Genomic DNA, 57,671 nt, shown 5'->3' on the forward strand with positions numbered 1-57,671 from the left:
TTTGTATTAACAAACTTACATTACTGCTTTTAGAAGCTCTTGTACGAATGGAAGGATTCCACCTAAGAATTTTAAAACTGCCATTGCGATTGCCATTTTATTTCCTCCTCTACTCTATATATCAATTCATCTTTGCTATACAGATTTTTTGTATTAATAAATTTACATTACTGCTTTTAGAAGTTCTGCTACTAATGGAAGGATTCCACCTAAGAATTTTAAAACTGCCATTGCGATTGCCATATGATTTCCTCCTCTACTATATATCAATTTATTTCGCTATAAAGATTGTTTTGTATTAACAAACTTACATTACTGCTTTTAGAAGCTCTTGTACGAATGGAATGATTCCACCTAAGAATTTTAAAACTGCCATTGCGATTGCCATTTGACTTCCTCCTCTTTTTTGTTGTTAAGATGTGATTCATCTTTATACTCTTATTATAGTAAGCGCTTACATTTTTATCAATACATTTTAATATGCAATATTACATATTAAAATGTATTTAAATTCTCTTCCTTGTTTTATTTGGTCATAGAGAGGTATCATCAGTATTTTTTTTTAAAACACGCTAAGGGCCAGTACTAGTATTGTTGTAACTAGAGGAACAATGGTGAACTTGTATGGATGAAAAGCAAATTTACGTTTTGGATAAATATAAATCAGCTGCTACACTCAAGATGCTTAACAATTAAGTCTCTTCGCCCGAAAAAAGCCGATTTTCCCCAAGTTAAGGAAGAATCAGCTTTCATTCGCAATCACACTTAAAACCATAAAGGTAAAAAATAAAAACAATACTATTTCAAAACTTCCAATACCGTTTGCTTCAAGATTTGTACGCCATCTAATATACAAGATCGTTCAAACGTCATGTGAGGATGGTGTAACCCTGGTTTTAAATTTGCTCCTAATCCTAACATAACTGCTTTTAAATGAGGCTTTTTCACCGTATAATAATGAAAATCATCACTTCCCGCTGTGCGAAGCGGTGCGGTGCAGCCCTCTACTCCATATGTTTGCAGAATCCCTTTACGAAGGAACTGTTCCGCTTCTTCTGATACCACCGCTCCAGGTACATAATCGACCCAGTCATAAGAAATCTTTACACCCATTGATTCTGCTGATTGAATAACGTGTTCGATCTTCTTCTTTAACTCTTCCAGCAATCCATTGTTTTCTGCCCGTACATCTAAAGCAAAATGAGCGTTCCCCGGAATGATATTTAAACTTTCACCGCCAGCTTGGCACCTCGTCATTTTAACGGAATAAGAATATTGCGGCGAAAACCATATATTTTTTAATCCCATATTAATCATCGTAACGACATCAATTGCGTTCGTACCTTGATGTGGCCGTGCACCATGAGCGTCCGTTCCAACTATGTGAGCTTCTAAAAAATCAGCAGCCCCGTGCCGGATAGATGGTGCCGCTTGCTTCAATGACAATTCCTCTATTGGTCGTAAGTGAATACCAAATAGGAAATCGACGTCATCCACAACACCTTTCTCCACCATTTTCAGAGCTCCGCTTCCCTTTTCTTCTGCAGGCTGGAAAATAAATCGAACTGTTCCTGTTTTCCAATCCGCCTGTTTTAACTGTAAAATGAGCCCCATCACAATCGTCATATGCGCATCATGACCGCATGAATGATTTGCTTTAAACTCTCCATCTACTTCTTGCCATAATGCGTCCATATCACCGCGAACCGCGACAACTGGTTTCCCGCTCCCCATTTCTGCGATTACACCAGGACAATCATCAAACGTTTTACAAGAAACGCCTTCTTCATCTAAAAACTTCGTAATATAGGCAGTCGTATTATATTCTTTCCAGCTCACTTCAGGATTCTCATGTAAATGTTGAAAAATCTCGCTTAACCGATCCTGCAAATCTATTTTTTTCACCGTTGTGCTCTCCCTTCTCACATCGCAGCCATTTATTCATAACAATCATGTTTCCCAAAAACATATTCAATATTCTTGTAAATGTCAAGAAACAAACACTGATAATTCACAATTATCCACACGTTTCTTTTGAAATATAATATGAGAAAACACCGGAAGAAAAAATCACATCAGCTATCTCAAATTCATAAAAACACTGTAAACAGAAAGGGGCCTTTTCAATGAAAATTACAGCTATTCAAAGTTGCCCCATTATCTTTGCATCACGCCGAGCAACTCTTATCCGTACAAGATGATGTCATTGAAGCACTAGAAAACAAAGAAAACTTGCAGCCTCTTACATTAGATGAATTTTAAAATATATTAAACGGAAATGGTTTCATGATCGGTACATTTGTAGACGAACAACTCATTGCCTTTCGGGCACTCTTAGTTCCACCGCTTGATGAAGAGCATTTAGGATTGGATATTGGCTTAACAGCTGAAGAATTAGAACGGGTCATCTATCAAGAAGTCTCAAATGTTCATCCAACTTACCAAGGAAACGGGCTTCAAAAAATATTAGCGAAAGTGATTATGGAGCAATTAAAACAGTCTGATCACAACTATGAGTATGTTTGCTGCACCGTTGCGCCGTTTAATATTCCTAGTTTAAATGACAAATTTGCACAAGGGATGGAAGTTGCTGCGCTGAAAGAAAAATATAGCGATCGATTGCAATATGTGTTTGTGAAAGAGTTGCAGAATGAAAGACAGAAAGAATGGGTGAATATAGAAAAGCTTCTCATGAGTGATATCGCTAGGCAGCAAAGGTTGCTGATGGAAGGGTATCGTGGGTATGAGATGGAGTTTTGTGATGGGGAGTATTGGGTTTGGGTTTGGAAATAGGGCAATAGCTACTACTTCCTGATACTTGACTGATTTTACAATTTTGTTCATTTGGCTTGAATTAGGGAAGAACTAAGCATTTGATAAACGAATAGAACAAATGCTTAATTCAGCGTGTCAGAGATTAAATTGTACAACAGTTGAGCTGTTGAGCAGCGCATAAAAAAGACCTCAACCAAGAATCGATTGAGGTCGAAATATTAGTAAACTAAGTCATTTTTTAATCCTTATTAAATTGTATTTGAATAATAGCGTTATTCCTAAGTTCATTAGAAAATGCACAACAAATGGTACTAAAATATTGTTTGTTTCAAAATATATCCAACCAAAAGTCAAACTTGGAACACTTATATTTATTAGCATTATAGGCTTTTTGAAGTATTGAATATGAAAACCTAAGAATAATAAGGTAGTTGTTATAATTGCAATCCATTGGTTCTCTATAAATATGAAAAGCAAATTTTGAATAATTCCTCTAAACAAAAGTTCTTCAAATAACGCTCCTAAAAACATAAAGGCAAAAATACTTAACAGTGAATAGTTTTGATAACTCTTGTTTGTATCGTCAATGTATTTCGAGGGAATGTAAAGCGTTAAAATTACACCAAATAAAAGTAGAGCAAACGAAGCAATAAATATATTCATTATCATTCTGATTGGTTTATCGAATGATAGGACATTTTGAATTGTGAGTACATCATGAACCATAAGAATAAAAATGACAGCCATGCAAATGAATGTAAAGGAAGAGAATACTAAAACAGCATCTTTGGGGTTGAAATCCTTTTTTGTTTTCTCGGTTTTGTCTTTCATATTTTTCATATCTTACCTTCTTTCTTGTAACCTTAGAATAATCAAAATACCTTATATTACCATAGTATCAGAAGGTATAATATCTACAAATAATTATTTAAAAGCAACAATATTTTAGAAAATAGCTAAAAGAAAAAGAGAGCACTTTCGCTCCCTCCTTTCTATAACTTCGAGCAGTTCCTTAAATAATACTGATAAAATAATTCATCGGACCAACCCATTCGATGCTTTAGCTCAGTTAAATATGCTAATAGAATAAAGGGACCATCTGAATTTAGCTCAAAAGAAACTCCTCTTTCTTGTAGATCATTTGCTAACGGAGTGATCATTTCCATATTTCCACTACGATAAATTTCCTCACCAGCAGTAGAAACTTCCTTCGCAAATTTTAATAGACCTCTTTCATGCAATTTCGCTTTTTGTGACTCATAAATACCATACGCACAGCTGAATAGTACATCGATGTCCTTCACCGTAAGTGTTTCTTTCCCAATAAATAAATTTTGTGTTTCTGTTTCGAACATCCGAATAATTGGAATGTCCTCCTTTTTTTCCTTCAAAGCATGCAAAATACTCATGTAATACCATGATTGGTCACGTTTTCCACGATTAAAACGTGACCATACTTGATCGTCTTCTTTTTCTACGTCCTCTTGAATAGACCGTAAGTTATGTAATTTATCTACGATGATTAAAGTAATCTCTTCATTCGAACGGTGCGTGAGAGATAGAATAGTATGTTTTTTTCGCTCTTCCCATGACAATGATTTATCTGGTTCTGAAGCCGCCTGAACCAACCTCAACACTTCTTCGCCAAAATGCTCACACAACTCAGCCTCGGTTGTATTCGTATCTTCTAAAGTGTCGTGCAATAACCCTGCAGCAATCACTTCATCACGCTGCCTTGTTTTCTGTAAAATGAGTGCTACTCCAAATGGATGTATAATGTACGGAATGTTCGTGCCTTTACGCATTTGGCCTTCGTGCTTAATAGCAGCAAACTGCGTCGCTTTCTCAATTAATCTGCTCATTCACTTATCTCCTTTCCATTTATTTATATTCATAACATAAACACCGCTCAGAATAAAATCTTCCGAGCGGTGTTTCCTTCTCCAGCCATATGTTAATTTGCATTTTTTAATCACTAAAGCCCTTCGACTTGACGGGAACCTTCTTCTACAGTTAACACTTCTTTAACTCGGACACGCCCATCCCATGAGAAGTTTGTCCACATTCTTAACAATGTTTCTACTGGACCTCTACTAAATCTTCTCAAGTAATAGTGGCTGGCAACCGCCTGAACGGCATAAATTGCAATCGCTAAAATAATACTCAAAATCATGCCCATCTTACCAAATTGCCCAAGACCATATCCATAAAAAATGGATGTACAAATAACCGTTTGCATTAAATAGTTCGTCAGCGACAGTTTTCCGATATTTTCAAAGACTCCTGTAAACACCCGTTTAGGTGATTTTGTATAAAAATAGGCAAAAAGAAAAATATACCCAAGTGACAACAAATTCTTTCCGAGCATATCACTTACACCTACCCAATCATTTTCAGGCGCTAAGTAAGGCATCAGCTTTAAAACAAGACCGATTGGGATGAATAAAAAAATCCCTTTCACATACAACGAGCGTTCCTTTATCGGATTCGCAAACCAATTTACCTTTGCCGCATACATCCCGAATAAAAATAATGGCGCAGACATAAATGGTAAAAACAAGAAAATAAATAAATAAAACACATCTGGCAAATCTAACGGATCTTCATTCAGTCGATGATCTTTAATTTCTACATAACTTCCACTTCCATAAACCTTCTTCGTTTTTTCAATATAATGGGACATCTTTTCTTTTTCCTTGGCCGTCTTTTCCATATGTCCATATCCCATGAGTGAAGTGAGGACTAATAAAATAATTCCCCAAACTATCAATGTTTTTTTCTTACGGTTTAAAAATAGCAATAGAAACAAACCCATCAATCCGTAAAAGGAAAGAATGTCTCCTTCCCATAAAAAATGGCCGTGTAACAATCCAAGAGCAAAAAGAAATAAAAAGCGTCTCACAAAATAACGTTTTACTTTTACCCCTTTTCGTTCAAGACTTTCCTTCATTTTGATCATTGAATAACCAAATAAAAATGTAAAAATAGGCATGAAACTACCTTCTATTAGAACTTTTACAGCTTTATAAGCTCCTAGATCTGCCGCAGATAACGAATAGAAATTAATTTCATCCTTACCAAATATTCCGTACTGAAAAATCAACATATTAGCCAATAATATGCCCAATAAGCTAAATCCCCTTATACCGTCAACTGTATAAACCCGATATTTATCCATTTTTTATCCCCTTACATGTTTTTGCTACTTTTAATTTACAATTTTAACCTTTCTATTAACGAAACAAGAGATTACCATTTCATAAACCTTTTTTACTTCCGTTCAAGTTCTCGTAATGTTCGTATGCTAATATAGTTATCGAGGTGGATAAGAATGGAAAACAAAAGTATTTTGCTTGTAGACGATGAAAAAGCTATTGTAAAAATGATTGAAATGGTGTTAAGAAAAGAAGGATTCAACCATATCTATACTGCACATACAGCTACAGATGCTTTAGCAATTCTAGAAAAAAATTCAATTGATATGATTGTACTAGATGTTATGCTTCCTGATTATAGTGGATTTGAATTATGCCCAAAAATCCGTGCAATTTCCAATGCTTATATTTTATTCTTAACAGCTAAAGTATCGGATCTTGACGTCTTGACTGGATTTGCAATCGGCGGAGATGATTACGTCACAAAGCCATTTAACCCACTTGAGATTGCTGCGAGAATTAAAGCGCATTTTCGTAGAACTTCATCCGTAGAAATTTCACGAATCCTTAACAAGAAGAAGCAATATAACTTCGGAAGGTTTTTAGTAGATGAAGACAAAGGAGAATTATTTGTGGACGGTCAACCAGTTTCTTGTCCGACCCAAGTATATTTACTTTTATTGTATTTGTGTAAACATCCAAACAAAGTATTCTCAAAATCTGAACTTCTAGAAGCCGTTTGGGGATTTACCCATTACGTAGATGATAATACCGTATCTGTCCATGTAAGACGAATTCGAGAGCGCATTGAAGAAGATCCAAGTCAACCGCAATTTTTATTAACGGTCCGTGGCCTCGGATACAAACTGCTTCAGGAGAAATAATATGAAACCATTACGCAGAAGGTTATTTTTTCACTTTTCTCTTCAATTTATTACGTTATCAATTGGGATGATTTTATTAGTTTTTGCTCTGTTTTTTTTATTTGTTCAACAAATTAGTGGCCAAGAATTAAGACGAAACTTTCAAGACGGAATACTAGATTGTATTACGACCGATACGATAATCGAAAATGGCAAGGCGAAAATTGATAAGAAATGGGAAAAATTGCTTCGTGAAAGACAAATGTGGGCACAAATTGTCAATAATCAAGGACATGTGATTACATCAAGTAATGCGCCTTCCTCCCTGCCTAAATACTATTCTGTAGGCGACATTTTAGAAATAAAAAAAACGAAACATTTTAGTGAATTTACCGTTTTAACTAAAGTTGATAATACATATAAAAAAGACCACATTTTTATGGTTGGATATAAAGATAAGCAACAGGATATTTTGAAAGAGTTTGTTAAAACTTACAGCTTACAAGGTCAGATTTCTGAAACAAATAAAGCTGAACTTGAAGAACAGCTCAAAAAAATAAACGGCACACTTCATATTATTAACAAACAAGGGGATATTATCGAGAATATCGGAAAGCCAATGGATCTAAAAAAATACGATACTTTAGATATTGTTTCAAGAGAAACAGCACCTGGCATTCATTCAACAAAGATGTCTGTTTATAGTGATCCTTCTTCCGATAAGATTTGGATTTTACATACACCAAAAAAGAAAGATAAAAATCAAACACTGTCTATCATGGAAGAATATCTTATTGGTTTTGGTATCGTAGGTGCCATCGTGTTGTTAATAACGATTACCCTTTCTTCTTGGAATGGTTTTCGTTATGGCAGACCACTATTTCTTTTTACAAGTTGGTTGGAAAGAATGGAGAAAGGCAATTATGGTGAGGTATTAACCGAAAAAGAAAGAAAAAAAATCTATCGCAAAAACGGTAAAGTAAGAATGCGTTACCGTTTGTATAAAGAAGTTATCAATGCTTTCTACAAAATGGCGGAAAAACTAGATACATCGGTAAAAGAACGAGCGAAGCTGGAAAAAACACGGGAAGAATGGATGACCGGTATTTCTCATGACCTTCGTACCCCTCTGTCTTCCATCCAAGGATATGGACATTTATTAGAAAGTGGGCATTATGATTGGTCAGCCGAAGAACTAGAAGAAATAGGAAAAACGATTCGTGAAAAAGGAGATTACATGCTTCACCTAATTGAAGATTTTTCACTTACCTTCCAGCTTAAAAATAATGACCTCCTTCTTTCTAAAGAAACATATCAATTGAATGGTCTTCTTGAAATAATTTTCGATAAATTTTCCGATGATCGAACATTGCAAGACTATTGCTTTCACTTTAAACCTATTCATAAACAAGTAGAAATTGAGGCAGATAGAAAATGGTTTGAGCGAATGATGGATAACTTGATCTTTAATGCCATTAAACATAATCCTAGCGGAACAACTATCACCATTGGAGCCTATGAATCGCCAAAGGGGCTACAAATCTGTATTGAAGATAACGGTGTTGGCATGGATGAAGAAACACTGGGACAGTTATTTGAACGCTATTACCGTGGAACAAACACCGATGAACAAGTAGAAGGAGTCGGCCTTGGCATGAGTATCGCCAAGCAAATCGCTATCCTCCATGGAGCTACATTAGAAGTACAATCTGAAATTGGAAAGGGAACAAAAGTGAATATATACTTATCAAAAGCTTCCTCGTTATAATGAGGAAGCTTTTCTTTATATATAACAGCTTATAACACGGGCGTATTATAAAGTTCTTTTATTATCAAATAAAGTGTTCACCAAAATTAACCTCTAACAAATCCACCTGCTCCAGCTTTTTCCTTATTGTCCTTTTGCTCGACCTTATAACGATCTCCACCTACAAATAAGGAAACAAGCAAGCCAATAATACCAGCTATTATGGCCAATATAAAACCACGGTGCAATGCGGTTTCTAATGCCCCTCTCAGGAATTCCACTAACTGAGGAGGAATCTGTGTATGATGTTGCATCAAGATTTCTGGTTTTGCTAATTTTTCAATCTGATCAGCCGGCATTCTAGAAGATGCCGCAAAATCCACCATCTTTTCTTTTAAATCATTGTTCACAATAGTTGCTGTAATCGCAGCCCCCATCACACCACCAATACTTCTCCAAAATCCCACAACTGATGACGCAATCCCCATGTATTTCATATCAACAGATTGAGCGACAGCATTTTGTGCGACACTCATAAGTGGGCCAAGAACAATCAGCCCCATTGTGATCATGACGAGTGTCACTGTCAATTTTGCGGTTTCATGTGTGATGGTACTGAGCATGTAAGCTTCAAAGATTCCAACCGCCATAGAAATGACCATAATGGTACGAAAAGGAACTTTCGTACAAAGGAAACCACCTAAAATCGCACCAATCATAATCGGAAACATCATTGGTGTTAACACACTATTTGAATTCTCGTTCCCAATAACAGCTACTGAAAGAATGGGCAAATACGTAATCGCAGAGAACATAATCGCTCCCTGACAAAATACAATAATACTTGTGCCAAGCACCATTTTATTTTTAAAAATGGAAAGAGGTAAAATCGGTTCACTGGCCTTTCTTTCCACTAATATAAACAACACAATCGATATAGCAGCTGCACTAAACATTCCAATAATTTGAACGGAGTCCCAGGCATAATCCTTCCCGCCCCATTCTAAACCAAGAAGAAGTAAAACAGTTGAAGCAATTAATAAAATCGTTCCAAGATAATCCACCTTTGGTTTATGTTCTGATTTAGATTCCTGTAAAGAAAACAACAAAGTAATAATTGATAAAATGCCAAAAGGTACATTTACATAAAAGCACCATCTCCACCCTAACCAAGAGGCTTCAGAAATCCAAGTGCCGATTTGCGGTCCAAGAACTGAGGATATACCAAATATCCCAGCAAACACACCAGACATTTTCGCAGCTTGCTTAGGATCTGTAGAAATTGAATAAATAATTGTGAATGAAATCGGAAAAATAGCTCCTGAACCTATCCCTTGAATAACACGATACAAAATTAACTGGTCTATATTTTGAGCAGTTCCTCCCAATGCCGAGCCAACTAAAAATAAACTAATCCCAAGTAAATAAAATAATTTCCTCCCAAATAAATCGCTCATTTTCCCAAATACGAGCATCGTACTTGTTGCCGCAAGCATATAAGCCGTAAAAACCCAGCTCATTTTATCAAACCCACCAATATCCTTAATGACTTGACTAATACTCGCAGAAATAATGGTGTTATCCAGAGATGACATAAACAGTCCTAATGCCATGGCTACGATCACAAAGGGCATTCTTTTGTTATTTTCCATTATGCTCTCCCTTCATTCCCCATTTTTTCAATCCTATCCACTCAAATAGAATAACACTTTCACATTGAATAACAACAAAATTTGGAAGTGTTTTTTTGACAAAAAACTACTTCGTTTGTAACAACACCCATGCTTGGATCTAAAATTACACAACACTAGTGTTAATTTATGAATGATTCAAGACTAATACATCCCTTGTTTCATTTTTTTTCGTAATAATACTCCCTAAGAGCCAGAGTACAACAACCCAAGTAAGTAAATATATGAGCTGTCCTTTAAATTCCAATATGTTATTCCCTTTTTCTATTCCTTGAGCCAACGTCATGTATGATTTTTGCGGTAAAATGTTACAAATCGTATTTAAAACTTTATTTTCCCCTGTAAAAGAAATATAACAGCCCGATAATACACAAGTTATGACATAAATTCCGCTGGCCACTACAGAGTAGTTACGTTCAATCATTGTTGCAATGAATAAAGCTAATGCCGTTGAGAGGGCACAAAGAATTCCAATTAATATCACCAACATCCCATAACTAAATCCGATATCTACCTTAAAAGCAACCTTTGTGATAACCACCTTTTGGGCTAAAATCCTATTAAAATTATTTTTAGATAAGTCTGCTATTATTGAGGAATTAACAACTATCTTTTTTGAATCTCTTATTAAAATGTATACATTAAAATAAAAACAGATGGTACGAAAAATCTTTTATAGATTTTTCGTACCATCTGTTTTATTCCTTCATTATTATTTCTACTTTTTTCAACAGGCTCTTTCTTATCAGTTTGAAATAAAGAGAAATATGACGTAACACACTATATAAGATGCAAAGAATATCAAAGGTAGTTTAACCCCTTTAATAGTTAATAATACTCCTAAGCCATGGTTGAGAACATTCCCTATTACCATAGCAACCGACACCATAGCTGACAGTAAGGCTAATATTAAAAAGATATATTCCATATCAAATTCCTCCTTAATAACTTTTAGTTAACTTTATTTTATATACAAAAAGTTAAATTTAAGGAGGCATTAAGTTTAAAATTAGGTTAAAATATCCTTTTATTTATATTTATAAATAAGGATACTTGTTCCATGCTCTAAATCCGTAACCTCAATATTCAAATTCATTTGTTCTATCATCAAATAGACAATAGATAAACCAATACCTTCACCTTGATTCGTTGATGAATTTTCAAAACCAGGTCCGTGATCAATTATTGCGATAAATTCCCTACCATCTTTTTTCCCGGTTTCTACTTTCAAATATTTCCCTTGGCAAGCATGTCTTTTAACATTTTGAAATAAGTTATTTAAAATTCTCAGCATCCAAATTTCATCAATATCCCATTTAAATGAGTGTGATAGATCTATATCAATCTCAAATTCTAATTCTTCGAACAGTGGATACCAATCAATCAACGATTTTCTTATAATCGGGATCACATTTGTGCTTGCAATATTTATGGGAAGTCGCCCTTCACTAAGTACAGTGTATGAAGAAAGATTGTCGATTAACTCTCCTAGAAAAGCAACTTTATTAATAATTACTTCTATCGATTCCTTCCCCTCTTGTTCTTGTTTTAAATCTTGTAATTTATGAGCATGTCCTCTTATAATTGATAAAGGTGTTTTTAAATCATGCGAAAGGCTAGCTATTAACTTCTTCCGTATAAGCTTCTCTTTCTCTTCTTTTTCATAACTCCTATTTAAATCATCAACCATAAAGTTAAACGATTCCTCTAAATCCCCTATTTCATCCTTCTTACTAACTACCATTTTTGAAGGAATTAATTTATCTTTATTTTTTTCCATATGCTTTTGCATCTTTATTAATCTATTACTGATTTTCCTGAAAAATAACCAAGTTATATAAACAAATAATCCCCAAATTGTTAATAAAAAAAGATACCAAAAAGATGAGTATCTACCTTTTAACACTTCCCACTTTGTTCCAATATTTTCGTGAGGTACTTGCAAGATGACATATCCACTCTTATCAGCACCTCGTAAATAAGAAAAATAATTATAAGAATTATCTTTTTCATTATTTTGTATGAAGTCTATTATGTCCATTGCGCTCCAAGTTTTATCCACATTTTCTTCAGTCGTGTAAATAATATCACCCGTATCACTAATCCAATATATCCTTTGACCTGAAAACCTTCCAAATCCTTCGAATTTCCGTATAATCTCATTAGAATTTTTTGACTCGAGACCCATTAAATTTTCTTCCCAGCGCTGTTTCATCTGTTCTTCACTAATAAATTCTTCGTTAGAAAAACTCCCTAAGACATTCACGAAAACATAATACGAAAAATTAACTCCAAAGTAGGATATTGGAAAAAATAAAATTGATAACAAGATAACAATAATATATTTTGTTGATAGTTTCATAATTTAATTCTATATCCTAATCCACGAATCGTTTCTACAATTTTTGGCTTTTTAGGATTCTTCTCTATCTTTTCTCTAAGATATTTAATATGTACATTCACTACCTTATCACCTTCCATATAAGTATCTTTCCAAACATAGTTATAAATTTGTTCTTTTGTTAAAATCTGATTGTTATTCTTCAGTAAATAAGATAGTATGCGGTATTGAATCCCAGTAAGTGAAATTTCTTCATTCGTCTCACTATTTATAATTTGATTAGCATTCAAGTCAATTTTTAAATGCTTCACATTATACATATACTCAAAAACTTTTTCATATCTCTTTAATAACTTCTCAATTCTAATTATTAATTCTCTTGGATCAAAAGGTTTCGTCATATAATCATCGGCATTTTCTAACCCATTTATCTTATCCTCTATAGTACTAAGAGCAGTTAAATATATAATAGGGATATTATTAGTTAACTCTCTAATCCGCCCACCAATTGTAAATCCATCTAACCCAGGCAACATAACATCTAATATAATTAGATCTACACTTTCTAAGTGGTCTTGAAAATTATTCCCCGACTTCAACCATTTTACTTCGTATCCTTTTTGGTTAAGAGCATGAAATACAAGGTTACCTATTTCTTGATCGTCTTCTATATAAAGCAGCCTGTTCATTTTAAGAACCTCCAACACTAAATTTATCATTCTTGTTGCAACCAAAGAATGATATCATCATCCGATTCATTCAACTTTGTCACTTAGATAAACTATTTTTGAAATCAAACTATTAAACAGCTAAAAAAAGCCATAATAATTCTAAAAGAATACTATGACTAGAGTTAATATAGTCATATGAACACAACTTAGTTAAGTCCTTACAATGGATTTAAAGGAGAAAGTGTTCGTATGATAATACTTGTATCGAATTGTTTCATGCTACTTTAAAGAAAAAGGAAATATATCGTACACAATATGTCACATTTGAATCGACAAACTTAGCACTGTTTCAATACATTGAGGGATGTTATCTAATTCAGCCCACACCACGATTTTTACTTATATTAACATATTTATAATTAATTTGTAAATTTCAACCTTTAACTAATTATAATTCCCTACACTTTTACAAAAAGTCACCGTTGATATTTAAAAAGTAATACTTGAATCATTTTCATAAATCTAGACTTTAAAACCTCAATAGATTTCAAACACAAAAAAGAACTTAAAGCTGAGGATACCTAAAAATTACTCACCAATTTTCAAGAGATTTACTTTTGTATTATGAAGAAATATAAAAAAACAGGAAAAGCTCAACCAATATTTTCACTGTGAGCTTTTCCTGTTTTTTTACATTTTTTTAACCAAGCCACACACTCCACATGTGCAGAGTGTATATGGCAACACAAGGGTGCTGGTAGGTTTATTACACTTGTTACATCATTTCACTGTCCTCTGTCCCATCAACACTCTTTTCAAATTTATCAAGCAATGCACGCACTTCATCTGTTGATTTCGTGCTCATTAATCGATTTCTTAATTCAGCAGCTCCATGGAATCCTTTTACATAAATTTTGAAAAAGCGATGCAGCCCTGTGATTGAACGTGGCAGTACTTCCGCATATTGATCTTGAAGATCAAGCTGCAGTCTTAAAAGATCAAGATGCTCTTTACTGCTATGCTCTTTTGGCTCTTTTTCAAAAGCAAAAGGATTTTTAAAAATACCTCGCCCGATCATAACGCCATCAATGCCATATTGCTGGGCAAGCTGCAGACCAGTTTGACGGTCAGGAATGTCTCCATTGATTGTTAGTAGCGTATTTGGTGCGATACGGTCACGTAATTTTTTGATTTCCGGAATTAGCTCCCAATGCGCATCTACTTCGCTCATTTCCTTTCTTGTACGTAAATGAATAGAAAGGTTCGCAATATCCTGTTTTAAAACATGCGTTAGCCACTCCTCCCACTCATTTACATCCTTATAGCCGAGTCGTGTTTTCACGCTGACAGGCAGTCCACCCGCTTTTGCTGCTTGAATAAGTTCTGCCGCAACGTCTGGACGCAGAATAAGGCCACTACCTTTCCCTCTCGATGCCACATTCGGTACCGGGCAGCCCATATTAATATCGATGCCTTTAAATCCTAGCTCTGCCATGCCAATACTCATTTGACGGAAATATTCGGGATTATCTCCCCAAATATGTGCCACCATTGGCTGTTCATCTTCTGTAAAAATCAAACGGCCACGCACACTTTTCATACCCTCTGGATGACAATAGCTATCCGAGTTTGTAAACTCTGTGAAAAATACATCCGGTCGACCGGCTTCACTTACTACGTGACGAAAAACAACATCTGTCACATCTTCCATTGGTGCAAGTACAAAAAATGGTCGTGGTAAATCACGCCAAAAATTATCTATCATTTCAAACTCAAATCCTCTCACTATGGATACAACTTCAAACTCTCGGTCAAAAAATATAAAGTCAAATGTTCCACTTCTTTTACACTTATATCATGCCTAATAACCCATTATCAAACACAAGTACATTTAGACATTTATAATTTGTGAAAAACTATTGTGAAAATCGGCAATGTTTATTTTAACTAAAATCGGTCCTGAATAGTAATCGCTCCAACGATATTACTACTAAACCGTCATTTTCCAGCTTGATAAAGCTAACCAGTTTTCCATTTCCTTATAATCAGGCATTATCTTCCCAACAAGGCGCCAAAAGGAGCGATCATGATTTAGATGGACCATATGGCACATTTCATGAACAACTACATAGTCAATTACCCTCGGTGGTGCCATTGCCAGCTTCCAATTAAATGTTAACTGTAGATTTGAATCACAGGTTCCCCATGTACGGTTACTATCTGAAATACGGATTGAACGCGGCTTTGTTTTAAAGTTACTTTGATAGGATTTAACGCTCTTCTCTACTAACGCTTTACACTGCTGATAATAAAATCGTTTTAAAGCTTGTTTTATCTTCTCATCCTCAAGCTGTTTCACATATATATGTAGCTTATCTCCTTCAAACACTGCGTTATCTTGCTGAATACTTGCGTCTTGAGAGATTTGTATGGGATATGTGTTCCCTAAATACAGAAAACTCTCCCCTTGATTATAGACCTTCTCCTGTGGCCCAAGCATTCTATCCTTTATTTCCTTACGTGTTTTCTGAATCCAATCCCATTTTTCCTCTAACAATTGGAGTACGTATTCAACAGGCGTCCCTTTAGGAGCCTGCACTTCAACATTTCCGTAAGAATCTATATAAATACGTACAGATTTTTTCTTCTTGTAAGTTATATGAAAATGAATTGTCTCACCTAAATATGTATGTATCATTTCATCACCTAGAATATTCGTTCATGTTACTTTTGCATGATGTATTAAAAAAATAAGAGTAGGATACAAACTTCCTACTCCATCCATTGTTTCATCTATATTTAACAGCTAGTCCCTTTAAGAAATTCCTTGCGTATCTATCACCGCACTCTTTATAATTTTTATGGCTTTTTTTTCTTAATAGAGCGCTTAACTCTCCTTTTGTTACCTTAACTCCCACTCCGTCTAATATATCAAGCACTTCCTCACTCGTTAATGATAGTGCTATTTTCATTTTCTTTAAAAGAAGGTTATTGGCACTCTCATTATTCTGTAAAGGTACCACTTGTCCCGCCGGTTGCCCTGGTTTCGGATCTTGTTTTCCTCTTTTAAAAATAATAAAACCATTCAAAAATGACTCTAACATCACATTATCGCATGTTAATACGTAGTCACTTTCAACTACGTCAGCATTGCTAGCTTCATTTTGGGGACTTTTCTTTAATTTTGTAAGCATATCAAGCACTTCTTCTTTCGTTACTTCAATGCCACCAAGATTAAATACCTCCACCATATCTGTATCTTTTATATCCATAGCATATCTTACTCTAATTAATATATCATTATTGCTCATACTCATCGTTAACCCTCCTAAAATATTGACTATTTATCCAGCAGTCAAAGCGTATCCTCTAACATGCTCTAAATTCCAAATTATCATATTAAATATAATAGTATCACCAAGAATCATCCTTAAGATTGTATCCCCAACACTTTTAAACTAATGTCCGCTAAATTAATACTTTAACATTTTAAAGACATGTTTTATAGTCTTACCCGAATTAATACTTTTGAAGGTTATACCAGCTTGTAGTAAAATAGCCCGAAGCGTTGACTACAAGAAAAAGCAGTGCTTTGATTTCTCAAAAACACTGCCGGTTTCCTGCCCCAAACTTATTTTACGAAAGACGGCTTTCCCGCATTCAACCTCCAAAGTTCACTGATATAGGCTGAAACAGTTTTGAAAGATTGACGACAATTACACATAATGTTGTCATCATGACTAATCGCGATAGTATATTCAGGATACTTTCTTTGATGGTATCGTCAAAGTTTCCCGCCGAACCATCAGTGATAATATCTGGATTGTATGACTACGCTCTTGTGATACTCCGCGCTGTTATTTGCCTTCTTTTAAACTAAGCTAAGCCAAGCCACACACTCCACATGCGTAGTATGCGGGAACATATCCACAGGCTGAATCTCCTGCGTCTTATACCCACCCTCTTCAAGCACCTTCAAATCACGAGCAAGTGTCGCCGGGTTACATGATACATATACAACGCGCTTTGGCTTCATGTCGATGATTGTGTTTAATAGTGCTTCATCGCAGCCTTTACGAGGCGGGTCGACGACGATTGTGTCGGCGATGATGCCTTGTTTGTACCAGTTTGGGATGACTACTTCTGCTTCGCCTACGCCAAATTCAACGTTTGTCATGTTGTTGAGCGCGGCGTTTCGGTTTGCGTCTTCGATTGCTTCTGGTACAATTTCAACGCCGTATACTTTTTTTGCTTTTTGCGCTAGGAATAAAGAGATTGTTCCGATACCGCAATATGCGTCGATGACCGTTTCGTTTCCATCTAATTTTGCGTACTCTAGTGCTTTGTCATATAGTACTTTCGTTTGTATTGGGTTTACTTGATAGAAAGAACGTGCTGAAATAGCAAATTTAATATCACCGATAAAGTCATAAATATATTCCGATCCGTACAGGACTGTTGTTGTGTCGCCGAAAATGACGTTTGTACGTTTGTTGTTTACGTTTTGGACGACCGATTTTACGCTTGGGAACTTCGCTGTGATTTCTTCGATGATTGCCTGTTTGTTTGGAAGTTCTGCCGTACGTGTAATAAAGACAAGCATGATTTCCCCTGTTACTTGTCCATAGCGAGCCATGACGTGACGAAGTGTGCCTTTATGGCGCTCTTCGTTGTACGCTGTTATGCCATGCTTTTCACAAATACGTTTTACTTCTTGAATTAATGTATCGTTTTCTTCTGCTTGGATTAAGCACGTTTCCATATTAATGATGTCATGCGTTCCTTGGCGGTAAAAGCCAGCGACAAGTCCGCCTTCACGTTCGCCTATTGGTACTTGTGCTTTGTTTCGATATACCCATGGATTTTCCATGCCAAGGACAGGGTGAACCGGTACATCATGTAGTCCGCCGATGCGCTGCATCACGTCGCGTACTTGTTTTTCTTTTGCTTGTAGTTGCCCTTCATATGTTAAATGCTGCAACTGACAACCGCCGCACTGATTGTATACTGGGCATTCCGCCTCTTTACGGTATGGACTTTCTTTATGGATTTTCATTAAACGACCAAAGGCAAAGTTCTTTTTTACTTTAATAATTTTAATTTGCGCTTCTTCACCTGGTAATCCGTTTTTTACGAAAATAGGATAGCCTTCTACTTTCGCAACACCGGCACCGTCATGTGTTAAATCTTCAAACACTACATCTATAAACTCGTTTTTTTCAACTGGTGGCGTCATTTTATTACTCATTTTCCGACCTCTCTTTTTTCATAACACTGCGTTACATTTTACCATATTCCCTCGCTCTTTAGCCATTGGAAGAAAAAATCTATTGACGATAATTCTTTATTAATGTTACGCTACTACTAATTGCATACGGATGGTGTTACCTCATATATACTTGATGATATGGATCGAGAGTCTCTACCCGACAACCGGAAATTGTTGGACTATGGGGAAAACTAATGAATATTAGCTTTTTTTGTATATAAAGACTCATATTGATTAGCTTTCTCGCATAGAAGGAAGCCGATCTGTATGGGTCTTTTTTTATTTCTATTTTAAAGGTCAGACATCATACGTATGACTTGAAACCTTTGAGGTTTACTCTTCTATTTATATACACATCTGAAAGGAGAAAATTTTGTGCACTATGTAATGAGTATCATCGGCATTCTTGCCGTATTAGGAATTTGCTTTGCTTTCTCTAACAACAGAGCAAAAGTGAATTTCCGCGCTATTATTATTATGCTTGTTTTCCAAATTTTAATTGGTTGGTTTGTATTTGGAACAAAGGTTGGTCAGCAAATTATTGTTTGGATCGGTCAAGTCTTCAATAAATTAATTAAACTTGGTACGACAGGCGTGGACTTTTTATTTAACGGCATTCATAAAGATTTTGTCTTTTTCTTCAACGTATTATTAATTATTGTCTTTTTCTCTGCACTACTTTCTATTTTTAGTTATCTTGGCATTTTACCTTTTATCGTTCGCGTTGTTGGCGGTGCAATTTCAAAAATTACAGGTTTGCCGCGTGTGGAATCGTTCCACGCTGTAAACTCGGTCTTCTTTGGATCAAGTGAAGCATTACTTGTTATTAAAAATGATTTGCAGCATTTTAATGCAAACCGTATGTTTATCATTTGCTGTTCGGCAATGAGCTCTGTATCAGCTTCCGTCACAGCTTCTTATGTGATGATGTTAGATACAAAATACGTATTAATAGCCTTACCGCTAAACTTATTCTCTAGTCTTATCGTTTGTTCATTATTAACACCAGTTGATACAGCACAAGAGGATGAAAAGCTTCAAAAATTCGATAAAAATATGTTTGGCAACAGCTTAATCGATGCGATGATTAACGGTGCATTAGACGGTTTAAAAGTAGCTGGAATTGTTGCGGCATTAATGATTGCTTTTATCGGTGTAATGGAAGTTGTAAACTTCGTAATCACTTCCGCTTCAGGTGCAATTGGTTATAAAATTACACTACAACAAATTTTCGGTTACATTCTTTCACCGTTTGCTTTCTTAATGGGAATTCCAGCACATGATATTATTTCTGCTGGCGGTATTATGGGAACGAAGATTGCATTAAACGAATTCGTTGCGATTCTTGATTTAAAGAAAATCATGACAACATTATCTCCGCGCACAGTTGGGATTGTTACAGTATTCTTAATTAGCTTCGCAAGCATTAGCCAAATCGGCGCAATCGTTGGTACAATTCGTGCTCTATCTGAAAAACAAGGGCGCATTGTATCACGCTTTGGATGGAAACTCCTTTGCGCTTCAACATTAGCTTCTATTTTATCTGCGACAATCGCAGGATTATTTATTTAACTGTACAGATAGCTTCCTATTTTAAAAATAGGAAGCTATCTTTCTATTTCTTAGCATTTTTTTCGCGCAATTCTGATAAAATTAAAAAATGCGACATTTTTGTCGTATTTATCCAAAAAAGGATATTCCCCTCTTCATTTGAGAGTGATATGATTAACAAGGATATAATACACAATAGAAGGATGGATATGATGAAGAAATATGCACTACTGGCTTTACTTTCTTCTACTATTCTCGTAGGCTGCAACACTAGTGTAACTAGTGATAAACAGAAAAAAGATGCAGCTGCCGAGAAGCAAAAGGAAACGAAAAAAGTTGAAGCGAAAACAGTCGACGTTCCCTTAACACAAGGGAATATAACATGGGAGCCTTTTGCACCTGATGCAAAAAACACTGTGCTCTATATGAACAATTTAAAAGATGCGTTTAAAGAAGTACAATACCACGTTTGGCGCACTGCTGATGGCCCTGAAAGCAAACAAACATTTTCATCACTTGAAAAAGAACGTAACTTTGCTTTCCCATTCCACTTACAAGCTTTCAATTTGAAACGCGGGGAATATCAGATTGAAACAACAGGATTAAAAGAAGATGGCACACAAGCACCTCTTGCTAAATCTACAATTACATTCCAACAGTCTGTACCAATTCTAATGTATCATGCAATTGAAAAATACTCAGGACCAGGTGACGGTGAGTTAGGTTTGTATGTACCGCCAGCACAGTTCGAATCACATATGAAATATTTAAAAGATAATGGGTATACAATGCTGACTTTTGAACGCTGGGGTGATATAAATCGTGTCAATAAGCCTGTCTTTATAACGTTAGATGACGGCCGAAAAAATAATATGAATGCCCTTAAAATCTTACAAAGTTTAAAAGATGACAAATTTCACCCAGCAGCAACAGAGTTTGTCGTTGCCAATGATATTGATGCACCAAATCGTCTTTCAAAAGATGAGATTAAACAGATGGTCGATTCTGGTATTTTCTCTATCCAGTCGCACACATCTACTCATGCGATGATGGCTTATTCAAACAATTACGATGAAGAATTACGCGTTTCAAAAGAAAAAATTGAAAATCTTACTGGTAAGAAAATAATTGCTCTTGCGTATCCAGTAGGCTCTTATAACGATCAAGCTGTTACAGAAACAAAAAAACATTACGAATTTGCAGTAACAACAGATCACGGCAATCATTTGACGAAAGGTACACCGAACGAACAATATTTAATTAAACGTCATTTTGTCGGTCCTAACACAACAATGGGTGAATTTACAGCATTAGTAAGAGAGCGCAATTAATTATCTACATACAAATTCCTACTGCATAACAGCGACTGATATGTGGAAAAATGAAAATGGATTTATATAGTTTAAGGCTGTTTTTATTCCCAAAGCAGTCTTAAACTATACAATTTGACTAAAGGGTGCTTATGCTATGAAAAAATATATTTCTACTATACTACTCTCTACTCTGTTCATCGCCGGTTGTACGAATACGACCCAAACAGAACCGAAAATAGAAGCAGCGGCTTCCAAGCAGCAAACAGCTAAGAAAACAGAAGAGAAAGTGCAGCCGCAAGGATCCATTTCATGGAATCCAATTACATATGAATCAAGAAATACCGTTATCTATACAAAAGATGTAAAAGATCCCCTTACAGAGGTGCAGTACAAAATTTGGCGCACCGCGGATGGAAAAGAAAGTGTAAAAACATTTTCCTCTAAAGAAAAAGCGAATCATTTTTCGTTACCGTTCGATTTGAAGGAATTTGAAGGAAAGCGCGGGGAATATCAAATTGAAGCAAATGGTGTAAAAGAAGATGGAAAAACAATTCCACTTACAAAAGCAGCAATTGTCTTTCAACAGCATGCACCGATCCTCATGTACCATGCGATTGATGATTATAAAGAAGGCAGCGGTATTAAAGACCTATTCGTCTCCCCTGCCAACTTTGAAGCGCAAATGAAGTATTTAAAAGATAATGGCTATACACTTTTAACCTTTGAACGTTGGGACGACAGTAACAAAGTGAACAAGCCTATTTTCGTTACATTTGATGACGGTATGAAAAACAATTTAAACGCCTTTCATATTTTACAAAAGCTAAAAGATGATAAATTCAAACCAACTGCAACAGAGTATATGATTACCGATTCCATTGACACAGATGGTTCTCTATCTACAGCTGACATAAAAGAAATGGTAAACTCCGGCATTTTTTCTGTTCAATCTCATACAGCAACACATGCAGATTTACCAAAAATCACAAACTATGAAGCAGAGCTAAAAGGTTCGAAGGAGAAACTTGAAAAAGTTACCGGAAAACCTGTTATTGCGATTGCTTATCCATTTGGCCATGTAAATGATCATGTTGTGGCAGAAACGAAAAAATATTATCAATTTGCGACAACAACGAAACCTGGACAATTTATTACAAAAGGTGAACCAGATGAGTTATTACGTATGAAACGTGTCCGTATTCATAACAATACGACTGTAGAACAATTTGCATTAGCAATTAAATAAGAAAATAGAACCCGGTTACAATCGGGTTCTATTTATAATTTCAGAATTTTCCTGTATTATGTATATAATAAATATTGAAACAAAGGAGAATACATATGTCATTTGAACAAACATTAGAAAAGTATGCTGCACTAGCCGTAAATGTCGGAGTAAACATTCAGCCGGGACAAACGTTAAATATTGGTGCGCCAATTGAAGCTGCGCCGTTCGTTCGTCTTGTTACAAAAAAAGCTTATGAATCCGGAGCAAAACATGTATATGTCGATTGGGTTGATGAACATTTAACACGCTTAAAATTCGACTTAGCACCAGAAGAAGCCTTTTCTGAATTCCCTGCTTGGAAAGCGCACGCACGTGAAGAACTAGCAAAAGAAGGGGCAGCATTTTTATCTATTTACGCTGAAAACCCTGATTTATTAAAAGGCGTAGATCCAAAGCGCATTGCAAGCGCAAATCGAGCAGCTGGAGAAGCGATGAAAACAGTTCGTGAATATATGCAAGCTGATAAAGTAAGCTGGTGTGTTATTTCTGTTCCAACAGTGGAATGGGCAGCAAAAGTATTCCCTGACGTATCGAAAGAAGAGCAAGTAGCAAAATTATGGGACGCAATTTTCCAAGCAACTCGTGCTAATTTAGAAAATCCAGTTGAAGCATGGAATGAACATAACGATAACTTACATACAAAAGTACATTATTTAAATGATAAACACTATAAAGCACTATCCTACAAAGGACCAGGAACAGATTTAACAATCGAACTTCCTGAAAAACATTTATGGGTAGGCGCTGGCAGCATCAACGAAAAGAATGTACCATTCATGGCAAACATTCCAACTGAAGAAGTATTTACAATGCCATTAAAAACAGGTGTAAATGGCTATGTAACAAGTACAAAGCCATTAGTGTATGCCGGAAATGTAATTGATAACTTTACGCTTACATTTGAAAACGGGCGCATTGTAGACTGTAAAGCTGAAGTTGGGGAAGAAACATTAAAACATTTAATTGAAGCAGATGAAGGTGCTCACTTCTTAGGAGAAGTTGCATTAGTACCGCACGATTCACCTATTTCTAATACAAATATTTTATTCTACAATACATTGTTTGATGAAAATGCATCTTGCCATTTAGCAATCGGCAATGCCTATGCCTTTAACTTAGACGGCGGTAAAACAATGTCAAAAGAAGAACTTGCAGAAAACGGTGCAAACTCTAGTATTACACACGAAGACTTTATGATCGGTTCTGCTGAACTAGATATTGATGGTATTACAGCAGATGGTACACATGAACCAATCTTCCGTAAAGGGAATTGGGCGTTTTAATAAAATGAAACTTCCATCAGTGGGGGTTTTCTTCATCCCCCACTGATGGTCAGCCCTCCCAATCGAGCTTTTACGTGCAGTTATCCTCCACCTATCTTCTTTGCTTCTCTCTCAATCTTAAGGTGGGGTCTTACTGCCCGCTAATGCTGGATAAGAATGAAGAATCGCATCAACGGTTTCGTTGATGCGATTCTCTTTTATAGTCCTAATGAAATATATTTAATTTCTAAATACTCTTCAATTCCGAAGTAACCACCTTCACGGCCAATACCACTTTCTTTAAATCCACCAAATGGTGCTTGTGCAACCGATGGAAGACCATCATTTAAGCCAATAATTCCGTATTCCAATGCTTCACTAATTTGGAATGCTTGGCTAATATTTGTTGTAAAGACATACGCTGCTAGACCATATGGCGTGTTATTGGCACGCTCAATTACTTCTTCAGCTGTTTTAAACTTGGAAACAGGTGCAAGCGGCCCAAATGTTTCTTCTGTCATACATAACATATCATCATTTGCTTCACCGATTACGGTTGGCTGAACAAAGTGACCGTTTAATTCTGCAATCTTTTGTCCTCCGTTCAGTACTTTTCCACCCTTTTGAATTGCATCTTCTATATGCTCTTGCACTTTTTCAACGGCTGACACATCAATAAGCGGTCCGACAGTTGTATCTTCTGCAAAACCGTCCCCTACCTTTAACTCTCCTACAGCTTTTTGGAACTTCTCTACGAAGTTTTCATATACATCTTCTTGAACAAACACTCGATTTGTACAAATACACGTTTGACCAGCATTACGGAATTTCGAACCGATTACCGCTTCTACAGCTTTATCTAAATCTGCATCATTCATTACAATAAACGGTGCATGACCACCTAATTCTAAGGAAACTTTTTTCACTGTTTCTGCAGCACCACGCATTAATTCTTTACCAATTTCCGTTGATCCAGTAAAGGATACCTTTCTCACACGTCCATCATTCATCCATGTATCAGCAATTGATTTCGCGCTGCCTGTTACAATATTTAAAACACCTTTTGGAATGTCTGCTTCATGTGCAAGCTCAGCTAGCTTTAATGCTGTTAACGGCGTTTGGCTTGCTGGTTTCACAACTGCCGTACAGCCAGCCGCTAATGCAGGTGCCACTTTTCTTGTAATCATAGCTGCCGGGAAATTCCACGGCGTAATTGCTGCTATTACACCAACAGGTTGTTTTGTTACAAGGATTCGCTTATTCGGATGAGAAGCAGGAATCATTTCGCCATATACACGCTTTCCTTCTTCCGCATACCATTCTACAAAACTATTTGCATAATTCACTTCACCAAGCGCTTCTGGGAACGGTTTTCCTTGTTCCTTTGTCATAATAGCGGCAATTTCTTCTTTATGCTCATCAATTAATGTAAACCACTTTTTCAATTTGTTTGCACGCTCTGCTGCCGTTAACTTCGACCAGGTCTTAAATGCTTCATGCGCAGCATCCACTGCCTGCTTCGCCTCCGTTACCCCGCCTTTCGGAACAGTAGCAAACACTTCTTGTGTAGCAGGATTGTTAATTTCAATTTGCTCATGCAAATGAATCCACTCTCCATTTATGTACATCGCTTTCTTATCTAACATTGCTTTTTTATCCAATTTATTCGTCCTCCCTTATATTCACTATGATATACCTTTTTATGTAACCTAAAAAATAAGATGCTCTCGCCCACCCAAAGAGAAAGTTTTTCAACACATAAGCCGCGGCATCATAGAACACAACAGGACCCGCTCTCGCTTCCTCCTTTTGTTTTAACATGGCACGTGGCAGGAACAGGCACTGACCGCTTCTATGCATGGCCAGACGCTCTCGACCTCCCAAAAAAGAAGGGGGTTTTTAAGTCGCGTCTTTCAATTTGTATTCATCGATACTTCTTCCTCTTCAATAAACTTTTTAATTTTTCTCGTTGCTGCAGACTGACTAATTTTTAGCGCTTCTGCTACTTTATAGCTTGACCCGTGTACCTTATGCGCCTTCAAAATAATACTGCGCTCTACTTCTTCTAACATTTCATACAAACTTTTCCCCGATTGCTCAATTGTCGATTTTTGCATAGATAACGGCAAATCCTCCATTGTAACAAGCTCATCTGCAGTAATGACAACACGTTCCATTACATTTTCTATTTCTCGGTTATTTCCTTCCCAAGGATACTCTAAAAATGCATGTAACACATGCGGGGATAATGTCACGCTGCGTCCATACTTCTCGTTAAAATGCTGCAAGTAATAAGAAACGAGCGGTAAAATGTCTTCCTGCCTCTCACGTAAAGGAGGAATATAAATTGGAATAACGTTAAGACGGTAGTATAAATCTTTTCGAAACGTTCCCTGTTTTACCATCTCTTGCAAATTTCTATTCGTTGCAGCTACAATGCGAACATCTACTTTTTTTAATTCTCTTCCTCCTACCGAGCGAAACGTTTTTTCCTGTAATACTTGTAAAAGCTTCGCTTGAATTTCAAGAGGCATTTCTCCGATTTCATCTAAAAAGAGCGTCCCTTTATGAGCCAGTTCTAAAATCCCTTTTTTCCCTTCACGATGCGCACCTGTAAAAGAACCGCCTGCATATCCAAATAATTCGGATTCAATTAAATTCATTGGCAAAGCTGCACAATTGATTTCATAAAACATTTCATTTTTCCGATGGCTCAGTTCATGTAAATGGCGTACTAATCGGCTTTTTCCAACTCCGGTCTCTCCTAAAACAAGAACTGTACTATCGACTACAGATACCTTTTTTATTGTTTCAACTATTCTCTCCATAGCTGCACTTTTAAAAATAAGTCCTTCATGTTCATATGTTTCTCGTAATTCTTTTTTATACGTTTTTAATTGATCAGTCATTGTCTCTACCTGTTGACGCAGTTGATAGAGTTCTGTTAAATCACGCGAGTAGCTAATGACCCTTCGTAAATTCCCCTGATCATCAAAAACCGGTCGCGTTCGAACATGTAAATATTCTCCCGATTTTGTTGTTTGCACAAGTTCAATCGGCTTCTTTTTTTCAATTACTTCAAGAGTTGCCGACGGATAAAAAATCCCTTCCTTTTGCAGCTCTTTTACACTCTTACCAATTAATTGTTCCGCTGGTAACTGGTAATGCCTTTCACACATGCTGTTTACACGAACGACAATCCCTTTCTCATCTGTTACAAAAATTTCATCAAAAGCGTATTCAAATACATCTTTCAAATCTATAAACGCTCGTTCCTTTTCCGCCACCATCCCAGTCACTCCCTGAGGTTTAAATATTTTAAAAGTTTCATAACCCTGTTTTGAAATACTACAGAGTTTACCTTTTAAGATGCATTGATATGCAAACACGTCCAATTTATATAATGCTTTCTTATCATTATATAACAGGGAGCATGGGAACAGTGGCAAACAAGTTTTTAAACTAAATATTTCATAGCTAGGTAAAATACAACGTGACCTGCACTAGCTTTCTTCTTTTGTTTTAAACCTAGCAGACAGAAGCAGACTCTGACTGCTTCCACGCATAGCCAGACGCTCTCGACATCTAAAAAGAAAAGAAGGTTTTATGTCTTTTTTCAACATATAAGTCGGGCCACGCAGAACACTACATGATCTGCACTCGCTTTCTCCTTCTGTTTTAAACCTGGCATGTGGCAGAAAAGGGCACTAACCGCTTCTATACATGACCAGACCCTCTCGCCCACCTAAAAGAAAGGGGGTTTTTACACGTGCGCTTTATCTACTTTTCCATAACAAAATTGAAGCGATTCTTCTAGAATCATAAGTCCTTCTTCAAGCTGCTCATCCGTAATCACAAGCGGCATTAAAACACGAACGACATTTCCGTACGTACCTGCCGTTAATAGAAGCAAGCCTCTCTTATTTGTTTCTGCAATAAGCTTGGTAGCTAGTTCTTTATTCGGCTCTTTCGTCATTTTGTCTTTCACTAATTCAAAAGCACACATCGCTCCTAATCCGCGAACATCACCAATGCATTCATATTTTCCAGCCATTTGATGAAAACGATCCATCACTATTTTTCCAATATGCACAGCTCTTTCATTTAAACTTTCTTTCTCCATTACTTCAAGAACAGCTAATGCAGCACTGCATCCTAATGGACTTCCAGCATACGTTCCGCCTAATTCACCCGGCGTAGCCTCATTCATTACTTCTTTTCGGCCAATTACACCGCTAATTGGCACACCTGCCCCTAGCGATTTTGATACCGTAATTAAGTCCGGTACGACATCGTAATGATCAATCGCAAAGTATTTCCCCGTACGGCCAAATCCTGTTTGAATTTCATCGGCAACGAACAAAATACCGTGTTCAGCACATAAACGGTGCACTTCTTTCACAAACTTTTTACCTGGAACAATAAAGCCGCCTTCTCCTTGTACAGGCTCCATTACAACAGCAGCAATACTTTCTGGTGCAACTTCTGTGATTAAGAAATTTTTAAACTCTTCAATAATGAAATCTTCATATTGTTCTTCTGTTAAGCCTGCTGGACGGCGATATTCGTAAGGAAATGGAGCTTTATACACTTCTGGTGCAAATGGACCAAACCCGTTTTTATATGGCTTTACTTTACTTGTCATTGTCATCGTCATTAATGTGCGGCCGTGAAACCCTTTTGTAAAGGCAATAATCCCTGTTCGTTTCGTATACTTACGAGCAATTTTCACTGCATTTTCAACCGCTTCAGCTCCGCTATTTAAAAACAAGACTTGCTTATCAAAGTCACCCGGTGCTAACGCAGCTAGCTTTTCTGCCAATTCAATATACGACTCATACATCATTACGTTAAAACCTGTATGGATATATTGATCAATTTGCTTATGAAGAGCTTCTGTAACAGCCGGATGACAATGTCCAACGTTAATTGTACCGATTGCTCCCGCAAAGTCGATAAATTGATTTCCATCCACATCTGTCACAAGCGCTCCTTGAGCCGATTGGACAAATGTTTGAATTCCGTTACTTACTCCTCTTGGTACAATATTTTGACGGCGTTCAAATAATGAAGCTGCCTTTGAACCCGGAATATTTTGATTAACCTTAGCAAAATTTGTTTTCATGATATTCTCCACCTCTTTTAGTCATTTACTTTTTATAATGCAAATTGTATGCCAACTTATCAATGCACGATTCTCTTATGTTTCCGTACGTTTCGACACAAAAATAAGTCATTAAAGACTGATTACGAGTCTTTAATGACTTATCTAAAAGGTTTCTCTATATAAGCTGCTATGCAAAACACAACATGATCTGCTCTCGCTTTCTCCCTTTGTTTTAAACATGGCATGTGGCATGAAAGGGCACTGACCGCTTCTATGCATGGCCAGTTGCTCTCGCCACCCCAAAAAAGAAAGGTTTTTTATATCGGTTTTTCAGTTTGTATTCATTTTCCCTTCTTCACAAAAAAACTACCTTTTACAAGGTAGTTTCCTGTTGTTCTGGAACAAATAATTCCAAACAGTGATACATATTTTCAAACTCCATCGGTGCATCACCGCCGTATTCACCGTCTAAATTAATCATTAATTTTTCTGTTGAATGTACTTTAATTCGATTTGCTTGTGTATATAACACTTTCGGATTATTGATATGTTCACCGCGCTGCGCTTGTGTAGCTGCTTTAATTAAGTCCGCAATCGATCCTTTTTTTAATATTAACAAATCAAACAAACCATCATTAATAGATGCATACGGTGCCACTTTTTCAAAGCCGCCGACTGATCGTGTATTTGTAATCAAAAACATTGTAATTTCTTCTCGTAATATTTTTCCGTCATATTCAATTTCTACATATGTTGGATGTAAGGATGGTAACATTTCAATACCTTTTAAATAATACGCAAGTTGTCCAAGTACCGTTTTTAACTTACTTGGTACTTCATATGTTAATTCAGTTATGCGGCCTCCGCCTGCAATATTAATAAAGTATGTATCATTTGCTCTTCCTAGATCGAGAGGTACTGTTTGACCAGCACAAATGATATCAACGGCTTCTTCAATTGAACGAGGTACACCAATCGCCCTAGCAAAATCATTTGTTGTTCCAACTGGGATAATTCCGAACTTTGGACGATGTTCATTTCCAACTAACCCATTCACAACTTCATTTAATGTACCGTCGCCGCCTGCTGCAATCACAACATCAAACTTACGATCTGCCGCTTGCCTCGCTGCCACAGTTGCATCTCCAGGACCTGTCGTCGCATGACATGACGTTTCATACCCTGCTTGTTCTAATTTTTGCAATACTTCCGGTAAGTTTTTCTTAAACAACTCACGACCAGAAGTTGGATTATAAATAATTCTTGCTCGTTTCATATAACATTAGCACAGGAAAACCCTCATTCATCAAAAAAGGGAAAGGAATAGCCGCTAAGCACTTACTTAGCATTCCTATGCATACCCTCCTTCCATTCTTCACTCTCACGAAGCCATATAACTTCATTTTTCACATTAAAGCCCTAATTATTTCATATGATAAAAAAATTCTTCCTAAATTTAGATTTATCATTATTACAAGCTTTTTGCAACTATCTTACCATACTTAACATGACAGCATTTTGCATATATTTGTCAGTTAATCAAACGTTTGTTTAAATGAAAGACCATTTAAACAAACGTTTGATTAACCCAGAAAAACACCCAAATATGGGTGTTTTTCTGATTAATCTTTGTTGTTACTGTCTAGCTCCGCTTTTCTTTTTGTCCAGCTCTGCCTCCTAGCCCTTCGCGTCTAAGAACCTTATCCGTCAGGGCTAAACAGTCGGCTCCGCTTTTCTTTATTATCGCTTGTTAATCTCTTCAAGTAAGATTTTATTCACAAGCGGCGGATTTGCTTGTCCTTTTGTTGCTTTCATAATTTGACCAACTAAGAAGCCAATTGCACGGTCTTTACCGTTTTTGAAATCTTCAATAGATTGTTCATTATTATCAAGAATTTCTGTTACGATTTTGCGAAGCGCTCCTTCGTCAGAAATTTGAACAAGACCTTTTGCTTTTACGATTTCTTCTGGGTCTCCACCATTTTCAATTAATTCGTTAAATACTTTTTTCGCAATTTTAGACGAAATTGTACCTTTTTCAATTAATTGAATCATTTTAGATAAACCAGCTGGTGTTAGTGCTACGTCTTGTAATTCTTTTTGTTGTTTGTTTAAGTATGCTAATACTTCACCCATTAACCAGTTTGATGTTAATTTCGCGTCTGCACCGTCTACAACTGTTGCTTCAAAGAAATCAGACATTTCTTTCGTTAACGTTAATACGTGTGCATCGTAAGCTGGTAAGCCAAGCTCCTCAACATAACGTACTTTACGAGCATCTGGAAGCTCAGGAATAGAAGCGCGAACGCGCTCTTTCCACTCATCGTCGATGTAAAGCTCTACTAAATCTGGTTCTGGGAAGTAACGGTAATCGTCAGATCCTTCTTTCACACGCATTAAGATTGTTTTCTTTGTCGCTTCATCATAGCGGCGTGTTTCTTGTTGGATGATACCACCTGATAATAGCTCTTTTTCTTGACGCACTTGTTCAAATTCAAGACCTTTTTGTACGTAAGTGAAAGAGTTTAAGTTTTTCAATTCCGCTTTTGTACCGAATTTCTCTTGTCCAACTGGACGAAGGGAAATGTTCGCATCACAACGAAGGGAACCCTCTTCCATCTTACAATCAGATACGCCTGTATATTGAATGATTGATTTTAACTTTTCTAAGTATGCATACGCTTCTTCTGGTGTACGCATATCTGGCTCAGATACGATCTCGATTAATGGCATACCTTGACGGTTGTAGTCTACTAGTGAGTAGCCTTCGCTTGTATGCGTTGATTTACCTGCATCTTCTTCTAAATGAAGACGTGTAATACCGATACGTTTCTTTTTACCGCCTACTTCAATTTCAATCCAACCATTTTCCCCAATTGGTTTATCATATTGAGAAATTTGGTATGCTTTCGGGTTATCTGGATAGAAATAGTTTTTACGGTCAAATTTTGTTTCTGTTGCGATTTCACAGTTTAATGCCATTGCAGCTTTCATTGCAAAGTTAACTGCCTCTTTATTTAGAGTTGGAAGCACTCCAGGATATCCTAAGTCAATTACACTTGTTTGTGTATTTGGATCAGCTCCGAATTCTGTTGGACTCGCAGAGAAAATTTTCGAATTCGTTTTTAACTCAACGTGAACCTCTAAACCGATAATTGTTTCAAAATTCATCTGTGCTCGCCTCCTTACAGACTTGCTTTTTTTGTATGATAATCTGTTGCTTGCTCGAACGCATGTGCAACGCGATAAATTGTTGCTTCATCGAAGTGTTTACCGATAATTTGTAGTCCAAGTGGCATGTTGTTTGCACCGAATCCACATGGAACAGAAATTGCTGGAACACCTGCTAAGTTTACTGGAATTGTTAAAATATCATTTGCATACATTGTCATTGGATCATCGACTTTTTCGCCCACTTTAAACGCTGGAGTTGGCGTTGTTGGTCCAATAATAACATCATAGTTTGCAAATACATTTTCAAAATCATTTTTAATTAATGTACGTACTTGTTGTGCTTTTTTGTAATATGCATCATAGTAACCAGAGCTAAGTGCAAATGTACCAAGCATAATACGACGCTTTACTTCGTCACCGAAGCCTTCGCTACGCGTATTCTTATAAAGGTCCATTAAGTTATTCACATTATCAGAACGAACGCCGTAACGTACGCCGTCAAAGCGTGAAAGGTTTGCAGACGCTTCAGAAGAAGAGATTAAGTAATATGTTGCTAATGCATATTTAGAGTGTGGAAGCGAAACTTCTTCCCAAGTTGCGCCCATACCTTCTAACACTTTTAAAGCAGCTAGTACGGATTCGCGAGCTTCTTCGCCAACACCTTCACCTAAGTATTCTTTTGGTACAGCAATGCGTAAGCCTTTTACGTCGCCTGTTAAACCAGCTAAGTAATTCCCAACTTCAATGTTTGCAGAAGTTGTATCCATACGGTCCACACCAGAAATAGCTTGTAGTAAGTATGCATTGTCTTCTACTGTACGCGTAATCGGTCCAATTTGGTCAAGAGAAGATGCAAACGCAACTAAACCGAAGCGAGATACACGTCCGTAAGTTGGTTTTAAACCAACAACGCCGCAATATGCAGCTGGTTGACGGATAGAGCCACCTGTATCAGAACCTAAAGAGAATAATACTTCTCCTGCCGCTACTGCTGCCGCAGAACCACCGCTAGATCCACCTGGAACATAATCTAAATTCCATGGATTCTTTGTTGCATAAAAACCAGAGTTTTCGTTAGAAGAACCCATTGCAAACTCGTCCATGTTTAATTTACCGATTGTAATTGTGTCAGCAGCGTTTAGCTTTTGCACAACTGTTGCATCATAAATCGGGTCAAAATTTGCTAATATTTTGCTCGCACATGTTGTACGAAGACCTTTTGTTACGATGTTATCTTTCACACCAATTGGCATACCAAATAGTAAACCGTTATCTTCAGCGCCTAACTTCGCATCTAATTCTTTCGCTTTTGCACGTGCACTTTCTTCATCTAGTGTAAGAAAAGCTTGTACTTTATCTTCAACATCCGCAATACGTTTGTAAGATTCATCTACTAAATCCGTAACGGAAATTTCTTTGCTGTTTAACTTCTTATGTAACTCTGATACAGAATGATCAAATAATGACATCGAAATTCCCCTCCTCTATTCTAATACTGCTGGAACACGGATTTGATTCTCTTTGTGATCCGGTGCATTTTTTAATACTTCTTCAACTGGTAAACCTTTTTCAGGTACATCTTCACGCATAATATTTTTCATATCTAGTACGTGAGTTGTTGGTTTTACGTTTGTTGTATCTAATTCATTTAACTGCTCTGCAAATGTAACAATTGCATCGAGTTGTTTTTGAAATTTTTCTGCTTCTTGATCTGTAATTGCAAGACGCGCTAAATGGGCAACGTGCTTTACATTCTCAACGGAAATTCTTGACACGGCTAGGCCACCTCCATAATATATCGTACAATCTACAATACTATTGATGATACCAAATTTTCAGTAGTTCAAGCAAGTCAACACACAGTACTTACAATATTTTTACACAAAAAAAAGAAAGGCTTTTGCCTTCCCTGTCATTTTATTACTTTTCAATTGGTTCTTTCTTCGGAAGGTGTTCATTATCTTCCTCATTATCACGAATTGTTTTTTGCAGCACAAAACTAGACATTGTTAAAAATAATGTACCAATTAAATAATAGCCTTTTACACTAAGTGTTTCATCTAGCGTATAAATACCAATTAACATACCAGAAAGCGCACAAACAAAAGAAGTCCATGCTAAAAACGTGAACGCTTGGGTGTTTCTCTTTCTCATTGTTCTCCCCCTTGTCATTGCTCAATTCATTATTAAATAGGGTGTCATTATCCATATTATGAAGAAATATGTAAAATATCCTATCTTTTGTATTACTCTAGCATATATATAGTTCTTTATAAAGAATAAAATGGATTTAGTCTGAAAAATTAAAAAACATTTGACATTTATTACAATTGAACATAGAATGAAACATATATTACGAACCTCGAAATATACGGGAGTGGAAATAATTGCTGCAATACGAACATTTTTTAGATTTACTGCTCGATAACGCCAAGAAGCTTTTCTATCCAGAAGAATGGGTAAGTCTTGATTTATCACTTTCAAAAACAGAAGTATTTTGTCTACTATGGATGGAGCGAAATACAGACATTACGATGAGTAAAATTGCGGAACTTCTCGATATTCCAATGAGTACAACAACAGGTGTAGTCAATCGTCTTGTAAAAAAGGGATATATTGAGCGCTACCGAAATGAAAGTGATCGTCGCATTGTATTGATTCGTTTAACGGAAACTGGTATAGAACTTGTAGAAGAAGTAAAACAAAATGCTGCTTATTACTTTAACCTTGTAACAGAAGCTCTATCAGAAGAAGAAAAAGCATTTTTACTGCAGATCTTCCAAAAAATAATGAATCATATTGCTACATCACAACAAAAACCAGAAGAAAAGCTTACTTCACCTAAGATCAAAAGCATTCCGATTGAATAGACCCCTCTGCGGGTTTTTATTCTAAGATATATTTCGACTCTCGTAATATTCGACTATCGAAACAAAGGGGATAAAAATGATGAGAATTATTTTATACACAGGTAAAGGCGGCGTGGGAAAAACAAGTATTTCAGCAGCAACAGCAATGCAAAGTGCAAAGCAAGGATTAAAAACGTTAGTCATGAGCACAGACCCTGCACATAGCTTAGGAGATTCCTTTGGTATGAAGCTTTCATCAGAACCGCAAGAAATTTGTGAAAACCTATGGGCGCAAGAAATTAATACAATCTATGAAATGGAAAAGGGCTGGGGTAAACTGCAAAAATATATTACATTGCTATTTACATCAAAAGCGGCTGACGATATTACTACAGAGGAACTTACGATGTTCCCCGGTATGGAAGATTTAATTAGTTTACTGCGTGTATTAGATTACTATAAACAAAAAACATATGATGTCATTATTATTGATTGTGCTCCAACTGGCGAAACATTAGCAATGTTAAGCTTTCCTGATATGCTCAGCTGGTGGATGGAAAAGCTATTTCCAATTAAACGTAAAGTATTAAAAGTTGTACGTCCTATTGCACAGCCGCTTATTGGATTCCCACTTCCTACTGATGATGCCATGGAAGAATTAACACATACTCTCGAACAACTCGGTGAAATGAGAGATATTTTATCCAACCGAGAAGTAACAAGCATTCGCGTTGTTGTAAATCCAGAAAAAATGGTGATTAAAGAAGCACAGCGCAGCTTCACATATTTAAACTTATATGACTACAACGTTGATGCTATCATGATTAATCGCGTCATCCCTGATACTGTAACAGATTCATATTTTCAAGCATGGAAAGATGCTCAAAAGAAATATAAAGCATTAATTCAAGATAGTTTTCAGCCCCTTCCTATTTACGAGGCACCTATGTTTGAACAAGAAGTAGTTGGCTTATCTATGTTAGAGCGTGTCGGCGATGCTTTATTTAAAAATGATTCGGATCCTACTGCGGTGAAATTCAACGGCCGGACGCAGTACGTTACAAAAAACGGAGATGAATATATCTTTGTTCTTTCCATCCCATTCTCCGATAAAAGTGAACTCTCTTTAAATCAAAAAGGTGACGAACTTATCATTCGCGCCGGTTCCGTAAAACGAAACATTACATTACCAAAAACATTAACGCATTTAGCCATTCAAGGGGCAAAATTTGAAGGTGATGTACTCAACATTCGATTTGGAGGTGTCGTTCATGCCTGAAGATTTACTACGAAAAATGATTCGGACGAAGATAGAAGTTGGAGGGTATGTTATAAACAGATTACCTGCTCCGCTTCAGCAACGAGCAAACGAGGTACTGAACATGCTTCATGAAGAACTCGCTTCTTATATACAGGAGCAGAAACAACCTGCGGAAACTTCTTTAAAACGTGTGACAATTGAATAACTATATAAGAAGAGACTAGGAAAAATCCTGGTCTCCCCTGCTTAAACTTCCATTGTTCAACTAAACAAGGGCAGATTTTTTTAAAAATAATGCATTAACATTGCAATACACAATAATCATTTAATAGAAACAGATTAGACAAAGGGGGGATTTCTATTGAAAGGATTGGTTATTTTATTTTTATTTGCTATTACATTGCATAACTTAGAAGAAGCAGTATGGTTACCAACGTGGTCAAATCACGCCTCAAAATTCCATAAACCTATAGGAAAAAACGAATTTTATTTTGCAGTTATTGTTATTACTTCATTGGCTTACCTTTCAACTTTTTATTATCTATTCTTCCCCAGTTCAAGTCTGGCTAAATATATTCTTATTGGCTTCATGGGTTCAATGATTATTAATGCTATTTTTCCTCATTTACTTGCAACTATCTTATTAAAAAGATATGCCCCAGGCCTTTTAACTGGCATGTTATTGAATATTCCTATTAATAGTTTCATTCTTTATCAATTTTTTAAAAACAACGAATTAACTTTTAGAGAGTTATTTTTATCCACACTTATAGTAGCAGGAGTATTAGCAAGTTTAATTCCCATTTTATTTAAAACAGGAAAATTTATTTCTAAACAGGTTTATTAAAAACGAAAATAATTTAATTTTAATTTAGTGTAAATTTCTTCATCTCACATTTTTCACAAAGGAAAACCCTCTAAAGTAATGGAATAATTAAACGAATACAAAATTGAAAACTGGAGGCTGTAACTGAAATGAAAACTGCTCTTTTACTCGTTGATATCCAAAATGATTATTTTCCAGATGGAAAGATGGAACTGCGAAACGCCGATGAAGCAAGTGAATATGCAAAGCGCATACTTCAACATTTCCGTGAAACGAATCAGCCTATTTTTCATATTCAGCATGTTTCCGTACAGGAAAATGCAACGTTTTTTCTTCCGAATACAGAGGGCGTACATATCCATGAAAGTGTTCGTCCTTTTCAACAGGAAAGGGTTATACTTAAGCATTTTCCTAATAGTTTTCGAGAGACGCCACTATTACAAGAATTACAACATTTACAAATTGAACAAGTCGTTGTATGCGGTATGATGACCCATATGTGCATTGATGCTACAGTACGAGCTGCCTTTGATTTTGGCTTTACATGTACAGTAGTGCATGACGCGTGTGCAACGAAAGACCTAATCTTTAAAAATGCTTCTATTCCCGCTGTATACATCCACAATACAATTCTAGCTTCCTTAAACGACGTATACGCTGAGGTAATCAGCGGGGCGGAATTTCTACAACGCGAACAATCCCTTCAGACTTAACAAAAGAGATTGTTTCACTTTTTCTTGAAATGTATTCAAAAAGAAACACCGCTTTCAGCGAGCAAACTGAAAGCGGTGTCTTCTTGTCTAATCATAGATTTTCCTTCAAATTGTATTATACAGGAAATTTATAAAATTTATACAAAGAAATATGACGAATGGGTAAAATTTTCTAGTGATTTTGTGTGTTTTTATTTAAATTAAGCGTAATAATCCAAAATAAGGATGTGTAACTCATGCAATTTTCAATTCAACGCAATCCACTGCTGTCTCTACTCATTATTGCATTATGTCCCATACCTTTTATTCTCTTTTTTGCAAAAGAAGCTGATACGGGCTCCATTATAGGTGGAATCATTATGCTGCTCATTATACTTATGCTTCTATAGGCACTATTTCATTCTTATCACGAGATTACAAATACACATTTCATTGCTGTATTTGGTTTCTTTAAAATTATGATTCCGCTCCATGAAATAACGAGCATCAGATATACTTACAACTTACTTTCCGCACCCGCTTGGACGTTTAAGCGTGTAGAAATTACTTATAGTAATTATGATATAGCTCTTATATCGTTGCCAAAAGACCCCGATTTATTTATGAGAACAATGCATGAGAAGTGTCCACTTCTAAATAAGAATAGGAACTAACCTAGGAGCCTTTTTAGGTTAGTTCCTTTCTGCGTGCATGTCGAATACTGCCGAGGGGTCTTTATTTCGTGTCGAATCGCCGATATATTTAAAAAAGCGCTGATATATCCGAAAAAGCGCCGATAAACGAGGCATTTCCGCCGATATATTTGAAAAAGCGTTTATATTATTTTATTCATCTATATGAATTATAGTTAAATGCAGTCAATTCTAACGCGCCGAACAAAAAATGACCTACACTCACTCTCTGACCGATTCTGATCTTTCAACACATAAGTCGCTGCTATGCAGAATACAACGCGCTCGCTACTGGCCTGCTCCTTTTGTTTAAAACTTAGCATGTGGCAGGAAAAGGCACTGACCGCTCCTATGCACGGCCAGACGCTCTCTCCCTCCCCTAAAAAGAAAAGGTTTTTTATGTAATCCTTTCATTTTGTATTTATATTTAATAATTAAAGACCTTCTCGGTTACGAGAAGGTCTCTTCTATACTTCTTATAGAGTTTCAGAAGTAGTTTTTGCTTGCATGTGAAGTGCTAAGTAGTCAGGGCCACCTGCTTTAGAGTCTGTACCAGACATGTTAAAGCCACCAAATGGTTGGTAACCTACGATTGCACCAGTACATCCACGGTTGAAGTATAAGTTACCAACGTGGAAGTCTTCACGTGCTTTTTCAATATGTTCACGGTTATTAGAAACAACAGCTCCTGTTAAACCGTATTCTGTATTGTTCGCAATTGCAAGTGCATGATCAAAGTCTTTTGCTTTGCAGAATGCTACAACTGGTCCGAAGATTTCTTCTTTCATAAGACGAGCATCTTCTGCAACGTCAGCAATGATTGTTGGTTTGATGAACCAACCTTGAGAATCATCACCTTCACCGCCCACTACAAGTTTACCTTCTTCTTTACCAATCGCAACGTAGCTCATTACTTTATCAAATGCAGCTTGGTCGTTAACAGGTCCCATGTTTATGCCTTTTTCAGCTGGGTTTCCTACTGTTAATTCATTTGTTAATTCAATTGCACGGTTTAATACGTGATCGTATACATCTTCATGGATTACTGCGCGAGAACATGCAGAACATTTTTGTCCTGAGAATCCAAATGCAGATGCAACAATAGATTTTGCTGCTAATTCAAGATCTGCTTCTTTATCAACAACGATTGTATCTTTACCGCCCATTTCAGCGATAACACGTTTTAACCAAATTTGTCCTGGATTTACTTTTGCTGCGCGTTCGTAAATACGAATACCAACATCACGTGATCCAGTGAAGCTGATGAAGCGTGTACGAGGATGATCTACTAAGTAGTCACCAACTTCAGAGCCGTTACCAGGAATGAAGTTTACTACGCCAGCTGGTAAGCCAGCTTCTTCTAATACTTCCATAAACTTCGCTGCTACTACAGGTGTTGTACTAGCTGGTTTTAATAATACAGTGTTACCAGACACCAATGCAGCTGTTGTCATACCTGCCATAATAGCAAATGGGAAGTTCCAAGGAGAAATGATAACACCTACTCCTAATGGAATGTAAGAAAAACGATTATATTCAATTGGACGGCTTTCTACTGAAATGCCATCTTTTAATTTTAACATTTGACGACCATAATACTCCATGAAGTCAATTGCTTCTGCTGTATCAGCATCTGCCTCATTCCATGGCTTACCTGCTTCTTTTACAAGAATTGCGGAAAACTCATGTTTTCTGCGGCGAACGATTGCAGCTGCGCGGAATAAAATGTCTGCGCGCATTTCTGGTTTCGTTTTTCTCCAAGTTTGGAATGTTTCATCCGCTACTTGCATTGCTTTCTCTGCTAATTCACGACTTGCTTTTGAAACGCGGCCAACGACTTCTTCTTTATTTGCAGGGTTTACAGAAACGATTTTATCGTCTGTAGTGATCTTTTCTCCCCCAATAATTAATGGATAGTCTTGTCCAAGATAAGATTCTACTTTCTTTAAACCTTCTTCAAATGCAACTTTATTTGCCTCTACTGTAAAATCTGTAAATGGCTCATGTTTGTATGCTACCACCATTATTTTAGCCTCCCCTTAGAAAAAAACGTTTACATAAATACAATATTATTCTACACGATAATTCCGATTTGTTCAAATATTCTTAGACTTATATTTTTAAAATTAAAAAATTTTTTAAATATAATAAATAAAAAAACAACATGATGCATATGCATCATGTTATGAAATATGAATGTATTCCCAGAAATTTTTACCAATCAATAAAATTGTTACTACCAAAAACAAAATCCGTATATACCCTACACCCTTTTGAACAGCAAATCTCGAACCGAAATATGCACCTGCAACCATTGATAAACCCATAATTAAACCGTATTTAAATTGAATTGCTCCTAAAAATAAAAATGTAATCAGCGATACAATATTGCTAACAAAATTTAAAATCCGACCAGCAGCAGCCGCACGGATAAAATCCAAACCAATTAATAAAAATGCAAAAATTAAAAATGAACCTGTACCTGGCCCAAAAAAACCATCATAAAATCCAATAATCAAAATGACTAAATAGAATAAAAATGTTTTTCCCTTCGTCATTTTTTTATACGTAGATACACTACCCCAATCTTTTTTTACAATAATATAAATAGCAATCAATACAAGTAAAACTAATATAAGAGGACGCAACACAGCCGGTGGAATGAATTTGACAACAAATGCACCTGCAATTGCCCCAACAATTGTGAACGGAATGAGTTTTCCTACAATACGAAAATCTACTTTTTTAGAACGAATAAAATACATTGTACTCGTAAATGAACCCATTGTTGCCGCCAATTTATTTGTTGCGATTGCCGAAGCTGGAGGTAAACCTACAAACATAAGTGCCGGAAGCGAAATTAAACCGCCACCTCCAACAACAGAGTCGATAAATGATGCTAAAAACCCGAAAGCAATGAGTAGTATAATGACTTGCAAACTTAAATCTTCCATCTGTACTTTCCCTCGATCCCCTTTTTATTAACAACATTAAAAATTATAACAAAATTTTTAATATTGTTAATAAAAAAACGATACAAAACCCCCTTTCTTTTTAGATGGCCAAGAACATCTGGCCACGCATAGAAGCGATTAAGGCCTTTTCCTGCCATGTGCACTCCGAAAACTCTGTATAATACAAAAAAAGCCGTTCCTCATAAAAGGAACGACTTTTCTTACTCTAACACTTGAACAAACGGCTTATCTTGTTTCACGTCACGAATAATGATTGCTTCTGGACGTTCTACAGATTTAATTGTAACTTGCACTTTAATATAATTGGGGAAATCCATAACAGCCCCAGTTACATATTGTGTAAATCCAATGACCTCTGCCTTTCCACTAAACTGAACTGGAATCTCCAGCTTCAATTCTTTTAATTGACCGTCTTTATAAAACCCTCTGCCCACAACTGCAGTATAATCACCCGTAAAATACTGTGCTATTTTCGCATTGAAGTTCTTTACATTTGTTGCATCGTCACGATAATCTTTTTCTGCTTCATTAGAAGGGAATAAATAATACTTTTCGTCTAGTGCTTTCCAATCGTCTACTTTATCGCTACCCTTATCAACTATTGAATACGATAAAAAGGAGCCTGGTACAAGTGAAGATTTAGCTTCCTGTCTGTAGATCGCAAAAGTAATTGGAATATTTTTCAATTCATCTTTCTTGCGCAGAAGTGGTAGGATTTCTTGCGCCATTTTTTTTCCTTCTTCTAGCAATGTTTTATCATCAATTTTTTGTTCACGCGGATAACCATGTTGTTCTGCATAATAATGAACAGAATTCATCGCAAGACCGATAACAACTCCACCTAACTCTGCTTGGTTCTCATCTTTTATTTTCAAGTAATCCTGTTCTAAAATTTGAGATAAATACATTGGACTCTTTTCATTTCTCGCTTCTAATGTTTCCGGTTCTCCTGGTGGCAGTTCTGGATTTAAACCATTCGGCAGCCTCTTCTTCAACGCTTTTTCTAAATTACTTTGCGCCTCGGATGAACGTTTTCTCCCGATTAATGCTTGTATCGTATCTTTATCTAAATACTTTCCACCTTGAAATATATAATCTTTCGTACTAAATGAATCTTTCGCAATGCGCATTAATCCTGTTTCGAATTCGTCAACATCTAAACGGCTATTTAATCCTTGTACAGCTAACCCTCTTGCCGATCCTTTTTCAAATGGAACTGCCGTTTTATAATAATCATCGGAAATCGAGTATTTCGAAATAATTGATTTCTCTTTTGAATTCCCTGATTTTCCTACGATTTTTTCCTCTTTTTTTGGCCCCATACTACATCCACTAAGAAGTAATCCAAGGCTTAACGCTGCTAATATAACTTTTTTCATGGTAACTTTGCACCTCTTAATTATTGAGCTCTTGTAAGAACCTCGCTTCATCCCAAATCTCAACGTTATGTTTTTGTGCTTGTGCTAACTTAGAGCCAGCAGCTTCTCCTGCAACGACTAAGTCTGTACTTTTGCTCACACTGCCTGTGACTTTTCCGCCAAGCGCTTCAATTTTCTTTTTCGCTTCACTTCGTCCCATCACTTCTAGCTTTCCTGTTAGCACAACTGTTTTTCCTGCAAAATAAGACTCAATGTTTTCTAAATCTGCTCGTTTTATCCCTTTATAAGTCATATTTACGCCATATGACTTAAACTGCTGTAACAACTCTTGTACATCTTCATTATCAAAATACGTAACGATCGATTGCGCCATTTTTTCGCCAATCTCATTAATAGTTGTCAGCTCTTCTTCTGTAGCGTTAACGATGTAATCCATCGTTTCATAATGTTCCGCCAATGTACGAGCAGCTTTTGCTCCAACGTGGCGAATCCCAAGACCGAATAATAATCGCTCTAATGAATTGTCTTTTGAAGCTTCAATCGCTTGTACTAGATTTGAAGCAGATTTTTCTCCAAAACGTTCTAGTTGTAATAACTGTTCTTTCGTTAATGTATAAAGATCTGCAAATGTACGAATATAATCCGCATCAAATAACTGCGTAATTACCCGTTCGCCTAATCCGTCAATATTCATCGCATTACGTGATACAAAGTGAATTAATCCTTCTCGAATTTGCGCCGGACATGCTGGATTAATACAGCGAAGCGCAACCTCTTCTTCTAATCGAACGAGTTCACTCTCACACGCCGGACAATGCGTTGGCATATAAAACTCTTCTTCTTCACCCGTGCGGCGATCTACAATAACATTTACAACTTCAGGAATGATGTCTCCAGCTTTCTTTACAACAACATAGTCGCCAATGCGAATATCTTTTTCACGAATTAAATCTTCGTTGTGTAAGGAAGCACGGCGGACAATCGTTCCTGCCACGCGTACTGGTTCTAACTCAGCAGTTGGGGTTACGACACCTGTACGTCCAACGCTTAGTTCAATACCCGTCAGTTTTGTAACAACTTCTTCAGCTGGGAATTTATATGCAATGGCCCATCTTGGACTTTTTGCTGTTGTTCCTAAGCTTTCTTGAAGTGATACATCGTCTACTTTAATAACGATGCCATCAATTTCATAATCAAGATGCGGACGTTTTTCTTGCCACTCTTGCACGTATTGAATGACCTCATCAATTGTTTCGCAAACTCGGCGATTCGGGTTTGTTTTAAACCCAAGTTCTCCTAAAAGGTTTAACGATTCACTATGCGATGTAATCATCTTTCCTTCTAAATCAGTAAGCCCATATACAAATAAAGATAAATTGCGCTTTGCCGCAATTTTTGGATCTAATTGACGCAATGAACCCGCAGCTGCATTTCGTGGATTCGCAAAGACTGCCTCTCCGTTCTGTTCTTTTTCTTCATTTAATTTCACAAATGAACGTTTCGGCATGTATGCTTCTCCGCGCGCTTCTAGCGTCATTTCTTCTGTTAAACGCAGAGGAATCGCTTTAATCGTTTTTAAATTTTGCGTAATATCCTCACCTGTTATACCGTCGCCACGAGTTGCTCCTTGAATGAAGCGCCCTTTTTCATAATGAAGGGAAACCGCCAGTCCGTCAATTTTTAATTCGCACACATATCTTACATTTTGACCGTCAATTCCTTGATGTACCTTGCGATCAAAATCACGTAAATCACCTTCATTAAAAGCATTTCCTAAACTTAACATCGGCGATTTATGTGTTACTTTCTCAAAAATATCAAGAACCTCTCCGCCAACACGAACGGTCGGAGAATCTTCTTTAAAAAATTCCGGGTGCTCTGTTTCCAATTTGATTAACTCTTGCATATGACAATCATACTCTGCATCTGATACAGATGGCTGATCTAGCACGTGATACTCATAATTAAACTGATTTAAAATGTCACGAAGCTCTTCAATACGCTTTTGTGCTGCTTCTTTCGACATGACCTCATTCCTTTCTTACACTTTCGTCACTGGCGCAAACTTAGCCAATAACCGTTTAATGCCAATTGGACTTGGGAACGCGATGTCTAATTCTTTCGCATCTCCTTCACCTTTCACACTTACAACAGTGCCAATCCCCCATTTTTGATGTGATGCTTTATCACCAACTGACCAGCCAATTTGCTCACCGCCTGTTGTTTTCGCAGCTGGCCGTACAAAAGCTGAACGGGAACGAACTGTTGTTGTAGTTGTAGGTTTAGACTTTGCGCCAAAAGTTTCACGCTTTGGTTTTACTTCATGAAGCGTTTCAATGAGATCCTCAGGAATTTCAGAGATGAAACGTGATTCTTTATTCATACTTGTTCTACCAAATATTGTTCGCATTTGGGCATTCGTTACGTACAGTTCTTCTTCGGCACGTGTAATCCCAACGTATGCTAAGCGGCGTTCTTCTTGCATTTCATCTTCTTCCATTAAAGAACGTGTATGCGGGAAAATCCCTTCTTCTAACCCTAAAATGAAAACGACAGGGAATTCTAATCCTTTTGCAGAGTGCATTGTCATTAAAATGACTTCTTCACCAGCAGTTGGATCTTCATCTACACGGTCAATATCAGCAACAAGTGCTAAATCGGTTAAGAACGCAACAAGACTCTTATCTTCACTCTGTGATTCAAACGTTTGTGTAACAGATAAGAACTCATCTAAGTTTTCTAAACGTCCCTCTGATTCTAATGTACGTTCATTCTTCAGCGCATCACGGTACCCTGTTTTTTCTAACACTTCTTCTACAAGTTCTGTTACCGATAAATATTCTTGCATGTTTACCCAATTATGAAGCTGCTTCGCAAATTCTGCTACTGTCTTCGCAATTTTTGCACTTACACCTACATGCTCAATTTCATCTAATACAGCTGTCAATGAAAGACCATTTTGCACGCCATAATTAATAATCTTATCAATAGATGTCGCTCCAACACCACGTTTTGGCACATTAATAATACGCGCAAAGCTAATTTCATCATCCGGATTTGCAATTAAGCGTAAATACGCCAACATATCTTTAATCTCTTTACGGTCATAGAACTTAATACCGCCAACAATTTTGTATGGAATATTAGATTTCAGGAAAATCTCCTCGACCATACGGGACTGGGCATTCGTACGATATAGTACTGCAAAATCTGTGTATTTTCGATTTCCCATTTGAATTTCATCACGAATCTTTTTCGCAATAAAATATGCCTCATCTTTTTCAGTTGCAGCGCGGTAATAAGAAATTTTACTCCCTACTTGATTATCCGTCCATAACTTCTTCGGTTTACGACTTGTATTATTTTCAATAACCGCATTCGCCGCATGTAAAATATTTTTTGTTGAACGATAGTTTTGTTCTAATAAAATAACCTGTGCGTTGTCATAATCTTTTTCAAATGACAAGATATTAGCAATATCAGCTCCGCGCCAGCGATAAATCGATTGATCAGAGTCACCAACTACACAAATATTTTTAAAACGCGCTGCCAATTGATTAACAAGAATATACTGAGCACGGTTTGTGTCTTGATACTCATCAACGTGAATATATTGGAATTTACGTTGATAAAACTCCAGTACTTCTGGTATCCGTTCAAATAATTGAATAGTCGTCATAATTAAATCATCAAAATCAAGTGCATTATTTTTAAGGAGACGCTTTTGATATTCTGTATATACATCACTCGTCAGCTTTTCGTATGGATCTGCAATTGAGATTTTTTTCGCATATTTTTCTGGAGATAACAATTCATTTTTCGCATTGCTAATTGCCGCAAGAACAGAACGCGGTTCAAATTTCTTCGGATCAATATTGCGCTCTTTCATAATTTTTTTCACAACTGTTAATTGGTCACTTGCATCTAAAATCGTAAAGTTACGATTAATCCCAATGCGATCAATATCACGTCGTAAAATGCGCACACACATAGAGTGGAATGTTGAAATCCAAATGTCCTCTGCTTCAGGACCAACAAGCTTATCAATACGCTCACGCATTTCACGCGCTGCTTTATTTGTAAACGTAATAGCAAGTACATTCCAAGGTGCAACACCTTTTTCGCCAAGTAAATAGGCAATACGGTGTGTTAACACACGCGTCTTACCACTCCCAGCTCCCGCCATAAGTAGCAATGGCCCAGACGTTGTTTGTACAGCTTTTTGTTGCTGCGGATTTAATCCTGTTAATAAATTTTCTGCTATACTCATGTATTCGGTCACCTACTCTCCTTTTACAGCTTTTACTGTCGCTAAAGCTTTATTTATATCTTCATAAATTAAATTTCCAACGGCGACTGTATCCGCATACTGTGCCATTTCCTTCGCTTGGTCTGCACTTGCAATTCCACCGCCGTAATATAATGTTGCACTCTGCAGCTCAGCTTTCACTTTTCTTACGAGGTCCACATCTCCATATGTGCCGCTGTATTCTAAGTAAAAAATTGGTAAATGAAGAAGTTTATCAGCCATACGTGCATATGCAATCACATCGTCTTCTGATAGTTCACAATTTGCCTCCGTTAACTTTGCTACTTTCGCTTCTGGATTTAATACACAATATCCTTGCATGAAAATTTCATCCCAGTTCATAATGTCCCCAAATTCTTTCAATGCCGCATGATGAAGGCCTGTTACCCATTCTACCTTTTGGCTGTTTAACACACTTGGGATGTAATAAAAGTCGAAGCCTGGTGTAATAGAATCCAGCGTGGAAACTTCTAATACACAAGGAACCGCGTATCTACGAATGCTTACTAGCATATGCAATACATTATCAATTGTAATTCCGTCGCTTCCGCCAACAATAACAGCGTCAGTTCCTGATTCACAAATAAGCTCTAAATGCTCATCACTTAACTCCTTATTCGGATCAAGCTTAAATACATGTTTCCACTGTGAAATATCGTACATGAAAACACCCTTTCTTTTCTCTAATCGTCTTTACACATTCTTTCATTATAACAAAAAATAATGTGCTGACACACGTTCCGCGCAACATCTTTTTCTACGTCAAATGTTGGATTGTATATAGGCGAAGCTAGTCACAAACAATAATTCTTGAGATAGATAAGGTGAACCTTCCATCAGTGACGGGTTTACTGCCCACAAATAACGGGATACATCTATTTCAAAGCTGATGAAAAAGGAGTGAGTTTCTTGTTCAAGCAAAACATCGGCACATTGAATGCCCTTATTCGTATTACACTTGGTTTTGTTTTACTTAGCTGTAGCACTGCAAAGCTTGTAAGAAAACCATGGTGTACTTGGTCAAAAATTATGCTTTGGGTCGGGGCAATGAGAATCGCAGAAGGCATCGTTCGTTTCTGTCCGATTGTCGAAGCATGCAAACTCAGTAAATATTTGAACATCCCTGATGTAAAAATACCTGGCATGGATTTTATGAAGAATGGACAATCTAATAAACAAGAAGCACATCATACTTCTCATACTGACGAGAAAACAAGTACTGGGAGTTATGATGCTTCTGATAAGGAAATTGAGTCTGCACTTGAAAAGGCTCTTATGTCCAAACCGCTTTGAATCATTTGTCAAAATGCAAGATGCTCTTAAGAAAACTTAGCCGCTACAGTGGGCGGCTAAGTTTTCTTTTATTTTACCACAAACAAGAACTAATGTTCTATTTGTGGAATTTTTATTTTTTCGAAAAATTATAACATACACCTATTGTCATCTTTGATATAAAAGTGATATCATTTTTATATCAAAAGGAGGCGAGATCATGAAAGAAAAACAAGTATTTCATGTAAATGGATTTTTAGGACTACTTGCAGTTCTAGTTTTAATTGGGGTTGGTATATTCAGTCTTATTAATGAATTATTTGCAATTGGCATTCCCTCTTTTTTATTAGCAGCAATCCTTGTAAGTAGTATTGGCACTGTTCAGCCAAACCAAGCAAAAGTAATTACATTTTTCGGTAACTATTTAGGAACCATTCGTGAAAATGGCCTATTTTTAACAATTCCATTTTCATTTCGCCAAACCGTTTCACTACGCGTGGAAAACTTTAATAGTAAAAAGTTAAAAGTAAATGATGTAGAGGGGAATCCAATTGAAATCGCAGCTGTTGTTGTATACAAAGTCGTTGATTCCGCAAAAGCGATCTTTGGCGTAGAACATTATGATGCCTTCGTGGAAATTCAAAGCGAAACAGCAATTCGCCACGTAGCAACGAAATATGCATATGATAATTTCCAAGATGAAAACACCATTACACTGCGTGGAAACTCGGAAGAAATTTCCGAAGAGTTAAAACGCGAATTAGAAGCACGTTTAGAAATTGCGGGAGTAGAAGTAATCGAAACTCGTTTAACGCACTTAGCTTATGCAACAGAAATTGCCCATGCAATGCTTCAACGTCAACAAGCAAAAGCAGTATTAGCTGCAAGAAAAGAAATTGTCGAAGGTGCCGTACAAATGGCGAAAGACTCGATTCAAAAGCTGGATGAAGAAGGTGTACTTGAGTTAGATGACGAAAGAAAAGCAAATATGGTCAATAACTTACTAGTTGCGATTGTTTCAGAAAAAGGAGCGCAACCAGTTATTAATACAGGAAGTCTTTACTAAAGGTTGTCGGTAATCATGGCCAAAAAGAAAAGCTTTCCACTACGAATCGATCCCGAATTGTACGCAGTTATTGAAAAATGGGCAAACGACGAATTTCGAAGTGTAAATGCTCATATTGAATATTTACTTCGCGAGATGGCAAAACAAAAAGGTAAGATAAAAAAAGAAGAGAGCTAGCTTAAAGCTAGCTCTTAATTATTTACATGCATAATTGCACGGTATCCAATATCTGTTCGGTAAAACAATCCATCACTTTCAATCTTTTCAATTTCTGCGTATACTTTATCTTTCGCCTCTTGTAAATCTTTCGCCTTACAAGCAACAAACAACACACGACCGCCATTCGTTACAAATTCCCCATCTTTCACATCTGTTCCGGCATGAAATACAATTACATCTTCTAACGTTTCTAAACCTGTAATGACTGCGCCTTTTTCATAGCTTTCTGGATATCCTTTTGAGGCTAGTACAACACCGATTACTGCCTCTTCAGACCACTCTAAAGAAAGCTCTTTTCCATCTAATACATGGTTACATACATCAACTAAATCGCTCTCTAAACGAGGTAAAATCACTTCTGTTTCTGGATCGCCAAAGCGGGCATTAAATTCAATTACTTTCGGCCCTTCACTTGTTAAAATAAGCCCTGCATATAAAATGCCTGTAAAGGAACGCCCTTCTCGTATCATTGCCTCTGCTGTTGGATGTAGAATGGTTTCAATCGCTTGTTCTACTGCTGATTTTGGGATTTGTGGTACCGGAGAATAGGCACCCATTCCACCTGTATTCGGCCCCTTATCACCATCAAAAGCACGTTTATGATCTTGTGCAATTACCATTGAGTATACAGTTGTTCCGTTGACAAATGCCATAAGCGAAAACTCTTGTCCATCTAAAAATTCTTCAATAACAACCTTTTTACTAGCTTCTCCAAACTTTACGTCTTGCAGCATTTCTTTTACAGCTTGCAATGCTTCTTCTAACGTCATGGCAACTGTTACACCTTTACCAGCTGCTAAGCCGTCTGCTTTAATAACGATTGGTGCTCCGACTTTTTCAATGTATGCTACCGCTTCTTCATAGTTTGTAAATGTCTCATATGCCGCTGTTGGAATATCATACTTTTTCATAAGCTCTTTCGTAAAAGCTTTACTTCCCTCAATAACAGCAGCTGCTTTGTTCGGACCAAAAACGCGAAGACCTGCTTCTTCAAAACGGTCAACAATCCCATTCATAAGCGGAATTTCCGGACCAACAAACGTTAAACCAATGTTATTTTCTTTCGCAAAAGCAATAAGCGCATCAAAATCATTTTCATCGATCGCTACAGGCGTTGCTACGTCTTTCATTCCTTCATTTCCCGGTGCTACATATACAGTTTCTACTTGCTCCGACCCTGCGAATTTCCATGCTAACGCGTGCTCACGTCCACCGCGGCCGATTACTAAAACATTCATATTTCATCCTCCACTATTTAAAACGGAAAATAGGCTTGCTCCTATTTTCCGTGTCGTATTTTGTAGATAAGTCGATATTCCATGTCGAAACGCCGATATATTTCAATTTCCATCGATATATCATGAGAAACGGTCGATATATTTGAATTTACGCCGATAAAACTTCATGTAATTATTAATGTTTGAAATGACGTACGCCAGTGAACACCATCGCAATGCCGTACTCGTCTGCTTTTTGAATGGAATCTTCATCGCGAATGGATCCACCTGGTTGAATGATTGCTGTAATGCCGGCTTTAGCCGCTTCTTCTACTGTATCTGGCATTGGGAAGTATGCATCAGATGCAAGTGCGCTACCTTGTGCTTTCTCACCCGCTTGTGTAATAGCAATTTTCGCTGAGCCAACGCGGTTCATTTGCCCTGCACCTACACCAATTGTCATATTATCCTTCGCTAAAACAATTGCATTAGATTTTACGTGTTTTACAACTTTCCAAGCTAATTTTAAATCATTCCATTCTTGCTCTGTTGGTTCACGCTTCGTTGGAATTGTGATTGTCGCATCTTCTAACGCTAATGTATCCTCTTCTTGTACAAGTAAACCACCTTGGATAGAAGTTAACTTCTTACTAGCTGCCCTAACTTTAGCAATATCAACAGTTAACAAACGTAAGTTTTTCTTACTTTGTAAGACTTCTAAAGCTTCCTGCGAGAAAGAAGGTGCAATAATGATTTCTAAGAAAATTTCATGCAGCTTTTCTGCCGTTTCTTTGTCAATTTCACGGTTTGCTGCAATAATGCCGCCAAAAATTGATACTGGATCTGCTTCATAAGCACGTGCATATGCTTCATGAATATCAGCTCCAACACCAACGCCGCACGGGTTCATATGTTTTACTGCTACAACTGCTGGTTCTGTAAATTCTTTCACGATGCTAAGCGCTGCATCTGCGTCATTGATGTTATTATAAGATAATTCTTTACCATGTAATTGTTCTGCATATGCAACAGAAGAAGTTGCTGCAAACGGTGCCTTATAGAACGTTGCTTTTTGATGTGGGTTTTCGCCGTAACGTAAATCTTGTTTTTTCTCAAACGTAACAGTTAACGTTTCAGGGCTTTCTTCTCCTGTTTGTTCTGTTAAATAGCTTGAAATTAATGCATCATATGCCGCTGTATGACGGAATACTTTTGCTGCTAATTTACGTTTTGTATCTTTTGAAACTTCTCCGCTTTCCTTTAATTCCCCTAATACAACATCGTAGTCTGCTGGATCAACAATAACTGTTACAAACTCATGGTTTTTCGCAGCAGAACGAATCATCGTTGGGCCGCCGATATCAATATTTTCAATTGCATCAGCAAATGTTACATCTGGCTGTGCAATTGTTTCTTTAAATGGATATAAGTTTACAACAACAAAATCAATCGGCTGAATACCAAGTTCATTCATTTGGGACATATGCATTTCGTTATCACGTACAGCAAGAAGTCCACCATGAATGCTTGGATGTAATGTTTTCACACGACCGTCCATAATCTCTGGAAAACCTGTTACTTCAGAAATCCCAATTACTTGTAAGCCGTCTTCTTCTAGTAACTTTTTCGTTCCGCCTGTTGAAATCACTTCAATCCCTTGCTCAAGTAATCCTCTTACAAATTCTACAACTCCAGCTTTATTTGAAACACTTACTAATGCACGCTTTTTCATTTATTCTCCACCCCTAGTTGTATTAAATTGCTGCTCTTATAACTTCACTTCAGAATGTAATAAAGATTTCACCGTATCTACGTACAATCTATGTTCGACAAGTTGAATTTTCTTTTGTAAACTTTCTCGTGTATCATTTTCAGAAACTGCTACTGCTTCTTGTGCGATAATTGGTCCTGTGTCCATTCCTGCATCAACGTAATGGATTGTTACACCTGTTACTTTTACACCAGCTTCAATTGCTTGTCCAATTGCATCTTTTCCAGGAAAGTTTGGCAATAGTGAAGGATGAATGTTAACGATTCTCCCTTCATAAGCAGTTAGCAATGTCGGACCAATTAAACGCATATACCCCGCTAGAATAATCCAATCAATCTCGTATTCTTGCAATTTCTTTACTATTTCTTGTTCGAATGCTTCCTTTGATTCATACGCTTTCGCCGAAAAGGAAAAGCAAGGAACATGATGGTTATTTGCGCGCTCTACAACACGTGCGCCTGGCTGATCGCATACAAGCAAACTAAGCTGTGCATCTAATCTTCCAGCTTCTACTGCATCCACAAGCGCCTGGAAATTAGAACCGCTTCCGGAAGCAAAAATTGCTAATCGGCTCATAGTGCTGCTCCTCCAGCAAATGTAACACCTGAACCTTTCACAGTGCGTCCGATGATTCGAGCTGCTTCCCCTTGTTCTTCGAGAAGCTTCATAGCACCTTCTGCATCTTCTTCTTTGACCGCTACTACCATACCAATACCCATGTTAAAAATATTGAACATTTCTTCTTTCTTTAATTGACCAACTTCTTGCAGTAAATCAAAGATTGGATGAACTGTCCAAGAACCAAGTTCAATTTGTGCTCCGATACCTTCTGGCAACATACGTGGAATATTTTCAATAAATCCGCCGCCAGTAATATGAGCCATGCCAGTTACGTTATATTTCTTCAATAGTTCTAAAATAGGTTTGACATAAATTTTCGTTGGTTTTAATAATTCTTCACCAAGTGGTAGTTCTAAACGACCATAAATACGATCAAGTGAAAGTTGCCCATCCTCTAATAACACTTTACGTACAAGAGAATAACCATTACTATGAATTCCGCTAGAAGCAAGTCCAATTAATACTTGATTCTCTTCAATAGATTTTCCTGTAACAATTTTCTTTTTATCAACAATACCAACTGTAAAACCAGCTAAATCGTATTCTTCCTCAGAATACATCCCTGGCATTTCAGCTGTTTCCCCGCCAATTAATGAACAACCAGCCTGACGGCATCCTTCTGCAATTCCTTTGACGATGTCTTCAATTTTACTAGGTTCTGCTTTACCGCAAGCAATATAATCAAGGAAAAAGAGCGGCTCTGCCCCTTGAACAACAATGTCATTTACACACATTGCAACTGCATCGATGCCAATTGTGTCATGTTTGTCCATCATGAAAGCGAGCATTAATTTTGTTCCTACACCATCTGTTCCAGATACTAATACTGGCTCTTCTAATGCGAATTTTGAAAGATCAAACATTCCTCCAAAGCCACCTAACCCACCTAGCACTTCTTTTCTCATCGTTGTTTGCACGTGTTTTTTCATGCGAGATACCGCTTCATATCCAGCTTCAATATCTACTCCTGCTTGCTTATATGCATTCGCCATCGTTTCTATACACCTCGTCTTTTTATACTGAAAGAATTTCTCCCGTCTACTGGGCCGTAACTTTAGGAAAAAGCGAGCTTCTACACAGCATATAGTAGAAGCTGCCATGCTTTCTTATCGTGCTCTATATAAATCTATTTTAATTTTTCGACATATAGGTCGCTGCTGTGCAGACAAAAAATGACTTACACTTGCTTGCTCCCTTTGTTTTAAACCTTGCATGTGGTAGGAAAAGGCCCTGACCGCTTCTATGCACGGCCAGATGCTCTCGCCCCTCCCTAAAAAGAAAAGGGTTTTTATGTCGTTTTTTAACTTATATATATCTTGTGCCTTATTTCATACTTGCTAAAAGCTCCTGCTCATAATCATAAAGAGCCGTGGGATAATCCCCATTAAAATAAGCCATACATAAACCGCCATATTTCCCTTCATACGGGCGGCCAATTGCATCAATTAGACCTTCTTCACTTAAAAATGTTAACGAGTCTGCTCCAATGATTTCACGGATTTCTTCTATTGAATGATTTGCTGCAATTAATTCTTTTCTTGTTTGAATGTCAATTCCATAGAAGCACGGATATTTAAGAGGCGGCGAAGCAATTCTTACATGCACTTCTGTTGCCCCAGCCTCGCGAAGCATACGAACAATTCGCTTGCTTGTTGTACCGCGCACGATAGAATCATCAATCATCACAACACGTTTTCCTTCAACAACACCTCGTACTGCTGAAAGTTTCATTTTTACCCCTTGTTCACGTAATTCCTGAGAAGGTTGAATAAATGTACGTCCAACATAACGATTTTTAATTAAACCTAACTCATAAGGAATTCCAGTTGCTTCTGCATAGCCGATTGCCGCTGAAATACTAGAATCAGGTACACCTGTTACAACATCTGCTTCAACCTTAGCTTCTTTTGCTAACAATTTCCCCATATTTTTACGTGCTGCATGGACGTTAACGCCAGCAATGTTTGAATCAGGGCGTGCAAAGTAAATGTACTCCATGCTACAAATGGCATGTTCTACATCATTTGTAAAACGATCTACGTGAATCCCTTCATCATTAATGATGAGCAATTCTCCAGGCTCTACATCACGAATGTATGTTGCCCCAACTACATCAAAGGCACATGTTTCAGATGCTACAACATATGCATCTCCCATCTTTCCAATCGAAAGCGGACGGAAACCATTTGGATCTAATGCAACAATCATTTCATTTCCTGTTAATAATAAATAGGCAAAAGCACCTTTTACTTTGTTTAATGCGTCTTTTACACTTTCAATTAATGTACCTTTTGTATTTCGTTTAATTAAATGAAGCAATACTTCTGTATCCGAACTTGTTTGAAAAATACTTCCCTCTGCCTCTAATTCACGACGAAGCATTTTTGCGTTAATTAAATTCCCATTATGAGCTAATGCCATGCTATGGTCCGAAAAGCGAAATAACAGTGGTTGAACATTCGCAACTTCAGCGCCGCCTGCTGTTGCATAACGAACATGCCCGATCGCTGATTTTCCATTTAAACCATCTAACTCACCGCGCGAAAACACCTCTGATATTAAACCAAGCCCTCTATGACCAATGATTTTCTCCCCATCATTTACAACAATGCCAGCGCCTTCTTGACCACGGTGCTGCAAGCTATGCAACCCATAATACGTAACTTGTGCAGCATTTTCATGCCCCCAAATTCCGAAAACGCCGCATTCTTCATTTAGCCCCTTTATTTCATTAAGCATGGAATAGCCCCTTTCCAAGCCGTTCTCATTTCATCAACATCTGTTGTAAGCAATACTTCATTTTCTTCATTACGAATTGTTAATTGGTTTGCATTTGTTACTTCCCCAACACAAAGTGCGTCTACCATATTTTCAAACGCTTCTTTTTGCTCGCGTTTTACGGTAACAACAAAGCGAGATTGTGATTCTGCAAATAATATCGCTGTCGCTTCTCCAGCTAACTTCACATCTGCGCCTAATCCGTTTGCTCCCATTGCACTTTCTGCGAAAGCAACTGCTAATCCGCCTTCTGCAACGTCATGCGCTGATTGTACAAGTCCTTCTTGAATCGCTGCTAATAATTGCTTTTGACGTTTTCCTTCTACTTCTAAATCGATGCTTGGCGCCTGACCGAAAATTTTTCCGTGCACCATCTTTTGCAATTCACTACCGCCAAACTCCGCTTTCGTTTCACCGATTACATAAACGAGATCACCAGCTTGCTTAAACTCTTGCGTTGTTACATGCTTTACATCATGCACAAGACCAACCATACCAACAGTTGGTGTTGGGTATACTGCTTCACCGCTGCGTTCATTGTACATTGATACGTTTCCACCAATAACAGGTGTATGTAACGTGCGGCATGCTTCGCTCATACCATCTACTGACTTCTCAATTTGCCAGAAGATTTCTGGCTTTTCTGGGTTGCCAAAGTTTAAGCAATCTGTAATTGCAAGCGGCTCACCGCCAGAACATACAATATTACGAGCTGCTTCTGCTACAGCAATTTTCCCGCCCATTTCTGGGTCTAAATAAATGTAGCGAGAGTTACAATCTGTTGTCATTGCTAATGCTTTATTTGTTCCGCGGACACGAACAACCGCTGCATCAGACCCTGGTGTAACCACTGTGCTTGTGCGTACTTGGTAATCATATTGATCATATACCCACTCTTTACTTGCAATCGTTGGTTGTTGTAATAAAGATAGTAATGTTTCTTTATGATTCTCCACTTTTGGTATTTCCATCTTCATTTGTTGGAACTCTATAAAATACGCTGCTTCTTTTGAAGGCTTATGATAAACAGGTGCTTCTTCTGCTAATGCATCAGCTGGCACTTCCGCAACCATTTCTCCTTTATGGAATAAACGAAGCATTTTATCTTCTGTTACTTTCCCCATTACCACTGCTGCAAGGCCATATTTTTCAAATAGCTCTACAATCTCTTGTTCTCTACCTTTTTTCACGACTATTAACATACGCTCCTGTGATTCAGAAAGCATCATCTCGTACGGCGTCATGCCTGTTTCACGCTGCGGTACATCATCTAAATACATCTCAATACCCATGCCTGCTTTACTTGCCATCTCTGCAGAAGATGATGTTAAGCCTGCCGCACCCATATCTTGAATACCGACAAGTGCATCAGATTTGATTAATTCTAAGCAAGCTTCAATTAAAAGCTTCTCCATAAATGGATCGCCTACTTGCACCGCTGGGCGCTTTGCATCGGAATCCTCAGATAGCTCTTCTGACGCAAATGTTGCACCGTGAATACCGTCACGACCTGTTGCTGCTCCAACATACATTACTG

The 57,671-nt window shown here is 37.1% G+C and carries 48 protein-coding genes, 2 pseudogenes and 1 riboswitch (1 of these 51 running past the window's edge); of the genes and pseudogenes, 18 read left to right on the forward strand and 32 right to left on the reverse strand.

The window, feature by feature from the left end; genetic code table 11:
• Positions 1–798: 798 nt before the first annotated feature.
• Complete coding sequence (locus MR076_RS20800; RefSeq protein WP_242223837.1) at positions 799–1,905, reverse strand: M20 peptidase aminoacylase family protein; 1,107 nt, start codon at positions 1,903–1,905, stop codon at positions 799–801.
• Between the two features lie 237 nt (positions 1,906–2,142).
• Here MR076_RS20800 and MR076_RS20805 point away from each other — a divergent pair.
• A pseudogene (locus MR076_RS20805) lies at positions 2,143–2,793 on the forward strand (N-acetyltransferase); the annotation flags it as partial.
• A 213-nt stretch (positions 2,794–3,006) separates the two neighbouring features.
• On the opposite strand, the gene MR076_RS20810 reads toward MR076_RS20805, so the two are convergent.
• From MR076_RS20810 to MR076_RS20820, 3 genes are all read right to left on the reverse strand, one after another.
• On the reverse strand, positions 3,007–3,615 hold the full coding sequence (locus tag MR076_RS20810) for a CPBP family intramembrane glutamic endopeptidase (RefSeq protein ID WP_242223844.1): 609 nt from the start codon (positions 3,613–3,615) through the stop codon (positions 3,007–3,009).
• A gap of 152 nt (positions 3,616–3,767) precedes the next feature.
• Positions 3,768–4,637: an HD domain-containing protein gene (locus tag MR076_RS20815; RefSeq protein WP_242223846.1), complete on the reverse strand. Its 870-nt coding sequence runs from the start codon at positions 4,635–4,637 to the stop codon at positions 3,768–3,770.
• Positions 4,638–4,750: 113 nt separating this feature from the next.
• Positions 4,751–5,953, reverse strand: coding sequence for a DUF418 domain-containing protein (locus MR076_RS20820; protein WP_242223848.1), 1,203 nt, complete (start codon positions 5,951–5,953; stop codon positions 4,751–4,753).
• Between the two features lie 153 nt (positions 5,954–6,106).
• On the opposite strand from MR076_RS20820, the gene MR076_RS20825 reads away from it, so the two are divergent.
• Together MR076_RS20825 and MR076_RS20830 are read left to right on the forward strand one after the other, a co-directional pair.
• Positions 6,107–6,814 (forward strand): response regulator transcription factor, encoded by a 708-nt coding sequence (locus MR076_RS20825; RefSeq protein WP_242223850.1) that lies wholly within the window; start codon positions 6,107–6,109, stop codon positions 6,812–6,814.
• A 67-nt stretch (positions 6,815–6,881) separates the two neighbouring features.
• A complete protein-coding gene (locus MR076_RS20830) occupies positions 6,882–8,561 on the forward strand; it encodes a sensor histidine kinase (protein WP_242223852.1) in 1,680 nt (559 codons plus the stop codon).
• A gap of 86 nt (positions 8,562–8,647) precedes the next feature.
• Here the strand turns inward: MR076_RS20830 and MR076_RS20835 are convergent, their stop codons facing one another.
• The 4 genes from MR076_RS20835 to MR076_RS20850 all read right to left on the reverse strand — a co-directional run bounded on the left by MR076_RS20835 (position 8,648) and on the right by MR076_RS20850 (position 13,261).
• Positions 8,648–10,192: an MFS transporter gene (locus MR076_RS20835; protein WP_242223854.1), complete on the reverse strand. Its 1,545-nt coding sequence runs from the start codon at positions 10,190–10,192 to the stop codon at positions 8,648–8,650.
• A 166-nt stretch (positions 10,193–10,358) separates the two neighbouring features.
• Positions 10,359–10,772: an ABC transporter permease gene (locus MR076_RS20840; RefSeq protein ID WP_242223856.1), complete on the reverse strand. Its 414-nt coding sequence runs from the start codon at positions 10,770–10,772 to the stop codon at positions 10,359–10,361.
• 486 nt (positions 10,773–11,258) lie between these two features.
• Positions 11,259–12,593, reverse strand: a complete 1,335-nt coding sequence (locus tag MR076_RS20845) for a HAMP domain-containing sensor histidine kinase (protein WP_242223858.1) — start codon at positions 12,591–12,593, stop codon at positions 11,259–11,261.
• Complete coding sequence (locus MR076_RS20850) at positions 12,590–13,261, reverse strand: response regulator transcription factor (protein WP_242223860.1); 672 nt, start codon at positions 13,259–13,261, stop codon at positions 12,590–12,592. Before MR076_RS20850 ends, MR076_RS20845 begins: the two co-directional genes overlap by 4 nt.
• A gap of 215 nt (positions 13,262–13,476) precedes the next feature.
• Between MR076_RS20850 and MR076_RS20855 the strand changes: the two are divergent.
• Positions 13,477–13,614, forward strand: a pseudogene (locus MR076_RS20855) (IS3-like element ISBce13 family transposase); the annotation flags it as partial.
• Positions 13,615–14,018: 404 nt separating this feature from the next.
• Here the strand turns inward: MR076_RS20855 and MR076_RS20860 are convergent.
• The 4 genes from MR076_RS20860 to rlmD all read right to left on the reverse strand — a co-directional run bounded on the left by MR076_RS20860 (position 14,019) and on the right by rlmD (position 18,491).
• Complete coding sequence (locus tag MR076_RS20860; protein ID WP_242223862.1) at positions 14,019–15,008, reverse strand: tRNA dihydrouridine synthase; 990 nt, start codon at positions 15,006–15,008, stop codon at positions 14,019–14,021.
• A gap of 225 nt (positions 15,009–15,233) precedes the next feature.
• Entirely contained in the window at positions 15,234–15,941 is a 708-nt protein-coding gene (locus tag MR076_RS20865) for a M48 family metallopeptidase (RefSeq protein ID WP_242223864.1), read from the reverse strand.
• Positions 15,942–16,032: 91 nt separating this feature from the next.
• Positions 16,033–16,560 (reverse strand): YehS family protein, encoded by a 528-nt coding sequence (locus MR076_RS20870; protein WP_242223866.1) that lies wholly within the window; start codon positions 16,558–16,560, stop codon positions 16,033–16,035.
• A 554-nt stretch (positions 16,561–17,114) separates the two neighbouring features.
• Positions 17,115–18,491 carry a 23S rRNA (uracil(1939)-C(5))-methyltransferase RlmD gene (gene rlmD / locus MR076_RS20875; RefSeq protein ID WP_242223869.1) on the reverse strand — a complete coding sequence of 459 codons (1,377 nt, stop codon included), beginning with the start codon at positions 18,489–18,491 and terminating at the stop codon, positions 17,115–17,117.
• 121 nt (positions 18,492–18,612) lie between these two features.
• Positions 18,613–18,714: riboswitch (purine riboswitch) on the forward strand.
• 173 nt (positions 18,715–18,887) lie between these two features.
• Between rlmD and MR076_RS20880 the strand changes: the two genes are divergently transcribed.
• From MR076_RS20880 to MR076_RS20895, 4 genes are all read left to right on the forward strand, one after another.
• Complete coding sequence (locus MR076_RS20880) at positions 18,888–20,084, forward strand: NupC/NupG family nucleoside CNT transporter (RefSeq protein ID WP_242223872.1); 1,197 nt, start codon at positions 18,888–18,890, stop codon at positions 20,082–20,084.
• Positions 20,085–20,275: 191 nt separating this feature from the next.
• Positions 20,276–21,394 (forward strand): polysaccharide deacetylase family protein, encoded by a 1,119-nt coding sequence (locus tag MR076_RS20885; RefSeq protein WP_242223936.1) that lies wholly within the window; start codon positions 20,276–20,278, stop codon positions 21,392–21,394.
• A gap of 136 nt (positions 21,395–21,530) precedes the next feature.
• On the forward strand, positions 21,531–22,622 hold the full coding sequence (locus MR076_RS20890; protein ID WP_242223874.1) for a polysaccharide deacetylase family protein: 1,092 nt from the start codon (positions 21,531–21,533) through the stop codon (positions 22,620–22,622).
• A 95-nt stretch (positions 22,623–22,717) separates the two neighbouring features.
• Entirely contained in the window at positions 22,718–23,947 is a 1,230-nt protein-coding gene (locus tag MR076_RS20895) for an aminopeptidase (RefSeq protein WP_242223875.1), read from the forward strand.
• Positions 23,948–24,144: 197 nt separating this feature from the next.
• Here the strand turns inward: MR076_RS20895 and MR076_RS20900 are convergent, their stop codons facing one another.
• The 8 genes from MR076_RS20900 to MR076_RS20935 form a co-directional block, all read right to left on the reverse strand.
• A complete protein-coding gene (locus MR076_RS20900; RefSeq protein WP_396021726.1) occupies positions 24,145–25,554 on the reverse strand; it encodes an NAD-dependent succinate-semialdehyde dehydrogenase in 1,410 nt (469 codons plus the stop codon).
• 285 nt (positions 25,555–25,839) lie between these two features.
• Positions 25,840–27,216, reverse strand: coding sequence for a sigma-54 interaction domain-containing protein (locus MR076_RS20905; protein ID WP_242223879.1), 1,377 nt, complete (start codon positions 27,214–27,216; stop codon positions 25,840–25,842).
• Positions 27,217–27,689: 473 nt separating this feature from the next.
• On the reverse strand, positions 27,690–29,051 hold the full coding sequence (gene gabT, locus MR076_RS20910) for a 4-aminobutyrate--2-oxoglutarate transaminase (protein ID WP_242223881.1): 1,362 nt from the start codon (positions 29,049–29,051) through the stop codon (positions 27,690–27,692).
• 355 nt (positions 29,052–29,406) lie between these two features.
• Positions 29,407–30,309 (reverse strand): diacylglycerol kinase, encoded by a 903-nt coding sequence (locus MR076_RS20915; RefSeq protein ID WP_242223884.1) that lies wholly within the window; start codon positions 30,307–30,309, stop codon positions 29,407–29,409.
• Between the two features lie 464 nt (positions 30,310–30,773).
• A complete protein-coding gene (gene gatB, locus MR076_RS20920; RefSeq protein WP_242223886.1) occupies positions 30,774–32,204 on the reverse strand; it encodes an Asp-tRNA(Asn)/Glu-tRNA(Gln) amidotransferase subunit GatB in 1,431 nt (476 codons plus the stop codon).
• Positions 32,205–32,218: 14 nt separating this feature from the next.
• Positions 32,219–33,676: an Asp-tRNA(Asn)/Glu-tRNA(Gln) amidotransferase subunit GatA gene (gene gatA, locus MR076_RS20925; protein ID WP_242223888.1), complete on the reverse strand. Its 1,458-nt coding sequence runs from the start codon at positions 33,674–33,676 to the stop codon at positions 32,219–32,221.
• Positions 33,677–33,691: 15 nt separating this feature from the next.
• Positions 33,692–33,982, reverse strand: a complete 291-nt coding sequence (gene gatC / locus MR076_RS20930; RefSeq protein WP_020062440.1) for an Asp-tRNA(Asn)/Glu-tRNA(Gln) amidotransferase subunit GatC — start codon at positions 33,980–33,982, stop codon at positions 33,692–33,694.
• 145 nt (positions 33,983–34,127) lie between these two features.
• The gene (locus MR076_RS20935; protein WP_242223891.1) at positions 34,128–34,361 is read right to left on the reverse strand and encodes a YiaA/YiaB family inner membrane protein; all 234 of its coding nucleotides are present in this window, start codon (positions 34,359–34,361) and stop codon (positions 34,128–34,130) included.
• 233 nt (positions 34,362–34,594) lie between these two features.
• Here MR076_RS20935 and MR076_RS20940 point away from each other — a divergent pair, with 233 nt between their 5' ends.
• The 7 genes from MR076_RS20940 to MR076_RS26875 all read left to right on the forward strand — a co-directional run bounded on the left by MR076_RS20940 (position 34,595) and on the right by MR076_RS26875 (position 38,509).
• The gene (locus tag MR076_RS20940; RefSeq protein WP_242223893.1) at positions 34,595–35,077 is read left to right on the forward strand and encodes a MarR family winged helix-turn-helix transcriptional regulator; all 483 of its coding nucleotides are present in this window, start codon (positions 34,595–34,597) and stop codon (positions 35,075–35,077) included.
• 76 nt (positions 35,078–35,153) lie between these two features.
• The gene (locus tag MR076_RS20945; protein ID WP_242223895.1) at positions 35,154–36,335 is read left to right on the forward strand and encodes an ArsA family ATPase; all 1,182 of its coding nucleotides are present in this window, start codon (positions 35,154–35,156) and stop codon (positions 36,333–36,335) included.
• Positions 36,328–36,522: a DUF3926 domain-containing protein gene (locus MR076_RS20950; RefSeq protein ID WP_242223897.1), complete on the forward strand. Its 195-nt coding sequence runs from the start codon at positions 36,328–36,330 to the stop codon at positions 36,520–36,522. The genes MR076_RS20945 and MR076_RS20950 overlap by 8 nt, the downstream gene beginning before the upstream one ends.
• 156 nt (positions 36,523–36,678) lie before the next feature.
• Complete coding sequence (locus MR076_RS20955; RefSeq protein WP_242223898.1) at positions 36,679–37,164, forward strand: HXXEE domain-containing protein; 486 nt, start codon at positions 36,679–36,681, stop codon at positions 37,162–37,164.
• 128 nt (positions 37,165–37,292) lie between these two features.
• Entirely contained in the window at positions 37,293–37,856 is a 564-nt protein-coding gene (locus tag MR076_RS20960) for a cysteine hydrolase family protein (protein ID WP_242223899.1), read from the forward strand.
• A 236-nt stretch (positions 37,857–38,092) separates the two neighbouring features.
• A complete protein-coding gene (locus tag MR076_RS20965; protein ID WP_242223900.1) occupies positions 38,093–38,245 on the forward strand; it encodes a hypothetical protein in 153 nt (50 codons plus the stop codon).
• A 24-nt stretch (positions 38,246–38,269) separates the two neighbouring features.
• Positions 38,270–38,509, forward strand: coding sequence for a PH domain-containing protein (locus MR076_RS26875; RefSeq protein ID WP_396021727.1), 240 nt, complete (start codon positions 38,270–38,272; stop codon positions 38,507–38,509).
• A 494-nt stretch (positions 38,510–39,003) separates the two neighbouring features.
• On the opposite strand, the gene pruA is transcribed toward MR076_RS26875, so the two are convergent.
• The 6 genes from pruA to pcrB all read right to left on the reverse strand — a co-directional run bounded on the left by pruA (position 39,004) and on the right by pcrB (position 47,853).
• Entirely contained in the window at positions 39,004–40,551 is a 1,548-nt protein-coding gene (pruA, locus tag MR076_RS20970) for an L-glutamate gamma-semialdehyde dehydrogenase (protein ID WP_242223901.1), read from the reverse strand.
• A gap of 159 nt (positions 40,552–40,710) precedes the next feature.
• Positions 40,711–41,481 (reverse strand): TSUP family transporter, encoded by a 771-nt coding sequence (locus tag MR076_RS20975; RefSeq protein ID WP_242223902.1) that lies wholly within the window; start codon positions 41,479–41,481, stop codon positions 40,711–40,713.
• Positions 41,482–41,702: 221 nt separating this feature from the next.
• Positions 41,703–42,881 (reverse strand): CamS family sex pheromone protein, encoded by a 1,179-nt coding sequence (locus tag MR076_RS20980; RefSeq protein WP_242223911.1) that lies wholly within the window; start codon positions 42,879–42,881, stop codon positions 41,703–41,705.
• A 16-nt stretch (positions 42,882–42,897) separates the two neighbouring features.
• Positions 42,898–44,907: an NAD-dependent DNA ligase LigA gene (gene ligA / locus MR076_RS20985; protein ID WP_242223913.1), complete on the reverse strand. Its 2,010-nt coding sequence runs from the start codon at positions 44,905–44,907 to the stop codon at positions 42,898–42,900.
• A gap of 15 nt (positions 44,908–44,922) precedes the next feature.
• Positions 44,923–47,163, reverse strand: coding sequence for a DNA helicase PcrA (pcrA, locus tag MR076_RS20990; RefSeq protein ID WP_242223915.1), 2,241 nt, complete (start codon positions 47,161–47,163; stop codon positions 44,923–44,925).
• Entirely contained in the window at positions 47,164–47,853 is a 690-nt protein-coding gene (gene pcrB / locus MR076_RS20995) for a heptaprenylglyceryl phosphate synthase (RefSeq protein WP_242223917.1), read from the reverse strand.
• A 246-nt stretch (positions 47,854–48,099) separates the two neighbouring features.
• Here pcrB and MR076_RS21000 point away from each other — a divergent pair, with 246 nt between their 5' ends.
• From MR076_RS21000 to MR076_RS21010, 3 genes are all read left to right on the forward strand, one after another.
• Positions 48,100–48,483: a YgaP family membrane protein gene (locus tag MR076_RS21000; RefSeq protein ID WP_242223919.1), complete on the forward strand. Its 384-nt coding sequence runs from the start codon at positions 48,100–48,102 to the stop codon at positions 48,481–48,483.
• A gap of 199 nt (positions 48,484–48,682) precedes the next feature.
• Positions 48,683–49,528: an SPFH domain-containing protein gene (locus MR076_RS21005; protein ID WP_242223922.1), complete on the forward strand. Its 846-nt coding sequence runs from the start codon at positions 48,683–48,685 to the stop codon at positions 49,526–49,528.
• Positions 49,529–49,543: 15 nt separating this feature from the next.
• The gene (locus MR076_RS21010; protein WP_242223923.1) at positions 49,544–49,705 is read left to right on the forward strand and encodes a type II toxin-antitoxin system antitoxin; all 162 of its coding nucleotides are present in this window, start codon (positions 49,544–49,546) and stop codon (positions 49,703–49,705) included.
• Between the two features lie 14 nt (positions 49,706–49,719).
• Here the strand turns inward: MR076_RS21010 and purD are convergent, their stop codons facing one another.
• From purD to purL, 6 genes are all read right to left on the reverse strand, one after another.
• Entirely contained in the window at positions 49,720–50,985 is a 1,266-nt protein-coding gene (gene purD, locus MR076_RS21015; RefSeq protein ID WP_242223924.1) for a phosphoribosylamine--glycine ligase, read from the reverse strand.
• Positions 50,986–51,160: 175 nt separating this feature from the next.
• A complete protein-coding gene (purH, locus tag MR076_RS21020) occupies positions 51,161–52,696 on the reverse strand; it encodes a bifunctional phosphoribosylaminoimidazolecarboxamide formyltransferase/IMP cyclohydrolase (protein ID WP_242223925.1) in 1,536 nt (511 codons plus the stop codon).
• Between the two features lie 36 nt (positions 52,697–52,732).
• Positions 52,733–53,311, reverse strand: a complete 579-nt coding sequence (gene purN, locus MR076_RS21025) for a phosphoribosylglycinamide formyltransferase (protein ID WP_242223926.1) — start codon at positions 53,309–53,311, stop codon at positions 52,733–52,735.
• The gene (purM, locus tag MR076_RS21030; RefSeq protein ID WP_242223927.1) at positions 53,308–54,348 is read right to left on the reverse strand and encodes a phosphoribosylformylglycinamidine cyclo-ligase; all 1,041 of its coding nucleotides are present in this window, start codon (positions 54,346–54,348) and stop codon (positions 53,308–53,310) included. The genes purN and purM overlap by 4 nt, the downstream gene beginning before the upstream one ends.
• A gap of 331 nt (positions 54,349–54,679) precedes the next feature.
• Positions 54,680–56,095 (reverse strand): amidophosphoribosyltransferase, encoded by a 1,416-nt coding sequence (purF, locus tag MR076_RS21035; protein WP_242223928.1) that lies wholly within the window; start codon positions 56,093–56,095, stop codon positions 54,680–54,682.
• A protein-coding gene (purL, locus tag MR076_RS21040) for a phosphoribosylformylglycinamidine synthase subunit PurL (RefSeq protein WP_242223929.1) crosses the window boundary here: on the reverse strand, positions 56,080–57,671 show its 3' portion. The gene runs 628 nt beyond the window's last position; only the last 1,592 of its 2,220 coding nucleotides appear in the window; its start codon lies beyond the right edge, outside the window; it ends in the stop codon at positions 56,080–56,082. The genes purF and purL overlap by 16 nt, the downstream gene beginning before the upstream one ends.

It is taken from the genome of Bacillus cereus group sp. BfR-BA-01380, from assembly GCF_022663535.1.
Classification (GTDB): domain Bacteria; phylum Bacillota; class Bacilli; order Bacillales; family Bacillaceae_G; genus Bacillus_A; species Bacillus_A cereus_BB.

Excerpts from the sequence above, each read along its gene's own strand:
- MR076_RS20810 (WP_242223844.1), bottom strand. The coding sequence starts at position 3,615 with ATGAAAAATATGAAAGACAAAACCGAGAAAACAAAAAAGGATTTCAAC.
- MR076_RS20815 (WP_242223846.1), bottom strand. The coding sequence starts at position 4,637 with ATGAGCAGATTAATTGAGAAAGCGACGCAGTTTGCTGCTATTAAGCAC.
- MR076_RS20820 (WP_242223848.1), bottom strand. The coding sequence starts at position 5,953 with ATGGATAAATATCGGGTTTATACAGTTGACGGTATAAGGGGATTTAGC.
- MR076_RS20825 (WP_242223850.1), top strand. The coding sequence starts at position 6,107 with ATGGAAAACAAAAGTATTTTGCTTGTAGACGATGAAAAAGCTATTGTA.
- MR076_RS20830 (WP_242223852.1), top strand. The coding sequence starts at position 6,882 with ATGATTTTATTAGTTTTTGCTCTGTTTTTTTTATTTGTTCAACAAATT.
- MR076_RS20835 (WP_242223854.1), bottom strand. The coding sequence starts at position 10,192 with ATGGAAAATAACAAAAGAATGCCCTTTGTGATCGTAGCCATGGCATTA.
- MR076_RS20845 (WP_242223858.1), bottom strand. The coding sequence starts at position 12,593 with ATGAAACTATCAACAAAATATATTATTGTTATCTTGTTATCAATTTTA.
- MR076_RS20850 (WP_242223860.1), bottom strand. The coding sequence starts at position 13,261 with ATGAACAGGCTGCTTTATATAGAAGACGATCAAGAAATAGGTAACCTT.
- MR076_RS20860 (WP_242223862.1), bottom strand. The coding sequence starts at position 15,008 with ATGATAGATAATTTTTGGCGTGATTTACCACGACCATTTTTTGTACTT.
- MR076_RS20865 (WP_242223864.1), bottom strand. The coding sequence starts at position 15,941 with ATGATACATACATATTTAGGTGAGACAATTCATTTTCATATAACTTAC.
- MR076_RS20870 (WP_242223866.1), bottom strand. The coding sequence starts at position 16,560 with ATGAGTATGAGCAATAATGATATATTAATTAGAGTAAGATATGCTATG.
- rlmD (WP_242223869.1), bottom strand. The coding sequence starts at position 18,491 with ATGAGTAATAAAATGACGCCACCAGTTGAAAAAAACGAGTTTATAGAT.
- MR076_RS20885 (WP_242223936.1), top strand. The coding sequence starts at position 20,276 with ATGAAGAAATATGCACTACTGGCTTTACTTTCTTCTACTATTCTCGTA.
- MR076_RS20890 (WP_242223874.1), top strand. The coding sequence starts at position 21,531 with ATGAAAAAATATATTTCTACTATACTACTCTCTACTCTGTTCATCGCC.
- MR076_RS20895 (WP_242223875.1), top strand. The coding sequence starts at position 22,718 with ATGTCATTTGAACAAACATTAGAAAAGTATGCTGCACTAGCCGTAAAT.
- MR076_RS20900 (WP_396021726.1), bottom strand. The coding sequence starts at position 25,554 with ATGTACATAAATGGAGAGTGGATTCATTTGCATGAGCAAATTGAAATT.
- MR076_RS20905 (WP_242223879.1), bottom strand. The coding sequence starts at position 27,216 with ATGGTGGCGGAAAAGGAACGAGCGTTTATAGATTTGAAAGATGTATTT.
- gabT (WP_242223881.1), bottom strand. The coding sequence starts at position 29,051 with ATGAAAACAAATTTTGCTAAGGTTAATCAAAATATTCCGGGTTCAAAG.
- MR076_RS20915 (WP_242223884.1), bottom strand. The coding sequence starts at position 30,309 with ATGAAACGAGCAAGAATTATTTATAATCCAACTTCTGGTCGTGAGTTG.
- gatB (WP_242223886.1), bottom strand. The coding sequence starts at position 32,204 with ATGAATTTTGAAACAATTATCGGTTTAGAGGTTCACGTTGAGTTAAAA.
- gatA (WP_242223888.1), bottom strand. The coding sequence starts at position 33,676 with ATGTCATTATTTGATCATTCTGTATCAGAGTTACATAAGAAGTTAAAC.
- MR076_RS20935 (WP_242223891.1), bottom strand. The coding sequence starts at position 34,361 with ATGAGAAAGAGAAACACCCAAGCGTTCACGTTTTTAGCATGGACTTCT.
- MR076_RS20945 (WP_242223895.1), top strand. The coding sequence starts at position 35,154 with ATGATGAGAATTATTTTATACACAGGTAAAGGCGGCGTGGGAAAAACA.
- MR076_RS20950 (WP_242223897.1), top strand. The coding sequence starts at position 36,328 with ATGCCTGAAGATTTACTACGAAAAATGATTCGGACGAAGATAGAAGTT.
- MR076_RS20960 (WP_242223899.1), top strand. The coding sequence starts at position 37,293 with ATGAAAACTGCTCTTTTACTCGTTGATATCCAAAATGATTATTTTCCA.
- MR076_RS20965 (WP_242223900.1), top strand. The coding sequence starts at position 38,093 with ATGCAATTTTCAATTCAACGCAATCCACTGCTGTCTCTACTCATTATT.
- pruA (WP_242223901.1), bottom strand. The coding sequence starts at position 40,551 with ATGGTGGTAGCATACAAACATGAGCCATTTACAGATTTTACAGTAGAG.
- MR076_RS20975 (WP_242223902.1), bottom strand. The coding sequence starts at position 41,481 with ATGGAAGATTTAAGTTTGCAAGTCATTATACTACTCATTGCTTTCGGG.
- MR076_RS20980 (WP_242223911.1), bottom strand. The coding sequence starts at position 42,881 with ATGAAAAAAGTTATATTAGCAGCGTTAAGCCTTGGATTACTTCTTAGT.
- ligA (WP_242223913.1), bottom strand. The coding sequence starts at position 44,907 with ATGTCGAAAGAAGCAGCACAAAAGCGTATTGAAGAGCTTCGTGACATT.
- pcrB (WP_242223917.1), bottom strand. The coding sequence starts at position 47,853 with ATGTACGATATTTCACAGTGGAAACATGTATTTAAGCTTGATCCGAAT.
- MR076_RS21005 (WP_242223922.1), top strand. The coding sequence starts at position 48,683 with ATGAAAGAAAAACAAGTATTTCATGTAAATGGATTTTTAGGACTACTT.
- MR076_RS21010 (WP_242223923.1), top strand. The coding sequence starts at position 49,544 with ATGGCCAAAAAGAAAAGCTTTCCACTACGAATCGATCCCGAATTGTAC.
- purD (WP_242223924.1), bottom strand. The coding sequence starts at position 50,985 with ATGAATGTTTTAGTAATCGGCCGCGGTGGACGTGAGCACGCGTTAGCA.
- purH (WP_242223925.1), bottom strand. The coding sequence starts at position 52,696 with ATGAAAAAGCGTGCATTAGTAAGTGTTTCAAATAAAGCTGGAGTTGTA.
- purN (WP_242223926.1), bottom strand. The coding sequence starts at position 53,311 with ATGAGCCGATTAGCAATTTTTGCTTCCGGAAGCGGTTCTAATTTCCAG.
- purM (WP_242223927.1), bottom strand. The coding sequence starts at position 54,348 with ATGGCGAATGCATATAAGCAAGCAGGAGTAGATATTGAAGCTGGATAT.
- purF (WP_242223928.1), bottom strand. The coding sequence starts at position 56,095 with ATGCTTAATGAAATAAAGGGGCTAAATGAAGAATGCGGCGTTTTCGGA.